This is a genomic window from Burkholderia sp. SIMBA_062 (assembly GCF_046534765.1).
GTDB classification, from domain to species: Bacteria; Pseudomonadota; Gammaproteobacteria; order Burkholderiales; family Burkholderiaceae; genus Burkholderia; species Burkholderia ambifaria.
In genome coordinates, this window is record NZ_JAWRYD010000037.1 from 1 (window position 1) to 57061 (window position 57061).

Consider the following 57061-nt stretch of genomic DNA (forward strand, 5'->3'; position numbering starts at 1 on the left):
TCCGTGCCGGCCGACACCTTGATGCCCTTGGACAGCATCTTCGCGACCGGCGGCGTCGCCTCGGCCGCCTGCGCGCCATAACGCTCGACGAAGTACTCGCCCTGATACGCCATCCGGTGCTGCACCGCGATGCCGCCGCCGAGCGCCGCGATCCGGTCCATCGATCGCTCGGAGATCGTTTCCGCGTGATCGAAGAACCAGTTCAGCCCTTCGAGCGGGATGTCCTCGTTGACCTTCTCGAACACGTCGAGCGCGCGGCTGATGGTTTCGTCGTAGGTCGCATGCATGCGCCACGGCCAGCGGTTCTGCGCGAGCACGCGCACGACGCCTTCGAGATCGTCCTCCATCTGCGCGGGCAGGTCCGGACGCGCGACGCGGAAGTCCTCGAAGTCGGCCGCGGAAAACACCAGCATCTCGCCCGCGCCGTTGTGGCGGAAGTAGTCGGTGCCGTCGTGATACTTGACGCTCTTCGTCCAGTTCACGAAGTCTTCCTTCTCCGCGTTCGGCTTCTGCGTGAACAGGTTGTACGCGATGCGGATCGTCATCTCGCCCGCGTCGTGCAGCTGGCGGATCACTTCGTAATCGTCGGGGTAGTTCTGCGAGCCGCCGCCCGCGTCGATCACGCCGGTCACGCCGAGCCGGTTCAGCTCGCGCATGAAGTGGCGCGTCGAGTTGTACTGGTACTCGAACGGCAGCTTCGGGCCCTTCGCGAGCGTCGCGTAGAGGATCGTCGCGTTCGGGTTCGCGAGCAGCAGGCCGGTCGGATTGCCCGCGGCATCGCGCAGGATCGTGCCGCCCGGCGGCTCCGGCGTGTCCTTCGTATAACCGACGACGCGCAGCGCGGCCGCGTTCAGCAGCGCGCGATCGTACAGGTGCAGGATGAACACCGGCGTATCGGGCGCGGCCGCGTTGAGCTCCTCGATCGTCGGCAGGCGCTTCTCGGCAAACTGATGCTCGGTGAAGCCGCCGACCACGCGCACCCATTGCGGCGCGGGCGTGATCGCGACCTGCTGCCGGAGCATCTCCATCGCGACGGCGAGCGAGCGCACGCCGTCCCAGCGCAGCTCCATGTTGTAGTTCAGGCCGCCGCGAATCACGTGGCAGTGGTTGTCGGTCAGGCCCGGCAGCACGGCGCGGCCGTCGAGGTCGATCACCTTCGTCGCGCGGCCCGCGAGCGGCATGACGTCCGCGTTGCTGCCGACCGCGACGAAGCGGCCGTCCTTGATCGCCACCGCGGCGGCGACAGGGTTCGCACGATCGAGCGTCGTGATGCGCCCGTTGTGCAGGATCAGATCCGGTTGAGTATCGGTTGCGCTCATTAACATGTCCTCGAAACAGTCAGAAGCCGAGCCAGTGACGTACGGGCCCGATGGCCTGCACGCCGACCAGCATGCCGGCGAGGCCGATCAGCGCGATCAGCGGCGGTGCCGGCGAGCGCACCTTGATCACGCTGTACACGACGCCGATCAGCACGCCGGCGGCCAATGACGATAGATAAGATTCCATAACGATTTTTCTCCCGACCGGATTAGAATGACCCGCATCGCGTCGGCCGCATGCTTCGCCGCCTTCGCTTCCACTTCACTTCCCTGTCACCCTCTCCGGCCATGCAACACCTTCCTGACCTCGAAGCCTGGGCGATCTTTGCGCGCGTCGCCGAGACCGGTTCGTTCGCGCAAGCCGCGGAACTGCTCGGCATCTCGCAACCGACCGTGTCGAAGGCCATCGCGCGCCTCGAAAAGCGCCTCGGCGCGATGCTGCTGTACCGCACGTCGCGCAAACTGTCGCTCACCCCGACCGGCGAGTTGCTGCGCGACCGCGCGATCCGCTTGCTCGCCGATGCGGAACTGATCGAGAGCGAGGCCTCCGCGCAAGCGCTCGAACCGCACGGTCTCGTGCGCGTGAACGCGCCCATGTCGTTCGGGCTGCGCCATCTGTCGCCGCTGCTGCCCGCGTTTCTCGAGCGATATCCGCGCGTCGACATCGACCTCGTGCTGTCCGACCACATCGTCGACATCGTGTCCGGCGGGTTCGACGTCGCGATTCGTATCGCCGAGCTGAGCGATTCGTCGCTGCGCTCGCGCCGCCTGTGCGCGGTGCGCCGTCCGCTCGTCGCATCGCCCGCGTATCTCGAGCGGCGTGGCCGCCCCACGCATCCGCGCGACATCGAACAGCACGTGTGCCTCACCTACACGAACCTGCCGACGCCCGACCACTGGCGCTTTCGCAATCCGGCATCGGGCGAGGATGTCGGCGTGTCCGTGCACGGACGCGTCCGCGCCAACAATGCCGACGTGATCGCTCCCGCGCTCCTTGCCGGTCACGGCCTCGCGCTGCAGCCCGAGTTCCTCGTGTGGGACGCGCTGCAGCGTGGCGAGCTCGAGGAAGTGATGCCCGAGTGGAAAATCGCCGACATCAACGTCAACCTCGTCACGCCGCCCGGCATGCTGCGCGCCGCGCGCGTGACGGTGCTGCTCGATTTCCTCGCCGATCACTTCGCGCACGCGCCGTGGGCATTGCCCGTGGTCTGAGCGAGCGGCGGCCGGCGAACGCTGAAGCCGCACTATCCGCCGTATGCGTCGATCGCATCGGCCGCCGCGAAGGCGGCCGGTTGCCTGTTACTTCGCCGGCACGGGCGGAATCGACTCGTGCGGCGTCGCGGTGCGCTGCGGCGCCTTGTGGACCATCGTGTACGCGTAGTCGACACCCATCCCGTATGCGCCCGAATGCTCCTTCGCGATCGCCATCACCGCGTCGTAGCTGTCGCGGCGCGCCCAGTCGCGTTGCCATTCGAGCAGAACCTGTTGCCACGTGACCGGCACCACGCCGGCCTGCACCATGCGCTGCATCGCGATGTCGTGCGCGGCCTGCGACGTGCCGCCCGAGGCGTCGGCGACCATGTAGATCTCGTAGTCACCTTCGAGCATCGCGCACAGCGCGAACGTCGTGTTGCAGACTTCGGTCCACAGGCCCGACACGACCACCTTCTTGCGGCCGTTCGCGGCCAGTGCGTCGCGCACCTTCTGGTCGTCCCACGAGTTCATCGACGTGCGCTCGAGCGTCTTCTGGTTCGGGAACACGTCGAGCAGCTCGGGGTAGGTATGCCCCGAAAAGCTGTCGCTTTCGACCGTCGTGATCGTGGTCGGGATGTTGAATACCTTCGCGGCCTTCGCCAGGCCCACGACGTTGTTCTTCAGCACCTGGCGATCGATCGACTGCACGCCGAACGCCATTTGCGGCTGCTGGTCGATGAAGATCAGCTGGCTGTTCTGCGGAGTGAGTACTTCAAGTTTCGGGTTGCTCATGGCGCATGGAGTCCTGTGAACGAAAAAAGGAAGGCCTGCCTCGGCCGTGAGAACGGGAGGAGCCGGAGATGCTTCACGCCGGATCGTGACCCGGCGCGACGTATTTAATCCGCAAACGCCTGGCGTGACCACCCAAGAAACGGAATCGATGCGATTCCGGAAACGACGTGCATTCGGGGCCCCTCGCTCTTTTTTTCTTCACGCAAACCCGATACGCTCTCAAGACTTTGACGGCGCCGTTGCGGCGCCTTCGGCCATCACCGGACGCTCCACCATGAAACTGTATGTCTTGTCGCTGCTCGCCGGCATCCTTGCCGGCGTCATCTACGGCGCGATCGGCGTGAACTCGCCCGCGCCGCCGATCATCGCGCTCACCGGCCTGCTCGGCATGCTGGCCGGCGAGCAGATCCTGCCCGTCGCGCGGCGCATGCTCGCGGGCCATCGGCTGAACGCCGCATGGCGCGACGCGAAGTGCAGCCAGCACATGTTCGGCCCGCTGCCGGGCGGCAGCACGAACGAACGCAGGCCGTCCTGATGCCCGCTTTCCGCACGCACCGCGCATGAGCAACGTCGAGCTGTTCCATTACCTGCTGCTGTTGATCTGCGGCGCGGGCGCGCTCACCTGGCTCGCCGAGCGGATTTCGATTCCGCCCGCCGTCGTGCTGCTGCTCGGCGGCTGCGTCGTGGCCGTTGCCGGCAAGCGCGTGCCCGACATGGACCCGGCGCTGCTGCTCGCCGCCGTATTGCCGCCGCTCCTGATGTCGAGCGGCTTCTACACCGCGTGGAAGGAATTCCGGCGCGAGCTCGCGTCGATCGCATCGCTCGCGCTCGGCGCGGTGGTGTTCACGACGGTGGCGGTCGCGCTCGCCGTGCACGCGGTCAATCCGGCGCTGCCGTGGGCCGCGTGCTTCACGCTCGGCGCGATCGTGTCGCCGCCCGATGCGGTCGCCGCGAAGGCGATCCTGCAGCGTCACCCGCTGCCCGCGCGGCTCGTCGCGGTGCTCGAAGGCGAAAGCCTCGTCAACGATGCGTCGGGCCTGCTGCTGTATCAAATGGCCGTGTCGGCCGCGCTCGCGGTCTCGATCACCACCGCGAGCGCCACCGGCCTGTTCTTCTCGCTCACGCTGATCGGCATCGCGGTCGGCCTCGCGTGCGGCCATGCGATGTGCTGGGTGCTGCAGCGCCTGCGCGAGCCGATGCTCGGGATCGTCGTGACCTTCGCGATGGCGTGGGGCAGCTACGGAATCGCGGAAGCCGTGCACGGCTCCGGCGTGCTGTCGGTCGTGACCTGCGGCCTCGTGCTCGGCGTGCGCCAGCATCGCGTGTTCGACGCCGACATGCGGATCAAGGCGAAGGCGACCTGGGAAGCGATCGTGTTCGTGCTCGACGCGCTCGTGTTCATCCTGATCGGCCTCGCGCTGCACGCGATCCTCGCGGGCGTGAACCACGAAGGCGCGGTGCTGATGGCCGGCCTGCGCGTCGCGCTGCCGGCGACGGCCGCCGCGATCGCCGCGCGCGTCGTGTGGGTATTCGTCGCGATGTGGTTGCCGGGCCGTCTGCGCGCACGGCGCGCGGGCCATCCGCCGTGGTCGTGGCGCGAGGCCGTCGTGCTGGGCTGGTCCGGCATGCGCGGCGTCGTGAGCCTCGCGGCCGCGATCGCGCTGCCGAGCGATTTCCCCGGCCGCGACCTGATCCTGTTCAGCACGTTCCTGCTGATCATCGCGACGCTGGTCGTGCAGGGCGGCACGCTCGCCCCGCTGATCCGCGTGCTGAAGCTGCGCCCGGCCGCGCGGCACACGATGTCCGAGCATGCGGTGCGCGCGCATACGTTCGGCGCGGCGCTCGCCGAGCTCGACGCGCGCGAGCAGCGCGGCTCGGGCCTCGAACGCGCATCGCTCGACCGACTGCTGGCCGAATATCGCAGCCGCGTCGCGTTCAACGAAAGCGCGCATCGCGACGGCGCGGAACCGGCGGGCGTGCGCGCGCGGATGCTGCGTGTCGAGCTCGAGCTGGTCGGCGTGTCGCGCGACGCGCTGCTCGGCCTGCACCGCGACGGGCGGGTCGACGACACGGTGCTGCACCGCATAGAATCGGAGCTGGATTTCGAGGAGCTGCGGCTGCAGCGTCTGCTCGAACCGTAATGCCGGGCCGGCTGACGGCCCGCCTCCCCCTTCCCCACCTGGAATTGCCATGAGCGAACTGTCCGTCGAAGCGAGCATCGGCTCGGTCGATTACCTGGTCCATTTCACCGACGGCGTTCATCAATGGCGCGCCGACGAACCGGCGGCGCTCGGCGGCGGCGACGCCGCGCCGACGCCCGTCGCGCTGCTGCTGTCGAGCCTCGGCGCATGCACCGCGATCACGCTGAAGATGTACGCGCAACGCAAGGGCTGGCCGCTCGCCGAAGTGCACGTGAAGCTCGCGCACGAATCCAGCAGCGCGGGCAGCACGATCGTGCGCCGCATCACGCTCGACGGCGACCTGTCGGACGAGCAGCGCGAACGCCTGCTGCAGATCGCGAACGCCTGCCCGGTGCACAAGATCCTCACGCATCCGATCACGATCGACACGGCGATTGCCTGACCCACCGAACCCGAGAGTCTCACCATGCCTGCATCGATCAAGACCGTACTCACGCCGCGCGAGAGCGACATCGGCAACCTCGTCGTGCGCCGCGTGCTGCCCGCGCGCGCCGCGCGCCTCGTCGGCCCGTTCATCTTCTTCGACGAAATGGGGCCGGCGGTGCTGCCGGCCGGCAGCGGCATCGACGTGCTGCCGCATCCGCACATCGGCCTCGCGACCGTCACCTACCTGTTCGATGGCACGCTGATGCATCACGACAGCCTCGGCTTCCGGCAGAAGATCGTGCCCGGCGACGTGAACTGGATGACGGCCGGACGCGGCATCGTCCACTCGGAGCGCTCGCCCGACGAGGATCGGCCGCTCGAGCAGCCCGTGCACGGGATTCAGACCTGGGTCGCGCTGCCGGTCGAGCACGAGGACACCGCGCCCGCGTTCGCGCATCACGCGGCCGACACGCTGCCGTCGTTCACCCGCGACGGCGCGAGCGTGCGCGTGATCGCGGGCACCGCGTTCGGGCTCACGTCGCCGGTCGCCGTGTTCTCGCCGACGCTCTATGCGTATGCGGAATTCGCGTCGAACGGCCGGCTTGCGCTCGATTCGGAGCACGACGAACGCGGCGTGTATCTCGTCGACGGCGACCTCACGATCGACGGCGCCCCGCTCGCCCCCGCGACGATGGCCGTGCTCGAACCCGGCGCGAGCGTGGCGCTCGCGAGTGCGAACGGCGCGCGCGTGATGCTGCTCGGCGGTGCACACCTGCCGGGCGAGCGGTTCATCGAATGGAATTTCGTATCGAGCGAGCGCGCGAAGATCGAGGCGGCCCGCAACGCGTGGGCCGCGCAGACCTTCGGCAAGGTGCCGGGCGAGGAAAACGAATGGACGCGCCAGCCGGCGCGCAAGGCCCAGTAAGCCGGCATCGGCCGGTCCATCCATGCAGGGCGAGGGCGGGCCGGCATTCACGCCGGCCGCCGTGCGCTCACCGCTTTAATCCCATCAGCTTCGCGAGCACCGGCCAGCGGTCGAGCGACTCGATGAACGCGCGCCGCGCCTGCTCGTCGACATAACGAGCCGGGTCCAGCGCGGGCAGGTGCCGCGCGAGGCCGCGCACGTCGTTCGGCTGCGACAGGCGATCGTCGTCACCTTCGCCGATGTTGATTACTGTTCGTCGATCCATACGCCATCCGGAGTCTTGACCGCGTAGCCCGCGCTCGTCTGCATCGTCACCGTGCCTTCGTTCTCGCCGATCATCCGCGTGCGCGGCAGGTCGGCCGCGTATTGCGCGAGCGTCGCGCCGGGCTTGAACGGGCTGTTCGACACGAGGTTCGACAGCAGCTGCGCGAGCGCGAGGAAGCTGGTCGGCTGGTCGATCACGGTCGTCTGGCCGTGATTGCCGGTGAAGCCGACGAGCCGCACGCCAACCGGCCCGTGCACGATGCGCGGCGTCGGAATCTCGCGCAGGCCGGCCACCTGGTTCTTGTCGCCGCGCAGCGCGGCGCCGTGCTCGGGCACGAACACGATCACCGCGCGCCGGCCCGACTGCGCGATCAGGTCGGCGAGCCGGTCGAAGTCGCTCATCAGCTTGTTGGCGCGCTGCGGATACGAATCGATGCTGGCGAGCGGGCTGCCCACCACGCGGTTGCCGTCGTGCAGGCTGATCGTGTTGTAGTACAGCGCGACCGGGCCCGGCACCGACGCGCGCTGCGCGTACCAGTTCGCGAGCGTGCCGTAGTCGTCCTTGATCGCCGTGCCGTCGAACGCATGCATCGCGACCGGCGCGGCCGCGTTCGGGATCATCGGCGCGTCGGGCACGCCGATGTTGTCGTGAATGACTTGCAGGAAGTTGTCGAAGTGGCCGTCGTGGTTCAGCAGCGACTGCACCGTGTAGCCGGCGGACGCGAGTTGCGAGAACAGGTGGCACTGCTGCGGCGCGCTCTTGTACAGGTCCGCGTGCGCTTCCTGCCCGCAGCTTGCGCGCAGCACGCGGATCGCGGCCGGGCCGCTGTAGCTCGCGGCCGTGCTGAAGTTGTTGAACAGGTAGTCGAAGTGACTCAGCATCGGGTGGTTGCGCACCTTCGCCGCATCGAGATCGTCCCACGACAGCGAGCAGATGTGCAGCACGATCACGTCGAACTGCGCGGACGGATCGCCCGGGAGATGGCCGAACGCGACCTGCCGCTGCGACTCCTGCGTGCGGAACGTCGCGAGTGCCGCGTTGTGATCCTCGGGCTGATCGGAGCGCCCGCCGGTCGCGCTGGCCTGCTGCGGCAGCGGCGCGACGACGCGCGCCATCAGCCCGCTGCCGGCCTGCCACAGCGGCATCACGATCAGCACGGCGAGCACGAAGGTCGCGACGCGCACCCAGCGGTTGACGATGAAATAGACGATCAGTGCGCCTACCACCGTCAGCACGAGCACCGGCGGCAACAGGCGCGGCAATAGCTCCATCCAGTAGTCGACGCGGAACGTACTGACCTCGCGCGCGGCTTCGGCAAGGCGCGCGAGCGGCGGCGCATGCAGTTCGCGCGCGAGCAGCGGCACCGCGATCGCAATCGCGACGAGCTGCCGCACGATGCGCCATCCGCGCTGCCGGATCGGCGCGCTCGCCGCGAGCGCCAGCGCGAACGCGAGGTTCGCGAGCCACAGCGGCTGCAGGTGGCCGGTCGCGAACAGCGCGAACTTCAGGATGAAATACAGATTCCAGAACGTCATCTAAACCACTCCGTGATGGGCGCCGCGTCAGTCGCGCGCCCGATCGAGCTTCGGTGCCAGCATCGACTGCACGCCGCGCGCCACACCCTTCCACATCCGTACGTAACCGTCCAGGCCCACGCGCAGCACTTCCTTCAGCCCGCGCAGCGGCGTGTCCGTGCGCGTGCCCGCATGCCAGTCGAGCCACGCGTCCGCGCGGCCGAACGTGCACTGCACGAGCTGGCGCTCCTGTTCGAGCGTCAGCGCCTCGAAGCTCACGCCGACGTGGGTCGGCGTCACGCGGCTCACGCGCACCGGAAACGGGAACGGCCGGTCGCCGCGCGTCACGCACACCGTCAGCGTGTCGCCGATCGCAAGCGGCAGCCCGGGCACCGCTTCGAGGCCGAGGCCGCCGGTCGAGTAGTCGCTCGTGAAGCACGCGGCCGTCGAGCCGTCGGCGAGCAGCAGCGTCGCCGGCACGCGCATCGCGATCCGGTGCGTGACGCGCACCTGCTTGGTCTCGCGCGCAACCGCCAGCGCCGCACCGAGCATCGCGAGGTTGTAGACGGTCCAGCCGAGCGTGATCAGGATCGTCGACGCCTCGTCGCCCTGGTCGGCCACGAGCCGCCACAGCCCGGCCGCGATCGCGAGCACGTTCAGCACGAGCAGCACGAGATACGGCTTCGACGTCGACCAGTCGACGTAGCCTTCGTCGATCTTGCCGCCCTTGTCGGTCACGTTGAACTTGCCGTGCTTCGGGCTGAAGAACGCGACGGTGGTCGGCAGCGCGATGTACCACGCGAGCACCGATTCGTAGACCTCGGCCCAGAACGAATGGCGATAGCGCCCCTGCATCCGCGAGTTCGCGACGTTCGCGAGCACCAGGTACGGGATCACGTAGCTCGCGAGCGCGATCGACGACGCGTTGATGAAGTACAGGTGGAAGAACAGGTACGCGAGCGGAATCGTCAGGAACACGAGCCGCGGGATTCCGTAGAAGAAATGCAGCATCGCGTTGCCGTAGCAGATCCGCTGGATGAAGCCGAGCCCGCGCCCGAGGAACGGGTTGTCGATGCGGAAGATCTGCGCCATCCCGCGCGCCCAGCGCGTGCGCTGCTTCACGTGGCCCGCGAGGCTCTCGGTCGCGAGGCCGGCCGCCTGCACGGTCGGCAGGTACGCCGACGTGTAGCCGCGGCGATGCAGCTTGAGCGCGGTGTGCGCGTCCTCGGTCACGGTCTCGACCGCGACGCCGCCCACCTCCTCCAGCGCGGTGCGCTTGAGCACCGCGCACGATCCGCAGAAGAACGTCGCGTTCCACAGGTCGTTGCCCGACTGCACGAGCCCGTAGAACAGGTTGCCCTCGTTCGGGATCTCGCGGAACGTGCCGAGGTTGCGCTCGAACGGATCGGGCGAGAAGAAATGATGCGGCGTCTGCACCAGCGCGCATTTCGGGTCGCGCAGGAACACGCCCATCGTGGTCTGCAGGAACGAGCGCGTCGGCACGTGATCGCAGTCGAAGATCGCGATGTATTCGCCGTGCGTCTTCGGCAGCGCGCGGTTGATATTGCCAGCCTTCGCGTGCAGATTGTCGTCGCGCGTCAGGTAGCCGATGCCGGCCTCGCGCGCGAACGCCGCGAACTCGGGGCGCTTGCCGTCGTCGAGCAGGTACACGCGCAGCTTGCCGGTCGGCCAGTCGATGCTCTGCGCGGCGAACACGGTCGGCTTCACCACCGACAGCGGCTCGTTGTAGGTCGGGATGTAGACGTCGACGCTCGGCCAGCTGTCCGGGTCGTCGGGCAGCGGCACGATCGGACGGTCGAGCGGCCACGCGGTCTGCACGAAGCCGAGCAGCAGGATCATCCACGTATAGGCTTCGGCGCCGTACAGCAGGTAGCCGGCGGCCGCCTCGATCGGGCTGCGGAAATCGAGCGTCTGGGTCGTGCGCCACCACACGTAGCGCAGCGTGGCGAGCAGCGCGAGCGACGCGAGCGCGAGGGTCGGCAGATGGCCCGGCAGGCGGCGCAGCGCGAGCGCCAGCACCGCGACGATCGCGAAGAACGCGAACTGCGCGCCGGGCATCAGCGGCGACATCGCGGCCGCGGCCCACATCAGCCCGCCCACGCTCAGCAGCAGCGGCGCGAGCCAGCGGTGCCGGCCGACGCCGTTCGCGCGCGCGTCGAGCCAGCCGCCCCAGCGCGCCCACGGCAAACGATCGAGCTGTGCGCCGATGCGTGCGCCGAGCGCGCGCACTACAACGTAGACCGGCACAACGTACGTATCGAACCACGCGAGCGGATCGCGCGCGGGCTGCTCGCCGGCCGCGCGCGGCGCGCGCACGATCGCGCGCCACAGCCATTCACGCGGGCTCAGCGGCTGCAGCACGCCCCACTCGCGCGCGAGCCAAAGGAACGCCGCGCGCGCCCGGCGGCGCACCGGGTCGGGCCGGCCGGGCGGCGGCGCATGGAAGCACAGCCGCACGAGCCAGTCGAGCAGCGTGCGCTCGGCCGGCAGCCCGATTCCACGCGCGCACCAGTCGGTCACGCGTCGGACCGTGGCGCGCCAGCGCGACGCGAACGCGGCTTTCATCGCGACGCTCCCGCACGGCCGGCCGCGGCCGCCGCGAGCCACGTATCGACCCAGTTCGCGACGCCGTTCAGGTCGTGCGACGCCTGCGAATACGGCGCGTCGTCGAAGATCCAGCTGCCGCGCGCGAGCGTTTCGGGCACGGCCGCGTCGACGTGAATGCGCTGCTCGAGCATCGACATCGGCCCCGCGACGGCGCGCAGCATCGCGAGCGCATCGCGCTGCATGTCGCGCGCGGGGTTCAGCCGGTTCACGACGATCCGCAGGTCGCCGCCGCCGGCACGCAGCGCGTCCAGGCGTGCGGCGACGGTCGCGCACGCGGCCGGCTCGGGCGGCACGACGACGAGCGTCAGGTCGGCGCGGCGAATCGCCTGCTCGGCCTGCGGCGACGGATAGCGGGCCGTGTCGACCAGCACGACGCCCTCGGCCGGCAGCGCGATCTCGTCGAGCGCGAGAGAGAGCCAGTCGGGATCGGCCGCGAGCCGCGCGTCGCAGGCGGCGGCGCCTGCCGCGTCGACCTGCCCGTACGGCACGAACAGCACGCCGTCGGCATTGCGCCACGTATGCGCGTGCCACGGCGCGGCGTCAGCAGGGTCCGCGAGCAGGCTGTGCGCGAGCCCGTGTTCGGCCAGCGTGTCGAGCCCGAGCGTCGCGCCCATCAGGTTCTGCGCGTCGAACTCGACCGCGACGACCGGCCGGCCGCGGCGCGCGAGCAGCACCGCGAGCGCGCCGGCAAGCGTCGTGCGGCCCGCGCCGCCGGTGGTCGACGTGATGGCGATCGTCTTCATCGCGCGGCCTCGTCGGCACGGTCTGCGTCGGGCAGCAGGCGTCCGCGCAGCGCGATCGGCACGAGTTCGCACGGCACCGCGTCGCGCCGGTGCAGCCCGCGCGGCGCATGAAAACCGCGGCCGATGCCGAGGTGCTGCGCGACGATCCACACCGGCACCGCGATCGCGACGCCGACGATGAATCCGATGACGAGGTCGGCGATCATGCGCCCTCCGGCTTGCGCAGCGGCATCGCGCTGCGGATGGCGCCGCGCGCACGCGCGGCGGGAATGTCGGCAGACGGCGCCGGCGCAGCGGCGGCCGGCGCGGGTTCTTCGTCGCGCATGGGCTGCGGCGAGTTGTCGAGGTTGGGATCGGCCACGCCGCCCGGTTCGGCACTCGCCGCGCCCTCGCCCACGCCCTGGCCCACGCCGGCGCCCTGGCCCTCACCCGCGCCCTGGCCCACGCCCTCGCCCGCGCGTTCGGCCGGCACGCGCGTCGCGCCCGGTTGCTTCGCCGCTGCGAACAGGTCGCTGTAGTCGGCGATCGGCGCGCGCCGGTTCTCGGTCTTCAGCGCATCCAGCTCGGTGTCGATGCTGCCTGCCCCGAGACACACGACGCGATCGGACAGCGTATCGACCGGCACGTCGAAGATCCGCGCGAGCGCGTCCTCGGCATCGACCGGCTCGCACGCGAACAGGAACACGTACAGGTGCGCGGCATCGGCGGTCACGACGTCGCCCGCGCGGCGCGGCCGGCAGTGCCGCAGCGCGTCGACGTGCGACACGCCGGGCAGCAGCGCGATCTTCGCGAGCGTATGCGGCAGCGCGAGCACGGCGCCGCGATCGAGCACCGCGCGAATCCGCAGGCAGAACGCGCCGACCGGCAGGTAGCCGAGCACCGAATCGCCGAGCGCGGCCGCGAGCGCCGCGCGATAGTCGGGCGCGACGGGCCGCGCATAGAGCTGCCCGTGCAGCGCGTTCACCGCGGCCTGCATCCGCGACAGCGGCAGGTCGCGCGCGACGACGCGGTTCGCGCCGACGCTCAGCAACAGCATCTCGAACTGCTGGCGCAGCACCTCGCCGCGTTCGACCACGGCGATCTTCAGCGCGCCGCCGCATTGGCGGCGCAGCGCGTGCACGGCCGCGCACAACGCCTCGAGCTGCGGATGCGAGCGGAACGCGAGCACCGCGGTCGCGGCCTGCGCGCGCGCACAGGCAGCGACGACCGCCGCGTTGTCGTCGACGATTTCCCAGCCGGCGGGCACGCGGCCCGCATCGTCGAGCACCGCGCGGCTGACGACGACGCGATCCTCGTCGGCCGCGAGCTTCATCCCGCGCGACGGCTGGACGGCGCCGCCGTCGACGATCGCCGCGAGCCGGCCGCCCGGCGCGAAGCGCAGCGGCCGCACTTCGCCGGCCGCGAGCGTGTCGCCCGCGCGCCAGAAATCGACGACCCACAGCAGCTCGCCGTGCGTGCGCTGCAACTGCGCGACGCCCGAGCACACGCCGTGAAAGCCGCTGCGCGGCGCGCGATTCGCGACGCGCACGAGCGGTGGATCGTCGGTATCCGGCGCGGCGCCGGTGCGCACGATCTCGGGATCGACCAGCAGCACCAGCGCGATCCGGTGCGTGCGGCACCAGTCGGCGAGCGCGTGCGCCTCTTCCGCGAGCGCGGCCGGATCGTCCCAGCTGAACCAGCGTTGCGCGCCTTCGATGAAATACAGCGAGCGCGTGCGAAAGCCGTAGCGCTTCATCGCGCGCAAGCCGCCTGCGAGCCGTGCGAACGGCGCGGGCGCCGCATGGCGCGGCGCGTCCGGTTCGATCGCGGCATCGCCGTCGGCTGCCACGGACGCGGGCGGCATCGCCAGCACGTTCAGGTTGCGCGGCCAGCCGGCCGGCTGCGCGCCGCCGGCGAAACCGCGCGCCTGCATCTGCGCGGCCACGCGCGCCGCGTCGCGTGACAGCACGAGCGTCACGTCGCGCGTGCGCGACTGCCGCGCGCTTTCCCACACCAGCGCGTCGCACGCCGGCGTGCCGGCGGCGGCATAGACGGCGTACAGGCCGCCTGCTTCCAGTTGCGTCCACGCATCGGGCAGCCCGTCGATCGCGAGCCGGCTCAGCGGGCCGGCGCGGCCGCCGGCCGGGCCCGTGCGCAGCAGCGCGCGCAGGCGGCCCAGCAGGCCGACGGCGCCGAGCGCGGGACGGGTTGCATCGATTTCCGTATTCACGCGTTCCCCTAGTAATCCGAATAAAGCCGCACCGGCGTCGGCGTGACGAGCCAGCTGCGCTCTGCGCGAGCATCGAACGCATAGCGCAGGTACACGAGCGCCGAACTCGGCGCATAGTCGTGCGACCGGTCGACATGCAGTTGCGCGCCGACGCTCAGGTGCGGATTCACGCGATACTCGACGATGCCGTTCACGCCGTACGAAAACGACACGCCGCGCGTCGAACTGCCCGTGTAGACCAGCCCGGCGGCCTCCTGCGCGGCGCGCTGGCCCGCGAAGGTCGGGTAGAACAGCGAATCCTTTTCATAGCTGTTCGAGATCCCGGCCGTGACGGTCAGGTCCCACGACAGCGCGTCGCGCCGCCCCGCCCACTCGATCGGCACGCCGAGCGACAGGTAGCGCTGCGGGCTGTAGTAGCCGCCCTGCCCGTACGTGTAGTAGCGCAGGTTCTGCGCGTAATGCCACGCATTGCCGACGAGCCCCGTGCTCACCCGCATCGTCGCGCGTTCGTACACGGGCACCGTGAAGCCTGAGCGCAGCGTGACTTCCGCGTTGCGCTCGACGTTGCGGCCGGACAGCACGCCCGCGCCGAGTTCCGCGAACAGGTTCACGCGGCCGACGTCGACCGCCGCACGCAGGTTCACGCCGTCGCGGCGCACGCCGCCCCATACCGCACCGGTCCACGGGTCGCGCATCCCCGCATACGACAGCACGCTGCTCGTTTCCGGCCGCCGCGACGCGTTCACGGTGAAGCTCGCCGGGCCCGCGTCGAAGCGGTAGCGCACGCCGCCGACCAGGTAATGCACCGGGAAACCGAGCGGCGACGTGCCGAGATCGACGCGCCACGCGTCCGTGCGATAGCCGGCGCCGAGCGCGACGCCCGTCATCGGCTGGTGCAGGTCGCCGCGCGGATGCGCGATCAACTCGGCGGCCGACGGATTCGCTGCAAACGGCGCAGGCAACCCGAGCGGCGCGTTGAGCGCGGCGTAGGTCCCGAAGGTCTTCAGCGAATATGCGTTCGGGTTGCTCGTATCGAGCGAGCCCGCGTCCAGATGCACGGTGTCGAGCTGCAGGAACGCATGCCCGTCGTAGCGCACCGGCGCCTGCATATAGATCGGCACCTGCTGCGCGCGGTACGCGGACACCCCTTCGTCGCCCGACTTGTACGCGGGCAGCCAGCCGATCTCGATCTCCGGGTCGCGCCGCTGCTCGAGATCCGCGAACGCGGCCTGCGCGGGCGTGCGGCCGTCGCGGCCCGGGCTCACGCCGCTCGTGCGCTCCTGCGACAGCGACAGCCGGTACAGCGACGCGGCATCGTCGTAGCGGCCCTGTGCCTCGGCCACGCGCCCCGCTGCCACCGTCACGTCGGCGCGCGCCGGATACGCGGCCTGCAGCGGGCCGGTCACCTGCGCGGCATCGTCCGGGCGGCGCAGCGCGTTCAGGCGGCGCACGACCGACAGCCGCGTGTCGACGTCGTCGTCCGGCGTGCGCGCGAGCACGGCCTGCACGCGCGCGAGCGCCGCCGCGCGATGACCGCTGTCCTCGTCGATCCGGGCGAGCGCGAGCTGCGTATCGGCGTCGTCCGGCGTGCGCGCGACGACCGGCGCGAGCGCGTCGCGCGCCGCGTCGTAGTGCCCCTGCGCGCGTTCGAGGTCGGCCAGTTCCAGTGCATAGCGCTTGTCCGCGCGGCCGGCCTCGCTCGCACGATCGAGCAGCGTGCGGGCACGCGCATAGTCCTGCCGCGCGATCGCGTCGTCCGTCTGCCGCAGCACGAGCCGCAGCGACTGATCCTCGATGCGCGCGGTCTGTGCGGCCGTCAGCGCCGGCTCGCGGCGCAGCGCGTCGAGCCACGCGGCGAGCGCGTCGTCGCGCCCGGCGCTGCCGAGCAGGTCGCCGTAGCGCAGCCGGACGTCGGTATCGGCCTCGCGTGGATGCGCGGCGATCCAGTCGCGCAACGGCGCGAGGCCGCGCTCGGGTTCGCCCGCGTCGATCCACCGCGCGCCGATCGCCGCGAGCATGTCGGGATCGTCCGGCGCGCTCGCCTGCGCATGCGCGAGCGACGCGGCGAACGCCGCGCGATCGCCACGGCCGAGCGCGCCGCGCGCGTCGGCCAGCGCACCTTCCGCATCGAGCTTGCGCGCGAGCGCACGCATGCCGTCCGAGCGGTGCGCGTCGTCGACGCCCGCGAGCGCGGCCTGCGCGCCGGCAATGTCGTCAAGCGAGTTGCGGTACAGCGCGCTCGCATAGCGCATCTCGGGCGTGTCGCTTTGCGCGAGCCCGTCGTCCATCACCGTGCGGCCGAGCTGCGGCAGCCCCATGTCGCGATACAGCCGCGCGAGCGCGAAACGCGTCCACGGCGCATCGGGCGCCGCACGCACCGCGGCTTCGTAGCGTTGCGCGGCCGGCCCGCGTTCGCCCTTGTCGGCGAGCGCGCGCGCCTGGCTCGCGAGCAGGTTGGCGCGCAGCCCGTCGAGCGCGCGGCGATCGTCGCGGCCCGTCACGCGACCCTGCAGCGCGTCGAGCAGCGGGCCGACGCGATCCGCGCGGCCGGTGTTCTCATACAGCATCGCGGTGCCGCGCACCGCCGACACGGTCGGCGAACGTGCGGCCAGCAGTTCGCGCAGCAACGGCTCCGCGCGCGCCCAGTCGCGCTGGGCGAGCAACGCATCGACGAGTTGCAGCTTCGCGTCCGGGCTGTCGGGCTGCATCGCGAGCGCGGCGCGCGCCGCGCGCTCGGCATCCTGCGGCCGCCCGGCCGACGCCGCCGCGCGGCCCTGCGCGAGCAGCCCCCAGAACTGCGCGGTGCGCGCGAGGCCCTGCCACTTGCCGCGCTGATCGGTCGATCGCGCCGCGGCGCGCGTGAACAGCGCACGCGCTTCGTCATGCCGGCCTTCGCGCAGGCGCAGCAGGCCGAGCCCGCCGAGCGCATCGGCGTCGTCGGCGCGCGCCTGCGCGGCACGCGCGAGCAGCGGATCGGCGCCGGCCAGGTCGCCGCGCGCGAGCGCCTGCAAACCGCGCTGCTGCGCGATGTAGTCGGGATCGCGTTCGAGCCGGCGTTGCGCGTCGCGCTGCCGGTCGAGCGTGACGGCGCGATCGCGGAATTCGGTGTCGTCCGGCACGAGCGCCAGATACGCATGCAACGCGTCGAGATACGCGGGATCGGCGCCGGCGGACTGCAGCACGCGGCGCCATACGGCCATCGATTCCGTATGGTCGGTGTCGGCCCGCTTCGCGAGCGACCACGCGATCCGGTTCGCTTCCGCGCGCGTATCGTCGCGCTGGTTCAGCAGCCGCGCGAGCGCCAGCGCCGCGCTCACGTCCTGCGGGTCGGCCGCGACCGCGCGGCGCAGCGCGGCGATCGCCGGTTCGCGTCCGCCCGGCGCGTTCGAGACGATCTGGTAGTACTCGGCGCCGAGCGCGCCGGACGGCGCGCCGTTCGGAAACAGCGCGACGATCCGCCGGGCCGCTTCGTCGGCGCGGCCGCTGCGCGCGAGCAGGCGGATCTGCGCCATCTCGCCGCGCCCGCTCGTCGCGACGCGGTATTCGTCGGCGGCCCGCCGCGTGGCGGGCGCCGCGGACGCACGCGCCTGCAGGCGCGCCAGCGCGGCCTGCGCGCCTTGCGCATCGCCGAGCCGCAACAGCACGCGCATTTGCTCCGCGAGCAGTTCGGGATCGTCCGGCGCGATCAGTAGCCCCTTGCGCAGCGCGTCGCGCGCGAGGTCGTCGCGATGCTTCGCGCCCCACATGCGGGCGGTCGAGAGCTGGCGCTGCGCGTCGGACCGATCGGCCGTGGCTGCCGCTGTGGCCGGCGCGGCTTTCGGCGCGACGGTTTTCGGCGGCGCGGCGACGGCAACAGCGCCGGCAGCCGCAGCCGGCGCCGCCGCGCAAACCGACGACGCGAGCCACGCGAACCCCGCGACGCGCGGCGCGGTGCGCTTCATCGGGCCGCGCATGGACGACCCTCCCAGCGCGCATCGAGCGACCCGTCCGCGCCGAACCGGTAGCGGCCGTCGCGCCAGCCGAGGCCGAACAGTGTCAGCACGCTCGTGTAGTAGCCGGGCGCCGACTGGCGCGCGAGCGTATCGACCCGCGCGGCCTGCGCATCGGCGAGCGCATGCTGGCCGCGCGCGTCGAGGAACGGCACGGCCGCCGCGGAGAAGCCGCCGTTGCCATCGTTCGACCCCGCGACGCCGGTCGTCGTGTCGACCTTCTCCGGCGGCGCGCCATGCGCGGCAATGTAGTCGGCAAAGGGTGCAAACCGCGCGAGCAGCGGCGCGGCGAGCGGATCGGCGCGATCGAGCATGCCGGCCCACAGGTACACGCGGATCGCGTTGTACGCGCTTTCCGCCCGGGTTTGCGGATCGGGCCCGAAGCCGGCGCCCGTGCGATACAGCGCCCAGTCCGGCGAAAAGCCCTTCGGCGCGGTGTCGAGCAGCACGCGGCCGGTGCTGGCCGCGAGCGCGGCCCAGCGCCGATCGTCGGGCAGGCGCGCGGCGAGCCCGCGGATCACCTGCGGCGGCGAATAGCTCGGGTTCACGCGCCATTGACCGTTGGCCAGCTTGAAGCCGGTCGGCCCGGGCAGCAGCGTCAGGCCGAGGCCCGGCACGCTGGCCGTCTCGTCGTCCAGCACGCGCTTCGCGAGCAGCGCGCCGCGCGCCGTGTAGCTGCGCTCGCGCCACAGCCGTCCGGCTTCGACGAGCGTGTACGCGATCCACAGGTCGGCGTCCGACGCCGCGTTCGCGTCGAGCACGCGCCATGCGCCGTCCGGCGCGCGGCCCCACAGCCACGCCGGCAGACGGGCGCTCAGGTCGCCCTGCGCGAGGTTGTTCTCGGTCCATGCGAGGATCGTGTCGAACGTGCGCCGGTCGTTCGCGACCAGCGCGAAGAACAGTCCATACGCCTGCCCCTCCGATACCGTGCGCGAATCGGCCGAGCCGACGTCGATCACCCGGCCGCCGGCCGACACGAAATCGCGCTTGAACGCGTCCCAGCGCGGCCACGCCGCGCCGCACTGCACGTCGGCCGCGCCGCTTTGCGCCGCCTGCGCGCGCCCGGCGGTCGCGGTCGCCGTCGCCGCGCATGCCACCGCGACCGCCAGCACGAGTGTCGTGCCGACGCAGCGCGCCGGCCGCGTTGTCCGTCGCCTTGCGAATGCCCACGCCATCCGTTACATCCCCCGTCGACGCGCGGCGATTCTCTGCAGCACGCTGAACACGCCGAGCGCGAGCAGCAGCCCCGCGGCGACGCCGACCACGCCGAGCACGACCGGGTGCCGCGCCGCATGCGTCCAGACGCGCGCATACCACGGCACGAAGCCGACCACGTACGGCTCGCCCACACGGAGGCTGTCGACCTGCCCCGGCCGCACCAGCGCGAGGTCGCCCTGCAGTTGCGACACGAGGCCCGGCTTCTCGAATACGTCGAGCAGATCGGCCAGCCGCGTCTGATCGGTCGCTGTCAGCGCGACGACGCTGCGGCCGTGGCTGCCCGGCAGCTCGAAGCCGGCGAGCGCGGCGAGCGAGCCCGTCTGCTCGATATGCGCGCCGCCGTCGGCCATGCCGATGCCGTTGCGCCAGCGTTCCTTCACCGAGAAGGCGACCCGCGTCGCGCCCGCGCCGCCCTGCTGGTCGATCGTCAGCGGCAGCGCCGCGCGCCAGTGCGACAGCAGCGGCGACGCGGGCGAGCCGTCGATCACGAGCAGGTCCTTGCCGCCCGCCAGCGCGGCGACGTCGCCGGGCCGCGCAACCTCCACGCGCAGCGCCGGGAAGCCGGTCCACTGGCCCATGTGGCCGAGCATCGTCAGGTACGCTTCGAGCTCCTGCGGCGACGGCCGGTCCGGGATCACGACGGCCGTCTGCGACAGGTCGGCGAAGCGCGTGAACGGGAAGCCGCTGTTCGCGAAGAACGCGAGATTCGGCAATTGCGCGTAGTGAACGAAGTGCGAGAAGTCGATCGTCGAATCGGGATCGATCGCCGCACGCTGCGGCTCGGTCGCGGTGCTCGAGCAGAGCCCCGTCTTCTGCGAATCGAGCGTGAAGCGGAACTGCAGCTGATTGCCGCTGCCGACGCGAAACGCCGGGATGTCGACATCGCTCGTCACGCGCCCTTCCGGCACCGCCAGCAGCGGCAGCTGCATACGCCCGCGCGCGTCTTCCGCATGGGCCGGCCCGAGCCGGTACGACTTCACGAGCTGTTCGTTGATCTCGACGGCGAGCGTCGAGTCGTCCTGCACGGTCGGCGCCGTATAGCGGTAGCGCAGCGTGATCGGCACGCCCGAGCCGTTCCACGAATGGAGATCGGCCGGCACGCGCAGGTTCAGGCGGATCGCGTCGGGCGACGTGCCGCGCACTTCGAGCTCGCGCGGGTCGGACACGAGCTCGCGGAACGCGATCGGCCGGTTCACCGGCAGCCAGCGCGGCGCGTCGTACGGTTTGCGGGGCGCGCCGAGATCGACGTGCGCGACGGTTGCCGCCGGGCCCGACAGCGCCGCACGGCCGAGCACCAGCGCCGCGACCGCATCGTCGACCTCGGCCGCCGTACGGCCCGTCACGACCAGCAGCTTGCGGCCCGGCGCGGCCGGGTTGTCGGCCACCGCGAGCAGCGGGCCGTTGACCGACGGCAGCGCGAGGCCGGCAGGCAGCGTCGCGGCCGTGCCGACCACCACCGCCTGGTCGTCGGCCGGCAGCGTCGCCGCGACCGGGAAGCGTGCCTGCCGGTAGTCGGCCTGCGCGCCGAACCACGATGCGAGCACGCCGGCGCTGCGCAGCGTCGCCGAATCGGGCGACGCCGGCAGCACGAACGGCAGCCGCAGCAGCCCGTTGTCGCGCCGGTCGAAGAACGGCGCGGGCAGCAGCGCGAGATCGTTCGGCAGGCGCAGCGGCGCTTCGTCGAGGATCAGCTCGCTCGTCGGGCTCACGTCGGCCCACAGCGCCGAGTTCGACGGGTCCTCGCAGTGATCGAGCGTGTAATGCGCGATCAGGCGCAGGCCGATCTGGTTGAAATCGGAGAAGTAGCGCGGATCGATCGGAATGTCCTGCGTGACCGTGCGGCCCGCGCGCGTCGCGTCGAACGGGACCGTCGCGATCACCTCGCCGTTCATCGACACCTTCAGGTGCGACATCGGAAACACGAGCGATGGCGAATACGCGTAGGTCAGACGCAGCCGCGCGCCGGTGACCACGCGGTCGAGCCGCACGCCCGCGTTGATCGTGCGCGCGTCGTCGGCGCCGCGCAGGCGCACCGGATCGAATGCGCCGAGCGACGCGAACGGCAGGTGCACGGTCGTCGTCGGCAGCCCGGCGGACGCCGCGCTGGCGGCGCTCGGCGCGGCCGCGCCACTGACGGGCGGCAGCACGGCCGGAGTGCCGGCGGACGCCGAAGCGGCGGCAGGCACCGCCGGCATCGGTGCGGCGGACAGCGCGGCCGCATGGAGCGCGCCGAACGTGGCCACCGACAGGACGAACAGCGAAGCGGCCGGCTTCATGCGCGGCTCCGCATCGTCGTGATCATCCGGTTATCAAGCGCGTCGCGACCGACGCGCGCACAGCAGCTATGCCCGCGAGTGCACATCCCCACTGCTTCCCCTCAAAGTCTGGCCTGAATGCAATTATCGGAACGACGCGGCGAACGCTTTTGCGGCCGGTTCGCCAGACGGCGCGCGCGCCTGGCACAGGCGCTCGCACATTCGTCACACTATCTCAAAATAAGGGCGAAACTCACCATGATTCGCGCTGACGAAGCGAAAAACAACTCAATTCGGTCGGAAATGCTGCGCGCCGCGATTGAATGGCAAGAGTTACGCCGTTGCTGCCTGCCGGACCGACCGGCATACTGCCGGCGCTGCCGGACTGGCGGTCGAAGACCCGACAACCCGGCCGGATGCCGGTTGCGACCCCTTGCGGGCCGCCCCGGAATGCGCTGCCGCACGAGCGGCGCGTATGCTACCGCAAGCTCGCGCCGAGCGCCGCGCTTTCTTCACGGAAAACCGACTTGTATCAAATCGTCGACACCGCCACCCCGTCCCCCGACACGTGGCTGCGCATCCGCCCACCCATGCGGACACGACGGTCGGCGTGCGGAAGGTGATGTCGCCGGACGTCGACGGTTTTTCGGCCGCCGATGCCGGCACGCTGCGGCTGATGGCCGACCTGACCGCCGCCGCGATGTTCCACGCGGCGCGCAACGAGGCCAACGAGCTGTACCTGCGCGCGACGCACGACGCGCTCACCGGCGGGTCGGCGAGCCGTTCGAATTCGACGGGCATCCGCTGCGGCTCGGGGCCAGCGGCGGCATCGCGATGCCGCCCGACGACGGCACCGACGTGAACGCGCCGATCGAGCATGCGGACCAGGAGATGTACGAGGTGAAGCGCACGCGGACGCGGCGGGCGGGCCACGCGTGACGCGCGCCGCACACCGCGGCGGGCCGCCCGGGTCGCGCCCGCCCGGCTAACCGCCCTGCCGCACCGCGATCGCCAGCCCGACCACGATCCACTGCACGATCGCGACCAGCACTGCGGCACGGCACAGCCCGACCGCGCCGCGCACGCGTGCGTCGAGCGTGCGTCCCGCCTTCCCTGCATCGATCCAGCCGAGCTCGACAAGCGCACGATCGAGCGCGGCGAGGCCGTCGTCGACCGACGCATCGCACGACGCCGCCCGCGCCAGCGCGGCGAACAGCCGGCGGTCGATCTCGATGCGCACCGCGTACCACAGCGCGGCAATCCCCGACCCGGTGCTGACCACGACCAGCAGCACGCGCGCGATCGTCGCCGGCGCCCAGCCCGACGCGATCCACCAGCCGGCACCCGCCGCGGCCAGCGCGGCCGCGATCGCCCACGCGCCCGCATCGAGCGCACCGCGCGCGGCGGCGATCCGGAACGGAGCGGACGGGTCGCGCATCATGGCCCTCCGGTCACGCGGCGGCGGTCGATCCAGTCCTGCAGCACGGCCACGCCGTCGTCCGACCATACCGCGCGCGGCCGCACCGCCCGTACCGCCGCGAGCGCGTCGCGCGCATCGCCGAGCCCCCGCCGCGCGGCGAGCCACGCGGCCGCGCACAACACGCTGCGCCCGTAACCGAGCGCGCAGCAGACCAGCACGTCGCGCCCTTCCGCATGCAGGCGTTCGAGTGCCGCGACGGCCGCCGCGAGCTGGGTGGGCGTGGGCGCGACGAGGTCGAGTTGCGGCACCGCCGCATACGCGAGAGACGCGTCGGCCGTGGTCCAGCGCGGCATCTCGGCGGTCAGGTCGACGAGCGCCGTGAAGCCGTGGCGCCGCATGTCGCGCGTGGTCGGCGTGCGGCCGATCGACACGCGCTCGTCGATCCGCGCCGGCGCCGGCTGCCGGAACGTCCATAACCGCGAATTGACGAACGCGCCGACGATCGTCGGCGCGAGCAGCCAGCGGACGGACACCGGCAAGCGGCCCGCGTCGTCCTTCTGGAACGCGCCGGGCGCGCCGCGCCAATAAATCCACGCGACGCACGCAAGCGCCAGCGCACCCCACCCGGCCGCCAACGCCAGGCCCGGCACACGCGACACGCAGTAAAGCGCCGCGAGCGCGACCAGCGCCGCGCCGAGCGCGTAGCGGCGCGCCAGCGCGCGGCCGGCGGCGGACGGCGAACCGGTCGCGCCCGGCAACCGTCCCGCCGCGTCACGCAACGGAAACAGGAACAGCGCGAGACAGCCGACGGCCGCGCCGGTGGGCACGTCGATCGCGTGATGCTGGTACGTCGTCAGCACCGACACGCCGATCGCCGCGAACCACGCATGCAGCACGGTGCGCGCGGCCATGCCGCGCAGATGCTTCGCATAGACGGCCCACAACACGACGAGCAGGCCGATGTGCAGCGACGGTGCCTGGTTGAACGGCTTGTCGAACCCCATCAGCAGCGTGAACAGCGCGCCGGCCACCCCGCCCGCATCGGGCCGCTCGAAGCTAAAGCGCAGCGGCCATGCGATGAAGCATGCGACCGAGATCAACTGCACGGTCAACAGCCGCTTCACGTGATCGAGCAGATCGTCGCGGCGGGTCCAGAAGAAGAACGACAGCGCGTACAGCAGGTCGATCGACCAGTACGGCACGATGGTCCACGGCACGAACGGAATCGCGTGCTCCCAGCCGAACGCGAAGGTCGGCACCTCGGCGCGGCGCGCGGCGAGCCAGTTCGCGAAGCCGTAGGTGGAGAAGAACACCGCACCCATCGCCGCGAGCCAGGCGACGCGCAGCGCGAACGACGCATCGCGCGCGCCGGCCGCCGGCTCGGCCAGACCGCCGCCCGCGCCGCCGCCGAGCGCGCTCACGACGCGTCGACCCGCTGCGCGAGGCTCACCGTGAAGATGCCCATCTCGTCGATGCGCTGGTCGAGCTTGCGGAAACCGGCGCGCGCGACGAGCTCGTCCATCTCGGCCTGCGAGCGGCGGCGCATCACCCAGGTCGCGTCGCCGCGGTGATTGTTCAGCGCACGCGCGATGAATTCGAGCTGCGGATGCCACGGCTGCCCCGTATAGACGAGATAGCCGCCGGGCGGCACCGCCTGCGCGAGCCCGCGCAGCGAGCGCTCGATCAGCGCGTTCTCGCCGAACAGTTCATACAGCCCCGACACGATCGCGAGCGTCGGGCGCGGCTCCAGCGTCGCGAGCGACGCCTCGTCGAACGCGTCGCCGCGCTCGAAGCGCGCGATCGGCTCGAGGCCGCGCTGCGCGATCAGCACGCGTCCGGCCTCGACGTTCGGCGGGCTGTAGTCGCGCAGCGTGATGTCGTCGGGCGCCGCGCCGTCGCGTTCGGCGGCCGTCGCGATCGCGTCGAGCACATAGCGTCCGTGCCCGGCCGCGATGTCGACGATCCGCACGGGTTCGCCGAGGCCGCGCAGCCGGCCGATCGCCGCGCCGATCAGCTCCTGCAGATGCACCTTGCGCTGACGGATGCCGACCCAGCCCGGCGAGTCGAGATAGGTGCGGTCGATCAGCGCGCCGACGCCGAGCCGGCCCTGCGCGCGGTTGCGGTACACGTAGTCGAGCGTCGAGCCCGAATCGAAGCCGAGCCGCAGCCCGAGCGCGATGCCGTCCGACAGCGCGCCGCCGGCCTTCAGCCCCGCCCGTGTGATCGCCCAGTACGCGCGGGCGAACGGGTTCGCGGGCGGCCGGCCGAGCGCCGCGTATTCGTCGTGGAACGCGCCGCGCCGGTCGGCGTCGGCCAGCGACACGCGCGGGCTCGGCGTATCGAACTCGCGCAGCACGAACGCGCGCAGCGGCGCGAGCGCCTGCGCGCGGTCGCGCTCGCCGAGCGTGTCGTGATAGAAGCCGGCCAGCACGATGCGCTCCTTGCGCGCGCCGCCGAGCCGCTCGAAGAAGCGATCCTGCGGCCCGCGATGGACGACCCAGTCGGCGCCCGAGATCAGCAGCTGCGTCGGCACGGTGATCGCGGCCGCATCGGCGACGATCCGCTTCGCGGTGTCGTGCAGGTCGAGCAGCATGTTCACGGCGATCGGCCGCGTGATCAGCGGATCGGCCGCATAGCTCGCGATCCGTTCGGCGTCGTGGGTGAGGAATTTCGGTTTCACGTAGCTGTTCACGTAGAACAGCCCGCGCAGCTTGTGCATCAGCCGCAGCCCCGGCCGCGCGAACGGCACGTAGAGCTTGATGCGGAACGCCGGCGACGCGACCACGAGGCAGCGGATCGGCGGCGCGTAATCGTGTACCCAGGTGGCCGCGAGCACGGCGCCGACGCTCTGCCCGACCACGGCCGTGTGCTCGATCGCGATGCCGTGCGTGTCGCGGATATGCTCGACGAAGATCTGCAGGTCGCGCACCGACGCGGCCGCGCTGGGGCTGTAGCCGCGCGCGCCGGGCGAGCGGCCGTGGCCGCGCGCATCCCATGCGAAGAACGCGAAGTCCGGCAGGTCCAGCTCGTCGACGAGGTGCGCGACGCGCGCCGAATGTTCGTGGCCGCGATGCAGCAGCACGATCGCGCCGCGGCAGCGCGGGCCGGTCGCGGGCCAGTGACGATAGAACAGCGTTTCGCCGTCGTGCGTGATGAAGTCGGCCTCGCGGGCCGTGCGTGCGTTCATGCTTTTCTCTCGTTTCGTTGTTCGAATCATGCGGCGCCGCCCTCAGGCGCCGGCCCATCCCTGGCCGTCAGCCGCCCGCTTCGGCGACGCCGGCCTGCACGCGCCGCACCACCGTCACGATCGACAGCACGATCAGCGCACGCCACAGCCACGCGGCGACGCTGCCGACCGGCAGGCCGAAGCCGATCCACAGCGCGAATGCACCGAGCGCGAGCGCGCGGTCACTCTTGCCGAACGGGCCGTCGTAGCGGCGCGTAGCACCGGCGAGCGGGCCGATCAGCCCCGCGCATTCGACGATGACCGCCGTCAGCGCGAACAGCCAGACGTCCGCCGGAGCGAACGCGGGAATCGCGAGGAACGGCAGCACGAGCGCGACATCGGACACGACGTCGCCGAGCTCGTTCAGGTAGGCGCCGAGCGTGCTCTTCTGCCCATGTTCGCGGGCGAGCATGCCGTCGATCGCGTTGAGCGCCATCCGCACGAACAGCCAGATCGGGATCAGCAGGAACAGCACGCGGACGAACACGCCGAGCCCCGCGAGCGCGCCGACGACGATCGAGCCGCCGGCCGCGAACAGCGTGACCTGGTTGGCGGTGACGCCGCGTTCGGCAAGCGAATCCGCGAACGGACGCAGACGGTTCTGGAATTTCGGTTTGAGTGCGTAGAGGCTCATCGTTTTATTGGTTCTGCTCGTTCGGACACGTTTCCAGCCGCCATGCCCCGGGCGGCGCAACCGTCGGCATCGACGGCTTTCGACAGGTGGTCGTAATCGTCGCCGAGCGACCCCCGCGCGTCAAGCTGCACGCCACCGGCGCCGCACCCGGCAATCTGGCGTTTTTGACGGAAACTCGCGATAATCCGCTGGCCCGATCGCAGCAAGATCCATTCGAACTGCAAACGGGCGCTCGTGCAACAGCCGATTATCACGCCGCCGACCGGCGACTGCGCCGCGACGTCCGCCGGCGCATCGTCCGATTATCGCGGCCCTGCGACAGGCAGCCACGAAGTTGAAAAAACTTAAACAATGGCCGTCCGGCGCGCATCCTGCCGCGCCGGCACTCCGGGATTCCGCCTGCCGCGCATGCGCGGCCGCGGGAGCATGCAGGCAGGAGGCGCGGCGCCGATGAACATCCTGAACGTCTGGCAGCGCGATTTCCTGCTGTCGATCGTCCGGCTCGTCGCCGGCGCGTATCCGGTCTGGCATCAGGCGCCGCCGTCGCCGACGCAGAAGATTTACTTCTCGAACCACACGAGCCACATCGACACGCTCGCGATCCTCGCCGCGCTGCCGCGCGACGTGCGCGCGGTGGTGCGGCCGGTCGCCGCGCGCGACTACTGGGACAGCAGCGACCTGAAGCGCCATATCGCGCAGAAGCTGCTGAACGTCGTGCTGATCGACCGTCATCGCGAGGGCGGCGGTAATCCGCTGGACCCCGTGCGCGACGCGCTGCGGCAAGGCCACTCGATCATCATCTTCCCGGAAGGCACGCGCGGCGCCGACGTATTGCCGCAGCCATTCAAGAGCGGCCTGTTCCATCTCGCGACGGAATTTCCGGACGTCGCGCTCGTGCCGGTCTATCTCGAGAACCTGCAGCGCATCATGCCGAAGGGCGCGATCTGGCCCGTGCCGCTGATCTGCAAGGTGCACTTCGGTGCGAACGACGCGCTCGGCGCCGGTGAAGACAAGCCGGCCTTCCTCGCCCGCATGCGCGACGCGATCGTCGCGCTCGCGCCGCCGCAGCGGCCGGCCGGCTGATCGCGGCGCCCTCCTCTCCCTTTTCCGGACCTCTTCATGCGAACTCTCTTCTGGGAACTGGTCGCGGGCGTCACCGGCGTGCTGGTGCTCGCGACGGTGATCGGCGCGATCCTCGGCGCGCGCAACGGCGGCGCCAGCGCGACCGTCGTCAACCTGAACCAGCGCATCCGTGCGTGGTGGGCGATGATCGCGATCATGGTCATCGCGATCAGCCTCGGCAACAACGTCACGTATCTGGTGTTCGCGCTGCTGTCGTACCTGACGCTGCGCGAATTCATCACGCTCACGCCGACCACCGCGAGCGATCATACGACGCTCTTCATCGCGTTCTTCGTCGCGATTCCGGTGCAGTACGTGCTGCTCGGGATCAACTGGTACGGGATGTACTCGATCTTCGTGCCGGTGCACCTGTTCTTCGCGATGTCGCTGGTATCGGCGCTCACGCAGGACACGCGCGAATTCCTGAGCCGCAACGCGAAGATCAACTGGGCGCTGATGGTCTGCGTGTACGGGCTGAGCCATGCGCCGGCCGTGCTGATCCTCGACATTCCGCGCTACGCGGGGCAGAACGCGCTGCTGCTGTTCTTCTTCCTGTTCGTCGTGCAGATCAGCGACGTGCTGCAGTACGTGGTCGGCAAGCTGTTCGGGCGACGCAAGATCGCGCCGCGCCTGTCGCCGTCGAAGACGGTCGAGGGCTTCATCGGCGGCGGCCTGCTCGCGACGCTGTGCGGCGCGTCGCTGTATCGCGTGACGCCGTTCAGCTTCGGCGCGGCGTTCGGGATCTCGCTTGCGATCGTGATCGCGGGCTTCGTCGGCGGCCTCGTGCTGTCGGCCGTGAAGCGCTCGCTCGGCACCAAGGACTGGGGCTCGATGATCGCGGGCCACGGCGGGATGCTCGATCGCGTCGACTCGATCTGCTTCGCGGCGCCGGTGTTCTTCCACCTCGTGCGCTACGTGTACGTGTGACGGGCGGGCGGCGCGACGCCGCCCGAATCCGCGGTACCGTGGTTCCGCGCACGGACCGCTCAATACCCGTCGCGCACGGCCTTCGGCACGATGTAGCGGCCGCGCGTCGCGTCGAACTTCACCGTATGGCGCACGTGAATCGTGCGATTGCCGCGCGTGCCGGTCTCGGTCACGATCAGCGGATAGACGCTATCGTTGACGGTCGTGTCCGGCGCGATCGCGAAGCGGCGTTCCTCGCAGCGCGCCGGATCGTTCGCGCATTCGCTCGATTCCGCATTGTCGAGCGCTTCGTCGATGCGCGCCGCCGCCGGCACCAGCGCGTCGCCGTACGGCAGCCAGATCGAGCGCATGCTTTGCGTATAGCCTTGCCGCGAGTCGCTGTTGCCGAGGACGAAACCGAACAGGTGCGGCCCGAGCCGCTGGATGCTCACCGTGCCCGGCTCGCCGCGCCCGCCGGACACGATGCCCGTCTTCTTCAGCGCCGGTTCGAGCGTCGTGCCGTCCTGCGAAGGCCGAAGCACGTACAGGTCGATGGTGCCCGGCGTCGCATCGGAATCCATCCCCGGCATGCCGTTCTGCACGGCGTCCTCGGTCTCGCCGCACATCGCGAGCAGCGTGCGCGGGCCGTCGGCCGTCGCGACGCGCAGCGATCCGCACGACGCGTAAATGAAATCACCCGCGTCCGACTGCCAGCCCTTGCGATCGGCGCGCCAGTTGCCGTAGGTGTCGCGGATGAACGTTTGCAGCTGACGCTCGGGATGCGCCGGCTCGGCGGCATGGGCCGGTGATGCCGCGACGAGCGCGGTGAACACCGCGACGGCGGACAGTGCGGCGCGCGTCGGCGCGAACCGGCCACCGCGCGTGGCCGCGCCCTTCACGCCGGCCGGCGTGACGATCTCGTTCTTCATTCCAGGATCCGGTCGATGCGCGCGGCCCCTGCCGCACGCGCGGGCGATGCCCGCGAGGCCGTAGCGTACACGCTCGGCGCGGCATCGCAAGCGCATCGCACTGACCCGGCACTGGCCCGGCGCGCACCGCATCACGCCGGCGCGGTATCGGCCGTTTGCGCACGCGCCAGCTTGAATTCGCCGACCAGTTGCGCGAGCTGCGCCGCCTGCTCGCGCAACAGCGCCGCGGCCGCGGCGGATTCCTCGACGAGCGCCGCGTTCTGCTGCGTGGAATGATCGAGCTGCGACACCGCTTGGTTCACCTGCGCGAGGCCGGTGCTCTGCTCGTTCGCCGCCACCGTCATTTCGGCGATCACGCTCGTGATGCCGCGCACGCCCTCGACGATCTCGTCCATCGTGGCGCCCGCCGTGTGCACGAGCCCCGACCCGCCCTCGATCTTGTCGACGGACGCCTGGATCAGCTGCTTGATTTCCTTGGCGGCCTGCGCGCTGCGTTGCGCGAGCGTGCGCACCTCGCCCGCGACGACCGCGAAGCCTCGCCCGTGCTCGTTCGCGCGCGCCGCCTCGACGGCCGCATTCAATGCGAGGATGTTGGTCTGGAACGCGATGCCGTCGATCACGCCGATGATGTTCGCGATTTCGTTCGACGCCGCCGTGATCTCGCCCATCGTCGCGACCACCTGGCTCACCACCTCGCCGCCGCGCATCGCGACGCCCGACGCCGACTCCGCGAGCCGGTTCACCTGCGTCGCCGCATCGGCCGAGTTGCGCGCCGTGCCGGCAATTTCCTCGAGCGCTGCCGCGGTTTCCTGGAGGCTCGACGCCGCATGCTCGGTGCGGCCCGACAGGTCCTGGTTGCCCTGCGCGATCTCCGCGCTCGCCACGCTCACGGACTCGCTGAACCCGCGGATCTGCAGCAGGATCGCCGAAATCTTTTCCGCAAACAGGTTGAACGCGCGCGCGATCTGCGCCGCCTCGTCGTTGCCGTCCGCCCGCAGCCGCTTCGTCAGGTCGCCGCTGCCGCTGGCGACGTCGGTCAGCGCATCGCGCACCAGCAGCACGCGCTTGAATGCCGCGTTCGTCAGCGCGCCGACGAGCGCGGCCGCGATACAGGCCACGATGACGATGGCCGCGAGCGTCGTCGTCGCGACGGCCCGCATGCCGGCCGTCACGTCCGACCGGTCGAGCGCCATCACGAGCGACCAGTCGGTTCCGGCGATCGGTCGCGCGCGCAGCAGCTTGGTCACGCCGTCCACCGCGATCGCCACCGGCTCGCTCGCGCTCTGCAGGCTCGCGAGGCGCTCGGGCGTCAGTTCCGGTGACAGCTGCACGGCCGGTTTCATGATCAGGTCGGTCTTCGCGCCCGCGATGAGGCGCCCGCCGCGGTCGACGAGAAACGCGAAACTCGCCGGCGTCGGGTGCATCGACGCGACGATCGCGCTCGCACGTTCCATGTAGAGACTCGCCGCTAGCACGCCCTTCAGCGCGCCGCCGCGCATGATCGGCACCGCGAATGCAAAAGCCGGCTTGCCGGTCGACGCGTCCTGATACAGCGCGGTGACGACCAGCCGGCCGGCCTCGACCGCTTGCTTGTACCACGGACGCGCGGTCGGATCGTAACCGGGCGCGAGCGGGATGTTCGAGAATGCCGTGTGATCCGGCAGGCCGAGCGTCAGCACCTGGAACCCGCCCGACTTGCCGAGCAGCGTCAGTGCCGGCAGCGGATCGCCTTCGCCGATCGGCAGCGTATCCGCGAGCGCCTGGGTCTGCTGCGCGCGGCTGGCGACCCACTCGTCGAGCGCCAGCGCGTGGCCGGCCAGGACCGACTGCAGGTTCCGGTCGATGGTTTCGTCGTTGTGTCGCTTGACGACGTCGTACACGAGGCCGCCGGTGACGGCGAGCGCCGTGACGACGATGGCGACGCAGGTCGCCACGATCCGGGCGCGAATTGATGACAGCATGATGACGGCGATCTCCGGTTGCGTGTTGTTATCGGACAGTCAAATGAGTACGCAAACGGGTTTAACGACCGGCCGGGAGGCAACTTGAGGTTGGACTGGTCAGACCACGAAAAAAAATCCGCGGATGTGCCGGTTCGGCCCACGGCGCTTGTGCGGATCAGCGCCTGCGCTTCGCGGGCGAACCAGTCAAGCACGCAGGCGCGGCGCCACGAACGGCCGATCCCGTCACCGTAAACGCGACCCTGGGCGCGCGACCCGCCGGCCGCGCGCATCGTCACGTCGTCACATCATCACGCCGGCTCCGGCACCTCGATCGCCAGCAGCGCCGAACTGACCGACTTGCCGTGCGCGTCCAGCGCGAGCGAGCGCGTGACGCCGCCACCGAGCGCATCGCGCAGCACGAAGTTGAACGCGGCCAGCGCCGGCAGTTCGTAGCGCACGACGTCGCCGTGCACGATGCCGGCGAGCCATGACTTCACCGCCCGCGCATCGAGATGCGCGCGCAGGTGCTCGTAGTGACGCGGATCGCGGCAGATGACCGACACGTTCAGCGTATTGCCCTTGTCGCCGGTGCGCGCATGCGCGAGTTCACGCAGTTGCATCAGGCCTCCACGAATGAAAACGACGGCGTCACGGCCGCGCGCGGCAGCAGCACCGACTGCACCGCGATCACCTCGCGCGTCGACTTGAACGCGCCGCCGCCGCCGGCCGGCCCGTTCGTATAGAGCGTCTCGACTTCGTTGCCGATCCGCGCGGCCTCGGCGGCGCTCGCCGCGCGGCCGGCCACCCGCACGCGGACTTCGGCCGGCTCGCCGCGCACGGCGGGCGTCGCGTCGCCGTACAGCGCATCGACGCCGATCAGATCGAAGCGCAACTCGGTCGCGGCCACGCCGGTCAGCGCGAGCCGCTCGCGGACGATGTCGAGCGCGAGCCGCGCGCGCGCCAGCGCCCCCGGCCCGCCGTACGAGATCTGCCCTTCGCCGATATGGCCGTCGACATACGCGACCGAAACCTTCAGGGTCTCGGGGCGCGCGGTGCCGCGCCCGCCCGTGACGCGCACGCGGTCCGGCGCCTCCTCCGCGACGGCCACGCGCGTGAAATCCGCGACGACGTCGGGCTGCAGGTAGCGCGCCGGATCGTGGATCTCGTACAGCAGTTGTTCCTTGCAGGTCGCCGCGCTCACGCGGCCGCCCGCGTGCGGCACCTTGGTGATCACGACCGAGCCGTCGGCCGCGACCTCGCCGATCGGGAATCCGAGCCGCGCGAGATCCGGCACGTCCTTGTAGCCGGGGTCGGCGAAATAGCCGCCCGTCACCTGCCCCGCGCATTCGAGCAAATGGCCGACGACCGTCGCGGCCCCCAGCGTGTCCCAGTCGTCCATCCGCCAGCCGAACGCATGGATCAGCGGCGCGGCGAACAGCGACGGATCGGCGACGCGCCCGGTCAGCACGACGTCCGCGCCGGCCGCGAGCGCCTCGACGATCGGCGCGGCGCCGAGATACGCGTTCGCGGATACGATGCGCTCGCGATACGCGGCGACTTCGTCGCCCGACTCCTCGAAGCGCAACGCGCCGCGCAGCACGACGTCGAGCACGTCGTCGCCTTCGACCGCCGCGACCTTCAGCCCCGCGAGGCCGAGCGACTCCGCAATCTGCGCGGTGCGCCGCGCGGCCGCGCGCGGGTTGGCCGCGCCCATGTTCGACACGATCCGCACCCGCTTGCGCGCGGCCACCGGCAGCACGGCCTGCATGCGCGCGTCGAGCAGCGGATCGTAGCCGAGCGACGGATCCTTGCGCCGCGCCTGTTGCGCGATCGCGATCGTGCGCTCGGCAAGGCATTCGAAGACGAGATAGTCGAGCTGCCCGTGTTCGGCCAGTTCGACCGCCGGCTCGATCCGGTCGCCCGAGTAGCCGGCGCCCGCGCCGATGCGCACGCGCCGTTCGTGTGGTGGCTTTGCTGTCATGTCGGTACCGTCATCCGGCGCGCGCGCCGGGAACAATCAAAAAACGCCGAGCACGACGCACGCGATCGTCATCACGATCGAGGCGCCGAACAGCAGCGGGAACGTGAACTTCTGGTGCTCGGCCAGCTCGATCCCGCACAGACCGACGACCAGGAACGTCGCGGGCGTCAACGGGCTGACCGGAAAGCCGGTCGTCATCTGGCCGAGCAACGCGGCCTGCCCGACATGCACGGCCGGCACGCCGAACTGGCCGGCCACCTCCGCGATCACCGGCAGCACACCGAAGTAGAACGAATCGGGATCGAACAGCATGCTGAGCGGCATCGACGCGAGGCCGAGCGCGACCGGAATGTGGCCGGCCATCGACGGCGGCACGAAGCCGACCGCCGCCTGCGCCATCGCCTTCAGCATGCCGCTGCCCTGCATGATGCCGGTGAACACCCCGGCCGCGAGCAGGATGCCGGCCATCATCAGCGCCGCGCGCGCATGCGCGTCGATGCGCTTTCTCTGCATGTCGACGTTCGGGTAGTTCACCATCAGTGCGACGCACAGCCCGACCATGAACATGATCGCGGGTGGAATCTTCTCGCCCATCACGACCATCGTGCCGAGCACGACGAGCGTCAGCACCAGGTTGAACCAGAACAGGTGCGGCCGGCGCAGCGCCTGCTCGTCGGGTGTCAGCTCGCGTTTCGGCAGCGGAATCGACGCATCGTCGGGCGACAGGCCGAGCCGCTTCTCCTCGCGCCGGCCGAGCCAGTACGCGACGCCGAACACGAACACGAGCCCGATCGCCTGCACCGGAATCAGCGGATTGAACAGCGCCGACACCGGCAGGTGCAGCGACGCCGACGCGCGAATCATCGGCCCCGTCCACGGCAGGAAGTTGATCCCCGCGGCCATCGACACGGCCGCGGCCAGCACGCGCCGGTCCATCTTCAGGCGGTCGTACAGCGGCAGCACCGCGGGAATCGTCACGAGAAAGCAGACGGCGCCCGAGCCGTCGAGATGGATCAGCAGCGCGAGCAGCGTCGTGCCCATCACGATGCGCGTGGGCCGCGTGCCGACCGCGCGCAGGATGCGGTCGATGATCGGATCGAGCGTGCCGGCGTCGGTGATCGTCCCGAAATAGAGGATCGCGAAGACGAACATCCCGACGACGGGCGCGAGCCCCTTCAGCCCGTCGATCACGAATTTGCTCGTATGCAGCCCGAAGCCGCCGATCAGCGACGCCGCGATCGGCACGAGGATCAGCGCGACGAGCGGCGACATGCGCTTCGACAGAATCGCGGCTAGCAGCACGACGATCGTGCCAAGCCCGAGTAACGGCAGCATCCGTGTCTCCTACCTTGTCTTTTGTTGGAGACGAGCGTAAGGTCGGCGCAGCGATAGCACAATTGAAATGATTTGATCGCAGCAATCACGAATCGTTATGGATCTGAATCTTCGCGACATTCGCGCGTTCGTCACCGTCGCCCACGCCGGCAACTTCACGCGTGCGGCCGCGCGGCTGCACCTGTCGCAGCCGGCGCTGACCGTGCAGATCCGGCGGCTCGAGGAGATCGTCGGCGCGCGGCTGTTCGACCGCAACAGCCGCAGCGTCGCGCTCACGCAGACCGGGCGCGAACTGCTGCCGCTGCTGCAGCGCTCGCTCGACGACATGGAGCGCGTGCTGCGCGACGCGCGGGCGCTCGGCGAAGGCGCGAGCGGCACGGTGCGGCTCGCATGCCTGCCGACCTTCGCGTCGAGCCTGTTGCCGGAGTTGATCCAGTCGTTCCGGCGCGACGTGCCGCGTGCGGGCTTCGAGATTCGCGACGGTGTCGCGAGCCTCGTCACCGCGCTGGTGCGCAACGAGGAAGCCGATCTCGGCCTGACGGGCGGCGATGCGTTCGATGCGTCGCTGGAGGTGCTGTACGTGGGCGCCGACCGGCTCGTTGCCGTGTGCCCGAAGGATCATCCGCTCGCGCGCAAGCGGCGCGTGCGCACCGCCGACGTCGCCGCCGTGCCGCTCGTGCTGACCGCGCGGGGCACGAGCGTGCGCGGCGTCGTCGATGCCGCACTGGACGCGGCCGGCTGCACGCCCGACATCGCGTGCGAACCGACCTACATGATGACGGCCGTCGCGATGGTGCGCGGCGGACTCGGCGTGACGATCCTGCCGGCGACCGCGCGCGAGGTGCGCGCCGAGCCGGACCTCGTCGCGAAACCGATCGACGACCCCGCGTTCGTGCGGCCGATCGCGCTCGTCGTGAAGCGCGGGCGCACACTGCCGCGCGTCACGCAGGCGTTCGCCGACGCGATGCTGGCGACGTTGAAAAAGCGCGCGTGAGCCGCGCGCCTGGAACTGCGGCCGACCACCGGCCGGCGGCTTACTGCGGCTCCGGCTGGCCCGGATCGACGTGCAGCGATTCGCCGATCGCATAGAAGTTGCCGCCCGCGATGTAATGCAGGCTGCGCAGCGCCGACCGATTCGAAATACCGGAATACCGGTGACCGCCGCGCAACAAGAGGGCCCCGTGCAATAGCATATTCGGCCCGCATCGCGCGATTCGATTCCATTAAATAATGAATTGACGAATCCATCACGAACGCCGTTTTAGCGAAATCCCATCGAAAATCCCCTGGAATTATCACGAATCCGGCAATACGCCGATCGCACCATCTCGAAATTCAGGTCGATTAGCACACAGTGCTCAATAATCCGAATCTCTCAACAGGCCTTTGCGCAGCACGTGCCTGTCTGCTTTAGGTCACATCGGAGAATTCCATTTTTGCCGTTCGGCCGCGGCTCTGTAGTCTCCTGCCATTCCGGTTCAAGCACGCCAATGGCAAGGAGATGAAATGAAACGCACGACCCTCTCGCTGATTTCGCTCGCGTCGTTCGCCGCGATCCCCGCCGCGCACGCGCAGTCGAGCGTGGCGCTGTACGGCGTGATCGACACGTCGATCACGTACGTGAATCACGCGCAGGGCAAGGACAACGCATGGATGCTCGGCAACAGCAGCGCGGGCAACCTCGCCGGCAGCCGCTGGGGCGTGAAAGGCTCCGAAGATCTCGGCGGCGGGCTGAAGGCGCTGTTCCAGCTCGAGAACGGCTTCGACCCGAGCAACGGCCGGCAGGGCCAGGGCGGCCGCCTGTTCGGCCGACAGGCATTCGTCGGGCTGACGAGCGAGCGCTACGGCACGCTCACGTTCGGCCGCCAGTACGATCCGCTCGTCGACCTCGTGCAGGGCATCACCGCCGACAACTATCTCGGCAGCGTGTTCGCGACGCCGGGCGACGTCGACAACTACGACAACAGCTTCCGCGTCGACAACGCGGTGAAGTACACGTCGGCCGTGTATTCGGGCCTGCAGTTCTCCGCGATGTACTCGTTCGGCGGCATCGCCGGCAGCACCGGCGCCGCGCAATCGTATTCGGCAGCCGTGTCGTACAACAACGGGCCGTTCAGCGTCGCCGGCGGCTACTTCCACGCGACCAACAGCCCTGCGTCGAACGGCCTGCGCACCGGCTGGACCAGCTCGTCGGACGGCACCTTCGACGGCCCGATCAACAACGGCTACGCGAGCGCGCACTCGATCGGCATCGCCCGCGTCGCGGGCCAGTACGTCGCGGGGCCTTTCACGTTCGGCCTCGGCTACAGCAACGCGCAGTACCGTCGCGACGCAAGCTCGGCGTTCGACTCGAACGAGCACTACAACACCGGGCAAGGCTTCGTGAACTACCAGGCGACCGATGCGCTGCTCGTCGGCGTCGGCTACAGCTATACGCGCTCGGGCGGCGATACGTCGGCGACCTATCACCAAGTGTCGGCCGGCGCGGACTACAACCTGTCGAAGCGCACCGACGTGTACCTGAGCGCCGCGTACCAGCATGCGAGCGGCCAGACCGGCGACGGCAAAGGCGGATCGATGGCCGCGCAGGCGTCGATCGCGTCGTACGGGTATGCGGGTACAAGCTCGCAGACGATGGTCAACCTCGGGCTGCGTCACCGCTTCTGAGCGACGGGGCGCGGCTGTGGGCGGTGTCGTGATGTCGTGATGCCGTGATGTCGTGATGTCGTGATGTCGTGATGTCGTGATGTCGTGATGTCGTGATGTCGCGGTGTCGGGGTGCCGCGCGGCCGGCCGGTCGGTATCAGATCGCGGATGCCGGATGGCGGATTCGCCAGGACGGCGGCTACGGCCGCCGCCGCCATTTCCGGGCCGCGCAGCGGCGGCCGCGCCATGTTCGTTTCACATCGCTGCACGATTCATCACCGTATTCCGCATTCACGGCGCACCTGACGCACGGCGTCAGTATTGCGACTCCGCTCGAGCGCCGGCATGCGCGCGAAAATCAGCCGTTTTTACCGATTCCATCCGGTCGCGCGACGAGCCCCGCGCAGCAGAAAATGCGCGATAAACGCACCGGCAAATGCAAAGGAAAGTTTGACGCGAGCCATTTGACTGCGCGCTATGGCACACTTCGCGTCTGCGTAATTTCCTTGCACCGGGCGGCCGGATCCCGCCCCATCCTGCCATGCCGCGTCATACTGCCCGTTCGCTCAGCCACGCCACGCCGAAGATCGCCGCGACGATTGCGCTGTCGTGCGCGCTGCACGGCGCCGCGTGGGCCGATTGCCTCGACGACGCAGCCACGTTCCAGCACGTGAGCGTGAGCCTGCTGCGCGGCATCGCGCAGGTCGAATCGGGGATGAATCCGAACGCCGTCAACACCAATACGAACGGCACCGTCGACATCGGCCTGATGCAGATCAACAGCACCTGGCTGCCGACGCTCGCGCGCGAAGGCATCACGCGGGAAAGCCTGTTCGATGCGTGCACCAACGCGTACGTCGGCGCGTGGATCCTGTCGCAGAACATCCGCCAGCTCGGCGCGAACTGGACCGCGATCGGCGCGTACAACGCCGCGTCGCCCGACAAGCGCCTCGCGTATGCCCGCAAGGTCTATGATGCAATCCGCACCATGCCGGATTCGCCGGATACTCCCATGCCCATCCTGCCTCCCTCCTTTACGCCGCCGCAGCAGGTGCAGGCGTACAACCCGTTCGCGAGCCTGAGCGTATCCGCGCCGCCGGCCGCACGGGCCCGCACGCTGTCACCGGCCGCCCCGCCGCCGCCACCGCAAGGCGGTCCCGCCGGCCCGGCCGGCACGTACAACTTCGGCTGGACCGTCACGGGCGCCGATCAGGCCAAGCCGACCCAGGTGTTCGACGACGGTGCGCGGATCTACGTGCAGTTCAGCGACATGAAGCATATGCCGGCGATCTTCACCGAAACGTCGTCGGGTCGCGTGCTGATGTCGTGGGAGCTGCAGTTCCCGTATGCCGTTCTGACGCGTCCCGCGCAAACGTTGATCTTCCAGCTCGGGCCATTCGAGGCGCGCGCGCAGCGCGGCGCGGCGGGTGCAACGACGCAGGCAGGGGCTGGAACCGCGGCGGGAGCATCACGTGCGGGAGCAACGACGGCTGCCACGACGCCTGCGGGGAAACCGAACGCGAATGCGTCGGCCAAGCGCACGGCGTCGGCCGACGCGCTGTGGTATCTGAACACGCCGTCGACGTCGGGATCGGCAGCGACCGCGAACACGGCGAATACCGCGCCGGCGTCACCCTCGTCGCCGTCGTCGAACCCGCCGGCCACGTGGCCCACCGCGGTGACGTCGAACACGCCGCCGCCGGCCGCAACCCCTCAGGCGCCGGCCGCGCGCGTCAGCACCGACGCGCTCTGGTATATCTCGAAGTAACGCGCACGGGTTCGTACGCCCGTCGCGGCCGGCTAACGATATGCGGCTCGGCCGGCCCCGCCGGCCCCATCCATCACCCGCGCCGCACCCAGATCACCTTGCCGTCGCGAATGCCGAGGTCGCGGCGCTCCTCGCGATAGTCCATCGTGCCCGGCAACGACTTGCCGTCGCGCTCGAGCACGCGCCACAGGCAACCGTCGAGCAGCGCGGCCGCCTCGGCTTCGGTCTTGCCGATCAGCGCATCGTCCGGCGCGCCGTCTGCACTGCACATCGGCGCGGCGTTTCGCGCCGCGCCGCCGGCGGTCGCGTTCGGGTGCTTCGTGTTCATGTCCGCACATCCTGCAAAGGTTGCGCTCGCAACGAGCGCGACGAGCATGGCGATCGTGTTCTTCATCGGCTTCTCCCTGTCGCGGCCCGGCGTGGTGCCGGAACCGCCTGCATGTTACCGCACGCGATGCGCGGCAACGGCGCGGCGCCGACGCATCGCGTGCGGCATGCGCGCGGCGGCCACCTGTTCAGAACTTGTAGGTCGCGCCGGCCATCCCGTAGTAGTTGCTGCGCGATTGGACGATCGGGCTGTCGCCATAGCGCCCGAGCAGCCGCGTCACGCCGCCCGTCGCGAGCACCGACCAGTGCCGCGACAGATTCCAGTTCCATGCGACCGACACCGTCGCGCTGTCGATCCCGCCGCTCGTCGAATACGGCCGGAAGCGGCTCGTCATCGACTGCGCATCGGTCACGCCGTAGAACGTCTGCGTATAGCGGCCGGTGCCGGCATGCACGCTGCCGGTCACGACGATCTCGTGCTGCGCGGTCTTGACCACCGGCACCGCGAGATCGACATGCCCGGACACCCCGCGCGACGTATGCGTCACCGGTGTGTCGACCGTGACGCTCAGTTCGGCCGCGTCGAGCAGCGTCACACCGGCCCGCACGCCGACCAGCACCGAGCCCGGAATGCGGCCCATCCCCTTCAGGTAGTCCGAACCCGGCAGGTCGAAGCGGTTCTCGTCCGCGCGGCCCGGGTCGTAGTTCACTGTCGCCGACACGAACGCACCGTGCGGCAGGTCCAGCCGGTAGCCGGCGCCTTCGCGACTGTCGATGAAGAAGCCGTTGCCGAACTTCGCGGAAAGCCCCGGTGCGACGACGCCGCGATACTGGTTGCTGCCGGGGTAGCGCGGCGCGAACCCACCGCCGAGCGAAATCGAATACTGGTTTTCCGCGTGAGCCGCGGCGGCAAGGGTCAGGCCGGCAAGCGGCACGCAATAGCGGGAACGGCGAAGGGTTGAGCGCACAATATTGAGATACGAGTGACGGAGCCCGCAGTCTAGGTGCCGCCGTGCACCGGGGTTGTCCGTAATCTGCGGGGAATCTGTGCTCAATTGTGTTCGATTGTTCGTGATTGTCGTCCCGCTGGCCGGGGCGCCGGAACGCCGGCTAGAATTCGCGTGCCGCGCCGCGCGCCCGCCTGCCGGGAGCCGGGACGACGCGTGCACATCGAGGAGACCATGTACGACAATCCGCTCAAATACCGTGTGCTGCTGATCGAGGACGACGACCGCCTCGCGCAGCTCGTGCGCGAATACCTCGACAACTATGAATTCGCGGTGACGGTCGTGCGGCGCGGCGACCTGGCCGTCGCGGCGGTGCGCGAGCACCAGCCCGCGCTCGTGATACTCGACCTGATGCTGCCGAATCTCGACGGGATGGAAGTGTGCCGGCGCATTCGCGCATTCACCAACGTGCCGGTGCTGATTCTCACCGCGCGCGCGGACGTCTACGATCAGGTCGCGGGCCTCGAAACCGGCGCCGACGACTACGTGACGAAGCCGATCGAGCCGCGCGTGCTGGTCGCACGCGCCCGCGCGCTGCTGCGCCGGGCACGGCCGGCCGCAACGGAAACACCGGCCGCCGCGCCCGCCGCGCTGATATTCGGCGAACTGACGATCTCGCCGCCGAACCGCACGGTCACGTGGCGCGGCGAACCGGTCGACCTGAAGACGGCCGAATTCAACCTGCTGCTGATCCTCGCGCGCGCGGCCGGCACCGTGCTGAGCCGCGACGACATCCTGAAGCAGTTGCGCGGGATCGAGTTCGACGGGCTCGACCGCTCGGTCGATTCCGGCATCTCGAAGCTGCGGCGCCGTTTCGAGGATGCGTCGTCGGAGCCGCACAAGATCAAGACGATCTGGGGCCGCGGCTACCTGTTCAGCCCTTCGGCGTGGGACGAATAAATGCTGCGCCCGTTGATCAGGCTGTACCTCATCGTGATCCTGTGCGTCGCCGGATCGATCGCGTTCATCCAGTTCTCCTTCGATCGGATCTTCTACGACCGCGCGGCGCAGGCGCAGCGAGACTCGCTGACGACCTATGCGTTCGTGCTGAACGATTATCTCGAACGCCATCCGGGCGCGCAGCGCACGCTCGCGCTGCGCGAGCTCGCGAAGCACGGCAATGAAGGATTCGACTTCGTGACGAGGGAGCAAGCCCGCGCCCAACTGAGCGGCGCTCCCCTGCGCGACCTCGACGCCGGCAAGATCGCGATCGGCTACGACGGCAAGGATTACTACATGCCGCTCGCGGACGGGTCCGTGCTGCATGCGCGCCCGATCCAGCCGTTCGATCTCGACATCAAGATCTACGCCTACTTGCTGCTCGCGCTCGCCGCGCTGTTCGCGGTCGTGCTGTGGACCTCGTATCACTGGCGCGACCTGCGCAGGCTGCAGGCCGCCGCCCATGCGTTCGGCGCGGGCCGCCTGTCGACGCGCGTAAAGCTGTCCGGCCGGTCGAACATCTACGAGCTGTCGCAGCAATTCAACGACATGGCCGAGCGGATCGAGGCGTCGATCAAGCAGCAGCGCGAGATGATGCACGGGATTTCGCACGAGCTGAAGACGCCGCTCGCGCGCCTCGAATTCGGGCTCGCGCTGCTCGCCGAATCCGACGAGAGCGGCCGGATGCGCGAACGCCGCGACGAACTGCGACGCGACGTGCGCGAACTCGACGAACTGGTGACCGAGCTGCTGACGATCGGGCGGCTCGAACAAGGTGCGAGCGAACTCGCGCCGATGGACGTCGTCGTCGATGCGCTGATCGACAGCGTCGCCGGCAACGTCGCGAACGACCTCGCCGATCGCGGCATCACGCTCGGCGTGTCGACGACCGGCGCGCCCGCCACCCACGTGTGCGATCCGAAGCTCGTCGCCCGCGCGCTGCTCAACCTGATCCGCAACGGCGCGCGCTATGCGGCGCGCACGGTTCTGCTGGCCGCGACGCACGATGCGTCCGGTGCGCTGGTGCTGAGCGTCGACGACGACGGCCCCGGCATTCCGGCCGCCGAGCGCGCACGCGTGTTCGAACCGTTCCAGCGGCTCGACTCGAGCCGCGACCGGCAGACCGGCGGGTTCGGTCTCGGGCTCGCGATCGTGCGGCGCGTCGCGCTCGTGCACGGCGGGAACGTGCGGCTCGAGGATTCGCCGCTCGGCGGCGCGCGCTTCGTGATTTCGCTGCCGGCGCGAGTGTTGCCGGCATGACGCGCGTGCTGCCGCGGCGCGGTCCCGCATCAGTCACGCGTCCGGCAGGATCACGACCTTGCCCTTGACCTGCCGGTTCGCCATGCGCGCGATCGCGTCAGCCGCACCCGACAGCGGCACGCGCTCGGTGATCGCCGGCCGCACCTCGCCGGCCGCGAACCATTGCGCAAGCTGGCGCATGTTCGTCGCGTGCTCCGCGGGATCGCGCCGCACCGCGTCGCCCCAGAACACGCCGAGAATATCGCGCTCCTTGAGCAGCGCCAGGTTCAGCGCGATCTTCGGAATCTCGCCGGCCGCGAAACCCACCACGAGGTACCGGCCGCGCCACGCGGTCGCGCGCAGCGCCGCCTCGCTGTACGCGCCGCCGACCGGATCGTAGACGACGTCCGCGCCGCGTCCGCCGGTCAGTTCGTCGACGCGGCGCCGCAGGTCCTCGGTCGCATAGTCGATCGTGTCGTCGGCGCCGGCTTCGCGGCACAGCGCGAGCTTGTCCAGGCTCGACGCGGCCGCAATCACGCGCGCGCCCAGCGCCTTCGCGATCTCGATCGCCGCCAGCCCGACGCCGCCCGCCGCACCCAGCACCAGCAGCGTCTCGCCCTGCCGCAGACGCGCGCGCTGCTGCAGTGCATGCAGCGACGTACCGTAGGCCAGCACCAGCGCCGCGCCCTGCTCGAACGTCATCCCCGGCGGCAGCGCCGCGATCTGGTGCACGTCGGCCACGCACTGCTCGGCGAAGCCGCCGTGACCGGTGAACGCGACCACCTCGTCGCCCGGCCGCCATGCGCTCACGCCGTCGCCGACCGCGTCGATCACGCCGGCGAATTCCGCACCGGGCGAGAACGGCAGCGCCGGCTTCACCTGATACAGCCCCTGGACGATCAGCGCATCAGGAAAATTGAGCGACGCCGCCTTCACGCGAATCCGCACCTGGCCCGCGGCCGGTTCGGGAATCGCGACCTCCTCGATACGCAAGCGGTCGATGGGGCCGAATGCGGTACACATCAGGGCTTTCATGCTTTCCTCTCCTTGCGCGACGTCGCGCGTATCAACCGGCCTTTTGCTTCGCGAGCTGATCCGCGACGGGCAGGCTGCGAATCCGCGTGCCGGTTGCCGCGAAGATCGCGTTGGTCAGCGCCGGCGCAACCGGCGGCAGGCCCGGCTCGCCCACGCCGCCCAGCGGTGTCGCATAGTCGTCCGGCGCGACCAGATGCACGCGGATTTCACGCGGCGCCTCGTTCATCCTGAGCACCTGGAAGCCGTTGAAATTGCTCTGCTCCGGTTGCCCGTCCTTGAATGTGATCTCGCCGTGCAGCGCAATGCCGAGCCCCATCACCACCGCGCCTTCGAGCTGCGAGCGCACGCGCTCCGGGTTGACCTGCGGCCCGCAGTCGATCGCGATGTCGACGCGCGGCACCGAAATCGCGCCGTCCGCGGCAACCTGCACTTCGCACACGACCGCCGTGTACGACACGAAGCTGCGATGCGCGGCGATCCCCAGCCCGTGCCCCTTCGGCAGCGCGCGGCCCCAGCCGGCTTCGCGCGCGACCGTCTCGATCACGCGCCGCAGCCGTCCGGTATCGACTGGATACAACGCCGGATCCTCGCCGTAGTTCACGTTCTTCACCGTGATGTGCGGCTCGAAGCGCCGCGCCGGCCCGATCAGGTCGAGCAGGAAATCCTTCGGGTCGCGGCCCGCCGCGTGCGCGAGTTCCGACACGAAGCTCTGGATCCCGAACGCGTGCGGAATGTTGTACACCGAACGAAACCAGCCGATCCGCGTGTGCGCTTGTGCCGCCGGGTTCTCGATCCGTACGTTCTGGACTGCGAACGGAAGATCGGCGATTCCTTGCGCGAGCTCGCCCGGCTGCTCGTGCACGATGCCGGCCCGGAACGTCGACTGGATCGACGGCGCGACCGTGCGATGCTGCCACGCGACCACCTTCCCCGCCGCATCGAGGCCGCCGTCGAGCGCTTCCAGCGACACCGCGTGGAAATAGTCGTGCGCGATGTCGTCCTCGCGGGTGAACGTCAGCTTGACTGGTGCGCCCACCGCCTTCGACAGCAGCGCGGCCTCCACCACGTAGTCCGGTTTCGACTTGCGGCCGAAGCCGCCGCCGAGCAGCGTCACGTTGACCGTGACGCGCTCGGCCGGCAGCGCGAGCGCCTTCGCGATTTCGTCGCGCGTGGTCTGCGGCGCCTGCGTGCAGGTCCAGACTTCGCAGCGGCCGTCGGCCACGCGCGCGACGGCCGCGGGCGGCTCCATCGTCGCGTGCGCGAGATGCGGAATGTAGTACGTCGCACGCACCCGCTTCGCGGCGCCCGCGAGCGCCGCGGCCGTATCGCCGTCGTCGCGGATCACGTCGCCCGGCTGCGCGGCCGCCGCTTCGAGCGTCTTGCGGTAGGCCGCCGAATCGTAGCTTGCGTGCGGCCCGTGCTTCCAGTCGATCTTCAGTCGGGCGCGCGCCTGGATGGCCGTCCACGTGTCGCGAGCGATCACGGCCACGCCGCCGAGCGGCTGGAACCCGGACGGCAGCGGCGTCGACGCGAGCTGCACGACCTTGACGACACCCGGGAGCTTTTGCGCGGCCGACGCGTCGAACGACGCGACCGTATCGCCATAGGCCGGCGGACGCGCGACGACCGCGTACAGCATGCCGTCGAGCCGCGTGTCGATCCCGTAGTGCGCGCGGCCGCCGACGATGTCGCGTCCGTCGATCAATGCCGTTTCGCCCTTGCCGATATAGCGGAACTCGGCCGGCGCCTTCAACGCCACGCTCTGCGTATCGGGTACAGGCAGCGCGGCCGCCTTCGCGGCCAGTTCACCGAACCCGAGCTTGCGCCCGGTTGTCGTATCGACGACCTCGTGCACCGTCGCCTTCACTTGACGCACGTCGACGCCCCAGGTCGCCGCCGCGGCCTGCTCGAGCATCGTGCGCGCGGCCGCCCCCGCGCGGCGCAGCGCCGCGAAACTCTGGCGCAGGCTGCGCGAACCGTCGGTGTTCTGGTTGCCGTAGCGCGGCTCGTCGCCGACGGCCTGCGCGACCTTCACGCGTGCCCAGTCCGCGCCCAGCTCGTCGGCGACCACGAGCGCCACGCTCGTGCGCACGCCTTGTCCCATCTCCGAGCGAATGCAGGTCACCGTCACCGTGCCGTCCGGCGCGATCGCGACGAACAGGTGCGGATCGTCACGCAAGCCGTGCGGCATGCCCGCGCCGCCGTACTGCGGATTCGGGCTGACCGGCGGCTGCGCGGGCGTGGCCGCGCGCGCAAGCGACGGCACGCCGAACGCGAGCAGCAGTCCGCCGGATGCGAAGCCGAGCAGCAATGCGCGGCGGCTTTCATTGTGGACGGAGCATTCCGGCGCGCTCATGCGGCACCTCCGCGCCGCACCGCCAGCCGGATCGCCGCGCGAATGCGCGTATAGGTACCGCAGCGGCAGATGTTGCCGGACATCGCGTCGTCGATGTCGGCGTCGCTCGGATGGGGATTCGTCTTCAGCAGCGACGCGGCCTGCATGATCTGCCCGGACTGACAGTAGCCGCATTGCGCGACGTTCAGTTCCTGCCACGCTTGCTGCAGCGGATGGTTCACGTCGGTCGACAGGCCTTCGATCGTCGTCACCTTCTTTCCGGCGGCGGCCGCAACGGGTGTGATGCACGACCGGATCGCGACGCCGTCGAGATGCACGGTGCAGGCGCCGCACAGCGCCATCCCGCAGCCGAACTTGGTGCCCGTGTGGCCGAGGACATCGCGCAGATACCAGAGCAACGGCATGTCAGGATTGCCATCGAAATGCCGTTCGCCACCGTTGACGGTCAGCGTGATCATCGTTCACCTCCTGGTTGCGACGCCGCGTCGCGCGGGCGTCGTGTGGGGATTTGAACGGCGCTGGGCACATTCCGAACGACCAGGTGGGCCTGACGCCGTTTCGTTTTCCGGATTGCGGCGGGTGACGACGCAATCGGGGCGATGCTGCCGCCTGGTAGCCTGTGCAACGTTCGGCGGGATTCGCGCGACTGCTCGTTCGCGTGGATCGCCGTGCGTATTATCAGACGAATTGCGGTTTTTCGTCAGAACGGGGAGGTTTGGGGGCAACACGGGAGTTCCGCGAATCTGCGGAACGCAGGATGGATCCATGCATCTCGGCATGTCGCGCATGCCAGCGTGGGTCGGACGTCAGTGCTTTCGTCGGACCGGTATCGGCGCGGTCAGGGCTGCTGTAACGCACCGCCGATCCAGCGCTCCTCCGACGCTTGAAGATGGGCGCGCATCGCGGTTTGCGCAGCGATCGGATCGCCCGCTTGCAACGCCTTGAGGATGTGCTCGTGCTCGTGCACCGCGGCAGCCCAGGTTTCCGGGCTTTCCGAATGTCCGCGAATCGCGGCAGCGATCGGATCGTGTCGGCTATCGAACAACTCGCCCACGAAGCGGCTCAACACGGAGTTGCCTGCCACCTCCGCAATGAGCATATGAAACTGCCGGTCCGCGTCGACCGGCGATTTGCCCGCGACGGCGAGCCGCTTCATGCGCTCCACCGTGCGACGCAATCGGTCCAGCGTGGCTGCCGAGAATCGCGCCGTGGCCAGCACGATCACCGAACCCTCTATGGCGCCGCGCGCCTGCATCAGCTCGGATGGGCTCTCTCCCAGCGCCGGCACGCCGCCACTGTCGCTCTCGCCCGGATCGCGAACATAGACCCCGGAGCCAAGACGTATCTCGATCTGCCCGCCGATTTCGAGGGCGATCAAGGCTTCGCGCAACGAAGGGCGCGAGACCCCGAGCGTCGTCGCGAGCTCGCGCTCGGGCGGCAGTCGCCCACCGGCGGGAATTCCGCCCTGACGGATCAATGCGAGGATTTGCGCGGCCACGGATTGGTAAAGCCGCTTTGGTTCTGTCTGCTTCATGATCCGAAAAATGGTCGACCGAAATGGCCGAGCTTCGCGTTCATGCGGAGTCTACCACGTCGGCGAAACCCCCGGCCAGCATAGGCCCGACCCGACACGAGGGTTAACACCATTGGTATGGTCACTTCAAAATAATCACAATTGGCTTGACCAGATGAGCGCTCCATCCTTGAATTCATCGCAACTGGACTGGCCAGTTGCGTTCGACGACTGCGCCAGTGACCTACGGAGACACGCATGACCCCTGCCGACTTGCGGCAATCGCCCCCCCCTTCGCGCGGCGAGCCGACTGCTCGAACCATCCTGCAGCTACAGGGCGTGGGCAAGCGCTTCCCCGGCGTCGTGGCGCTCGACGGCATCGATCTGGATCTACGAGCGGGAGAAGTTCATGCCGTCTGTGGCGAGAACGGCGCGGGCAAGTCGACGCTGATGAAAATCATCAGCGGGCAATACCGCCCGGACGACGGCGTCGTGCGCTACGACGGGGCGCCCGTGCAGTTTTCGTCCGCCACCGACGCACAAGCCGCAGGCATCGCGATCATCCATCAGGAACTGAACCTCGTGCCCCACTTGTCGGTGGCGGAGAACATCTATCTGGCGCGCGAGCCCAAGCGCGGCCCGTTCGTCGACTACCGTGCGCTGAACCATGCCGCGCAGTTGTGTCTGCAACGAATAGGCTTGAACGTGTCGCCTACGACGCTGGTCGGCGCGCTCTCGATTGCGCAGCAGCAGATGGTGGAAATTGCGAAGGCGCTGTCACTCGACGCGCGGGTGCTCATCATGGATGAACCCACGTCGTCGCTGACCGAATCGGAAACGGTCCAGCTGTTTCGCATCATCAAGGAGCTTCGCAGCGAAGGCGTCGCCATCCTTTACATCTCGCACCGACTCGACGAGATGGCCGAAATCGTGGATCGCGTCACGGTGCTGCGCGACGGGCGCCACATTGCCACGAGCGATTTTGCATCGACGTCGGTGAACGAGATTGTCGCCCGCATGGTGGGCCGCCCGCTCGACGATGCCTACCCGCCGCGTCGATCCACGCCCACCGACCAGGTGCTGCTGAAGGTACGCGACCTGCAGCGAACCGGCACGTTCGGCCCCGTGTCGTTCGAACTTCGCAAGGGCGAAATTCTCGGCTTCGCAGGCCTGATGGGGGCGGGCCGCACCGAAGTCGCCCGCGCGATCTTCGGCGCGGAGCGGCCCGATGCCGGCTCGATCCTGCTGGGCGACACGCCTGTCGCGATCGGCTCCCCGCGCGAGGCCATTCGCCACGGGATTGCCTACCTGTCCGAAGACCGGAAAAAGGACGGCCTCGCGCTGGCGATGCCGGTCGCCGCAAATATCACGCTGGCCAACGTCGCGGCGATCTCGTCGCGCGGCTTCCTGCGTTTCGCCGAGGAAACGGCCGTCGCCGAGCGTTACGTGCGCGAACTGGGCATCCGCACACCGACGGTCGCGCAGATCGCGCGGAACCTGTCCGGTGGGAACCAGCAAAAGATCGTCATCAGCAAATGGCTATACCGCGGCTCGCGCATCCTCTTTTTCGACGAGCCGACGCGCGGCATCGACGTCGGCGCGAAATACGCGATTTACGGGCTGATGGACCGCCTGGCGGCGGACGGTGTCGGCGTCGTCCTGATCAGTTCGGAACTGCCCGAGTTGCTCGGCATGACAGATCGCATTGCCGTGTTTCACGAAGGACGTATCACCGCGGTTCTTGAAACCGGAAAGACCAATCAGGAGGAGATCTTGCATCATGCATCAGGAAGAAGTCATGCTTGACATCACATCGGGTCGCACGCCGGCCGTCGATAAACAGGCACGGCAGCGACGCCGCGACCTGATCCAGAAATTTGCCGCGCTGGGTAGCCTGGTCGTGCTGATCGTCGCGTTTTCGCTGACCAGCGCCGCGTTCTTCTCCGTTGGCAACCTGATGACCGTCTCGCTTCAGGTGACGTCGATCGCGTATCTCGGCGTGGCCGCGACGTGCGTGATCATTACCGGCGGCATCGATCTGTCGGTCGGATCGGTCCTCGCACTGGCCGGCGTCGCCGCCGCGCTGCTCGTCAAGGCCGGCATTCCGGTACCCGTCGCGATGCTGGGCGGCATGCTGGTCGGCGCGGCATGCGGATGGGTCAACGGGATCTGCGTCACGCACATGGGGCTGCCGCCGTTCATCGCCACCCTCGGCATGATGCTGGTCGCCCGCGGGCTCGCGTTGCAGATCACCGGCGCGAGACCCGTGTCGGGGCTCGGCGACGCGTTCGGCGAACTCGGCAACGGCGCCCTTTTCAAGATCTCGCACATCGGGGCCGACGGCTTTCCCGACACGATCTTTCCTGGCATTCCCTACCCCGTCGTCATCATGGTGGTGCTGTTCGTGGCGGTCTCGGTGCTGCTGTCGCGAACGTCGCTGGGCCGCCACATCTACGCGGTCGGATCGAACGCGGAAGCGGCACGTCTGTCCGGCGTGAACGTGCCAGGCGTCAAGCTGTTTACCTACGTCCTTTCCGGATTGCTCGCAGGCGCCACGGGTTGCGTACTGATGTCGCGCCTCGTCACGGCCCAGCCGAACGAAGGCGTGATGTACGAACTCGACGCCATCGCCAGCGCGGTGATCGGCGGCACGTCGCTGATGGGCGGCGTCGGCACGATCTCCGGCACCGCCATCGGCGCGTTCGTGATCGGCGTACTGCGCAACGGCCTGAACATGAACGGGGTGTCGAGCTTCATCCAGCAGATCATCATCGGCGTCGTCATTCTCGGCACCGTATGGATCGACCAACTCCGCAACCGGAAGTTGTAATCACAAGACGAAGTTCCAACCACCATAAGGAGCGAGACATGAACAAACTATCCGTATTGGCAGCGGCGGCAACCTTGTGCGCGATGTTCGGCGCGCAGGCGCAGGCCGCCGGCGGCGAAATTGCCGTGATCGTGAAGACGGCCAATTCGAACTACTGGCAGAACGTGCAGAAAGGCGCCACCGCCGCCATGGCCAATGCGAAGGGATACACGATGACGTTCCAGGGCCCCGCCGCGGAATCGGCGATCGCCGACGAAGTCAACATGGTCGAGAACGCCGTGAACCGGCATGTCGCCGGCATCGTCCTCGCGCCGTCGGATCCGGATGCACTCGTGCCGGCCATGAAGAAAGCATGGGAAGCGCACATTCCGGTGGTGTTGATCGACTCGACCGTATCCGACGCCGGCAAGCAGTACTACCAGTCGTTCCTGTCGACCGACAACGCGAAAGCCGGCGAACTCTGCGCGAAGGCAATGATCGACCGGGTCGGGCAGACCGGCAAGGTCGCGGTCATGTCGTACGTGCCGGGCGCCGGCTCGGAAGTCGGCCGCGTCGGCGGATTCCGCAAGTACATCGCCGCGCATTCGAAGCTGCAGGTGGTGGGGCCGTTCTATTCGCAGTCGCAGATGGCGAATGCGCTGAACCAGACGACCGACGTCCTGTCGGCGAACCCCGACCTCAAGGGCATTTTCGGTGCCAACGAACCGACTGCCGTCGGGATGGGGCGCGCGCTGCAGCAGTCAGGCAAAGGCGGCAAGGTCGTGGCGATCGGTTTCGACGGTAATCAGGACCTCCAAGGATTTGTTCGAGACGGCACGATTCAGGCCATCGCCGTTCAGAGCTCCTATCAGATGGGCTACAAGGGCATCGAGACCCTCGTCAACGTGATCGAGCGCAAGCCTGTTTCCAAGCATGTGGATACGGGCGTGCTGATGGTCGAAAAGCAGAATCTCGACTCGCCCGCCGCGAAGAACGTCCTGTACTGACGAACGCGCCGTCGCGGCAGCTCTGCCGGGCCGCCCGTCGGCACCTCCTCCATTCACACACACGCCATGAAAGCCATTGCAACGCACGCGCTACCCCGTAGCGGATTGGTCATGAGCACACTGGGCTTCGGTTGCTCGCAACTGGGCGGCCTCTACAAGTCGATGTCGACCGCCGACGCCCATGCGCTCGTCGACTGGGCGTGGGAGGCCGGCATCCGCTATTTCGACACCGCGCCGTTCTACGGCTATACGCTGTCGGAGCGGCGCATCGGACAATCGCTGCAGGTGCACGCGCGCGAACGCTATGTACTGAGCACCAAGGTCGGGCGGCTCATGCGGCCCGACGATACGGTTCAAGCCGGCGACGACGGTTGGGCGCACCCGTTGCCCTTCCGGCCTCACTTCGACTATACGTTCGACGGCATCATGCGTTCGTACGAGGATAGCCAGCAACGACTCGGCATGCGGACGATCGACATCCTCTATGTTCACGACATCGGTGCCGCCACGCACGGCGATCGGCATGCCCACTACTGGGAACAGCTAACCCGCGGAGGCGGATTCCGGGCGCTCGCCGAGCTGCGCGATGCCCGTGCCGTTTCCGCCATCGGACTCGGCGTCAACGAATGGGAAGTTGCCGTCGACGCGATGCAGGAGGCGGATCTCGACGTCATGCTCCTCGCGGGTCGCTACACGCTGCTCGAACAGGAGGCGCTTGCACCGTTGCTCGATAGATGCGTGCGCAACGATGTTCGGATCGTCTCAGGAGGCGTCTTCAATTCGGGCGTGCTGGTCGGAAACGGCAAGTTCAACTATGCGGATGCGCCGGCCGAAGTAATCCGAAAGGTCGCGCGTCTCGCCGAGGTATGTGCCGGCTTCGGCGTACCGCTTGCCGCGGCCGCACTTCAGTTTCCGCTGGCCCACCCGGCCGTGGTGTCCTGCGTGGTCGGGGCGCGCAGTATCGAGCAGTTGCAGAAGAACATCGCTTGGCTCGAAACGCCGCTCCCATCGGAGCTCTGGACTGCCTTGCAACGCGATGGGCTGATCGCCGCATCCGCTCCGGTTCCGGAGGATTGCGCATGATGTCCCGGATCGACGCTCATCAGCACTTCTGGCAGATGGCCAGCCGTGATGGCTATTGGCCTCCGCGAACGCTGGATGCCATCTATCGGGACTTCGGTCCGCAGGATCTCGAACCGCTGCTTGCGCAGGCCGGTGTGCAGCGCACCGTCGTTGTCCAGTCGCTACCGACTCACGAAGACACGCGCTATCTGCTCGACGTTGCATCCCGGACGAGCTTCGTGTCGGCCGTCGTCGGATGGGTGGACCTCAAATCCACCGACGCGCCGGCCCATATCGAGTCGCTCGCCCGTGAGCCGAAATTCCGTGGCATTCGCCCGATGCTACAGGATCTTGCCGATGACGACTGGATCGACGATCCGGTTCTCGAGCCGGCCATCGACGCCATGCTCGCGCACGATCTCGCTTTCGATGCCCTCGTCACGCCGCGCCATCTGCCCGCGCTGCTCGCGTTCGCGCGCCGCTACCCTCGCCTGCGCATCGTGATCGACCACGCCGCCAAGCCGCCGATCGCATCGGACCGAAGTGAAGCGTGGCACGTCGCGATGAGCGAACTCGCCGCGCAATCGAACGTGCACTGCAAGCTCTCCGGACTGTGGACGGAAGCCGGCCCGCAAGCCGATCTCCTGCTCGTCGAGCCGTACGTGCGCGCGGTCTGCGAGTGGTTCGGCGCGTCCCGGCTGATCTGGGGCAGCGACTGGCCCGTCTCCCGCCTTGCCGGCCATTTTGGTGACTACGGGGCCTGGCTCGCGTGGTGCGAACACTGCTGTGACCGCTTCCTCGGGCCCGACGCACGTACGCGCGTTTTCGGCGGCAATGCATCCCACTTCTACAGAATCGATCGGCCGTCCAGCGATCAACACGCTCAATAAAGAGGACGTCATCATGCTCAGCATCATTTGCGAATCGCCCGGCGTACTGCGCCACGAAGATCGCGCGCCGCCTTCCCGCGCCGATGGGGAGATATTGTTGCGCGTGCAACGCGTCGGGATTTGCGGCACCGACATGCACATCTATTCGGGCAATCAACCGTACCTGCAATATCCCCGAGTCATGGGCCATGAACTGTCCGCCATCGTGGCCGAGGCCGATCCCGGCGCGCATGTCGCGCCCGGAGACGCGGTCTATGTGATGCCCTACCTGTCGTGCGGACAGTGCATCGCGTGCCGACAGGGCAAGACCAACTGCTGCGTCAACATCAAGGTGCTCGGCGTGCATCGTGACGGCGCGTTGACAGAATATCTGTCGGTACCCGCGCAGTTCGTGCACAAGGCCGAAGGAGTGACGCTGGACCAGGCGGCGATGATCGAATTCCTTGCCATCGGCGCGCACGCGGTGCGACGTGCCGCCGTGTCCGCCGGCCAAAGAATCCTCGTGGTCGGTGCGGGGCCGATCGGCATGGCGGCGATGCTATTCGCCCAGTTGAAAGGCGCACACGTCACCTGCCTGGACACACGAGCCGATCGCCTTGCGTTCTGCCACGAGCACTTCGCCGTTGCGACGGTGCAGACGGGGCCGACCGACGTCGACGCATTGTCGACGATGACCGACGGCGAGTTCTTCGACGTGGTGTTCGATGCGACGGGTAACGTCAAGGCCATGAATCGCGGTTTCGAGTTCATTGCCCACGGCGGCAAGTACGTGCTGATTTCGATTGTCCCGGGCGAGATCACGTTCTCCGATCCCGAGTTTCACAAGCGCGAAGCAACCCTCCTCGGCAGCCGTAACGCCACCGCCGAAGACTTCGAGACCGTCCTCGACGCGATGCGCGCCGGCCGCATTCCGGACAAGGCGCTCAATACGCATCGGATGAGCCTGTCGGACGTACCCGTCGAGTTCCCGAAACTGATGGAACCCGGGCAGACCGTCGTCAAGGCGCTGGTCGAGTGCTGACCGAATTCGCGGGAACCATTCGAGATGAGTGAACCGATTCTTCAGTTTGGCACCAGCCGGTTTCTCCAGGCCCATGTCGCGCTGTTTGTATCCCAAGCGCTGGAGCGCGGTGATGCGATCGGGGGCATCCGCATGGTGCAGACCACCGACAACCCGGCAAGCCGTGCGCGCATCACCGCTTTGGCCCACGCAGGCAGTTACCCGGTGAAGATTCGCGGCAGGGAACACGGCGCGATCGTGGATACGGTCGTCCACTGCCGGGCCGTGCGCGCCGCGTGGATCGCCGATCGCGACTGGGCGATGATCCGGCATGCGATGACGCATGATGTTCGCGTCATCGTGTCGAACACCGGCGACGCCGGCTATCGTCTCGACGAGCGCGATTCGCCTGCCCTGCTCGCGCTGGAGAATCATGTCCCGCACAGCTTCCCCGCCAAGCTGCTCACGCTGCTGCACGCGCGATGGCGCGCACGGCCCGATGCGGGCGTGTCGATCTTTCCGTGCGAACTCGTCGCCCGCAACGGCGACACGCTACGCGCGCTGATCGTCGGCCTCGCTGAACAATGGGCGCTGCCCGCGCCCTTCGTCACGTACCTGTCGCAACGATGCATCTGGGTCAACTCACTGGTCGACCGGATCGTGTCCGAACCGATCGAACCGGTGGGCGCCGTGGCCGAGCCCTATGCGCTCTGGGCCATCGAACGACATCCGGGCATGGAACTGCCGTGCACGCACGAACATATCGTCGTGACCGACGACCTGCTCAGCCATGAACGGCTCAAGCTGTTCTTTCTGAACGTCGGGCATACGTGGCTCGCCGACCAATGGCTCGTGCAGCGCCGCAGCAGCGCGCAGACCGTGTTCGACGCGATGAACGACACGACGCTGCGCGAGGGCATCGAGGGCGTCTGGGGCGAGGAAGTCTTGCCCGTCTTCGATGCGCTGCGGATGCGCGTTCGCGCAGAGCAGTACGTTGCAAGCGTGCGCGAACGGTTTCTCAATCCGTATCTCGACCATCACATCGCGGACATTGCCGGCAACCATGTCGAAAAGGTCCGGCGGCGAATTCTGCCGCTGATCGAACTAGCCGATTCGCTCGGGGTCGCGCCTGATCATACTCGGCTGCGCGATACGCTCGCGCGGCATGGCGTGACACCGTCAACCAAAGAGGCAAATGCATCATGAATGATCGGATGGTCGTCACTCTTCATGGCGACGACAACGTAGCGGTGGCATTGAGAACGCTCGAGGCCGGCACGACAATTGAAGTGAACGGCCTGTCGATGATCGCTGTGACGTCCATTCCGGCGGGCCACAAGATGGCGACCCGTCGCATCGTGCGAGGCAGTCCGGTGATCAAGTACCGGCAAACGATCGGTGTCGCGCTGAACGATATTGCGCCCGGCGAGCATGTTCACGTTCATAACGTCGGGATGCCTGAGCATCACGCGCATCGTGCCGCGCACGTCGATGCCGGCCACGCGCTCGCGCCAGCAGACCGATTGGAAACGTTTCAGGGTTTCGTGCGGGCGGACGGACAAGTTGGCACACGCAACTACATCGGGGTCATCGCCAGCGTCAACTGTTCCGCCAGCGTCTGTCACGCGATTGCGGACGCCTTCAAGGGTGACGCGATGGCCCCGTTCGAATCGGGGGACGGCGTGGTAGCGATCACGCATCAGAGTGGCTGCGGGATGTCCGCAACCGGAGACGGCATGGCCGTACTTCGCCGCACGCTGACCGGCTACGCGTGCAATCCGAACTTCGCGGCCGTGCTGCTGGTGGGCCTCGGTTGCGAAGTGAACCAGGTCGGTGCGCTTGCAACGTCCGTTGAAACAACGATCGCTGCCCCAGTCAGGACCCTTGTCGTCCAGGATGAAGGCGGCGTGCGTGAAACCGTGGCGCGCGGCATCGCGATCGTTCGGGAAATGCTGACGGCAGCCAATCGCATGACGCGTACCGAAGTTCCCGCCGCGCGGCTGAAAGTGGGGCTGCAATGCGGCGGCTCCGACGGCTACTCGGGGATCACCGCGAATCCGGCGCTTGGGGCAGCCGTTGATCTGCTCGTTCGCCACGGTGGTACCGCGATCCTTTCCGAGACACCGGAGATCTACGGCGCCGAACATTTGCTGACTGCACGCGCGTCCGGCGTCGTAGCCGAGCGGCTCCTCGACAAGCTGCGCTGGTGGGAACGGTATGCGGGCGAATCGGGTGGCGACATGAACAACAACCCTTCGCCCGGCAACAAGGCCGGCGGCATCACGACCATTCTCGAAAAGTCGCTGGGCGCGGTTTCGAAGGGTGGCAGCAGCACACTTAACGCCGTCT

The 57061-nt window shown here is 69.0% G+C and carries 49 protein-coding genes and 1 pseudogene (1 of these 50 cut by a window edge); 21 read left to right on the plus strand and 29 right to left on the minus strand.

Annotated elements, in window-relative coordinates:
- Window positions 1-1319 (minus strand): amidohydrolase (locus SB786_RS29695; RefSeq protein ID WP_410730568.1); only part of this gene is annotated, 1319 nt, incomplete at its 3' end.
- A 19-nt stretch (window positions 1320-1338) separates the two neighbouring features.
- Window positions 1339-1506, minus strand: coding sequence for a DUF1427 family protein (locus tag SB786_RS29700; RefSeq protein ID WP_006762786.1), 168 nt, complete (start codon window positions 1504-1506; stop codon window positions 1339-1341).
- Between the two features lie 101 nt (window positions 1507-1607).
- Between SB786_RS29700 and SB786_RS29705 the strand changes: the two genes are divergently transcribed.
- Window positions 1608-2531 (plus strand): LysR family transcriptional regulator, encoded by a 924-nt coding sequence (locus SB786_RS29705; protein ID WP_410730569.1) that lies wholly within the window; start codon window positions 1608-1610, stop codon window positions 2529-2531.
- A gap of 87 nt (window positions 2532-2618) precedes the next feature.
- On the opposite strand, the gene SB786_RS29710 is transcribed toward SB786_RS29705, so the two are convergent.
- A complete protein-coding gene (locus SB786_RS29710) occupies window positions 2619-3305 on the minus strand; it encodes a hydrolase (RefSeq protein WP_011656592.1) in 687 nt (228 codons plus the stop codon).
- Between the two features lie 274 nt (window positions 3306-3579).
- Here SB786_RS29710 and SB786_RS29715 point away from each other — a divergent pair, with 274 nt between their 5' ends.
- From SB786_RS29715 to SB786_RS29730, 4 genes are read left to right on the plus strand one after another with little or no spacing between them, the layout of a single operon-like run.
- The gene (locus SB786_RS29715; protein WP_410730570.1) at window positions 3580-3840 is read left to right on the plus strand and encodes a XapX domain-containing protein; all 261 of its coding nucleotides are present in this window, start codon (window positions 3580-3582) and stop codon (window positions 3838-3840) included.
- 25 nt (window positions 3841-3865) lie between these two features.
- The gene (locus SB786_RS29720; protein ID WP_410730571.1) at window positions 3866-5446 is read left to right on the plus strand and encodes a cation:proton antiporter; all 1581 of its coding nucleotides are present in this window, start codon (window positions 3866-3868) and stop codon (window positions 5444-5446) included.
- A 49-nt stretch (window positions 5447-5495) separates the two neighbouring features.
- On the plus strand, window positions 5496-5888 hold the full coding sequence (locus SB786_RS29725; protein WP_410730572.1) for an OsmC family protein: 393 nt from the start codon (window positions 5496-5498) through the stop codon (window positions 5886-5888).
- 24 nt (window positions 5889-5912) lie between these two features.
- Window positions 5913-6797 (plus strand): pirin family protein, encoded by an 885-nt coding sequence (locus SB786_RS29730; RefSeq protein ID WP_410730573.1) that lies wholly within the window; start codon window positions 5913-5915, stop codon window positions 6795-6797.
- 67 nt (window positions 6798-6864) lie between these two features.
- Here the strand turns inward: SB786_RS29730 and SB786_RS29735 are convergent, their stop codons facing one another.
- Genes SB786_RS29735 through bcsB form a run of 9 tightly spaced genes read right to left on the minus strand, consistent with a single transcriptional unit; the run spans window position 6865 to window position 21639 of the window.
- A complete protein-coding gene (locus SB786_RS29735) occupies window positions 6865-7062 on the minus strand; it encodes a hypothetical protein (protein ID WP_410730574.1) in 198 nt (65 codons plus the stop codon).
- A complete protein-coding gene (gene bcsG / locus SB786_RS29740; RefSeq protein ID WP_410730575.1) occupies window positions 7044-8597 on the minus strand; it encodes a cellulose biosynthesis protein BcsG in 1554 nt (517 codons plus the stop codon). Before bcsG ends, SB786_RS29735 begins: the two co-directional genes overlap by 19 nt.
- A 27-nt stretch (window positions 8598-8624) precedes the next feature.
- Window positions 8625-11162, minus strand: a complete 2538-nt coding sequence (gene bcsA, locus SB786_RS29745; protein ID WP_410730576.1) for a UDP-forming cellulose synthase catalytic subunit — start codon at window positions 11160-11162, stop codon at window positions 8625-8627.
- The gene (bcsQ, locus tag SB786_RS29750) at window positions 11159-11947 is read right to left on the minus strand and encodes a cellulose biosynthesis protein BcsQ (protein ID WP_410730577.1); all 789 of its coding nucleotides are present in this window, start codon (window positions 11945-11947) and stop codon (window positions 11159-11161) included. Before bcsQ ends, bcsA begins: the two co-directional genes overlap by 4 nt.
- Window positions 11944-12153 carry a hypothetical protein gene (locus SB786_RS29755; RefSeq protein WP_410730578.1) on the minus strand — a complete coding sequence of 70 codons (210 nt, stop codon included), beginning with the start codon at window positions 12151-12153 and terminating at the stop codon, window positions 11944-11946. The genes bcsQ and SB786_RS29755 overlap by 4 nt, the downstream gene beginning before the upstream one ends.
- On the minus strand, window positions 12150-14156 hold the full coding sequence (bcsE, locus tag SB786_RS29760; RefSeq protein ID WP_410730579.1) for a cellulose biosynthesis protein BcsE: 2007 nt from the start codon (window positions 14154-14156) through the stop codon (window positions 12150-12152). Before bcsE ends, SB786_RS29755 begins: the two co-directional genes overlap by 4 nt.
- An 8-nt stretch (window positions 14157-14164) precedes the next feature.
- Window positions 14165-18109, minus strand: a complete 3945-nt coding sequence (locus tag SB786_RS29765) for a cellulose synthase subunit BcsC-related outer membrane protein (RefSeq protein WP_410730580.1) — start codon at window positions 18107-18109, stop codon at window positions 14165-14167.
- Entirely contained in the window at window positions 18094-19320 is a 1227-nt protein-coding gene (gene bcsZ / locus SB786_RS29770; RefSeq protein ID WP_410730581.1) for a cellulose synthase complex periplasmic endoglucanase BcsZ, read from the minus strand. The genes SB786_RS29765 and bcsZ overlap by 16 nt, the downstream gene beginning before the upstream one ends.
- A gap of 3 nt (window positions 19321-19323) precedes the next feature.
- The gene (gene bcsB, locus SB786_RS29775) at window positions 19324-21639 is read right to left on the minus strand and encodes a cellulose biosynthesis cyclic di-GMP-binding regulatory protein BcsB (RefSeq protein ID WP_410730582.1); all 2316 of its coding nucleotides are present in this window, start codon (window positions 21637-21639) and stop codon (window positions 19324-19326) included.
- Between the two features lie 429 nt (window positions 21640-22068).
- Between bcsB and SB786_RS29780 the strand changes: the two genes are divergently transcribed.
- Window positions 22069-22557, plus strand: a complete 489-nt coding sequence (locus SB786_RS29780; protein WP_410730619.1) for a diguanylate cyclase domain-containing protein — start codon at window positions 22069-22071, stop codon at window positions 22555-22557.
- A gap of 46 nt (window positions 22558-22603) precedes the next feature.
- On the opposite strand, the gene SB786_RS29785 is transcribed toward SB786_RS29780, so the two are convergent.
- The 5 genes from SB786_RS29785 to SB786_RS29805 all read right to left on the minus strand — a co-directional run bounded on the left by SB786_RS29785 (window position 22604) and on the right by SB786_RS29805 (window position 27122).
- On the minus strand, window positions 22604-23056 hold the full coding sequence (locus SB786_RS29785; RefSeq protein ID WP_410730583.1) for a hypothetical protein: 453 nt from the start codon (window positions 23054-23056) through the stop codon (window positions 22604-22606).
- Window positions 23056-24459, minus strand: a complete 1404-nt coding sequence (locus SB786_RS29790; RefSeq protein ID WP_410730584.1) for a phosphatase PAP2/dual specificity phosphatase family protein — start codon at window positions 24457-24459, stop codon at window positions 23056-23058. The genes SB786_RS29785 and SB786_RS29790 overlap by 1 nt, the downstream gene beginning before the upstream one ends.
- Window positions 24456-26225, minus strand: coding sequence for a bifunctional alpha/beta hydrolase/class I SAM-dependent methyltransferase (locus tag SB786_RS29795; protein WP_410730585.1), 1770 nt, complete (start codon window positions 26223-26225; stop codon window positions 24456-24458). The genes SB786_RS29790 and SB786_RS29795 overlap by 4 nt, the downstream gene beginning before the upstream one ends.
- A gap of 67 nt (window positions 26226-26292) precedes the next feature.
- On the minus strand, window positions 26293-26898 hold the full coding sequence (locus SB786_RS29800; protein ID WP_410730586.1) for a CDP-alcohol phosphatidyltransferase family protein: 606 nt from the start codon (window positions 26896-26898) through the stop codon (window positions 26293-26295).
- Window positions 26895-27122, minus strand: coding sequence for a hypothetical protein (locus SB786_RS29805; protein WP_410730587.1), 228 nt, complete (start codon window positions 27120-27122; stop codon window positions 26895-26897). The genes SB786_RS29800 and SB786_RS29805 overlap by 4 nt, the downstream gene beginning before the upstream one ends.
- Window positions 27123-27348: 226 nt before the next feature.
- Between SB786_RS29805 and SB786_RS29810 the strand changes: the two genes are divergently transcribed.
- Window positions 27349-27981: a lysophospholipid acyltransferase family protein gene (locus SB786_RS29810; protein ID WP_006757189.1), complete on the plus strand. Its 633-nt coding sequence runs from the start codon at window positions 27349-27351 to the stop codon at window positions 27979-27981.
- 36 nt (window positions 27982-28017) lie between these two features.
- Entirely contained in the window at window positions 28018-28947 is a 930-nt protein-coding gene (locus SB786_RS29815) for a phosphatidate cytidylyltransferase (RefSeq protein ID WP_410730588.1), read from the plus strand.
- A gap of 59 nt (window positions 28948-29006) precedes the next feature.
- On the opposite strand, the gene SB786_RS29820 is transcribed toward SB786_RS29815, so the two are convergent.
- From SB786_RS29820 to SB786_RS29840, 5 genes are all read right to left on the minus strand, one after another.
- Window positions 29007-29855, minus strand: a complete 849-nt coding sequence (locus SB786_RS29820) for a topoisomerase IV (protein ID WP_410730589.1) — start codon at window positions 29853-29855, stop codon at window positions 29007-29009.
- A gap of 131 nt (window positions 29856-29986) precedes the next feature.
- Window positions 29987-31816 carry a methyl-accepting chemotaxis protein gene (locus SB786_RS29825; RefSeq protein ID WP_410730590.1) on the minus strand — a complete coding sequence of 610 codons (1830 nt, stop codon included), beginning with the start codon at window positions 31814-31816 and terminating at the stop codon, window positions 29987-29989.
- A gap of 290 nt (window positions 31817-32106) precedes the next feature.
- Complete coding sequence (locus SB786_RS29830) at window positions 32107-32418, minus strand: hypothetical protein (RefSeq protein ID WP_410730591.1); 312 nt, start codon at window positions 32416-32418, stop codon at window positions 32107-32109.
- Window positions 32418-33779 carry an acyclic terpene utilization AtuA family protein gene (locus SB786_RS29835; protein ID WP_410730592.1) on the minus strand — a complete coding sequence of 454 codons (1362 nt, stop codon included), beginning with the start codon at window positions 33777-33779 and terminating at the stop codon, window positions 32418-32420. Before SB786_RS29835 ends, SB786_RS29830 begins: the two co-directional genes overlap by 1 nt.
- Window positions 33780-33815: 36 nt before the next feature.
- Entirely contained in the window at window positions 33816-35114 is a 1299-nt protein-coding gene (locus SB786_RS29840; protein ID WP_410730593.1) for a CitMHS family transporter, read from the minus strand.
- A gap of 97 nt (window positions 35115-35211) precedes the next feature.
- Between SB786_RS29840 and SB786_RS29845 the strand changes: the two genes are divergently transcribed.
- Window positions 35212-36108 (plus strand): LysR family transcriptional regulator, encoded by an 897-nt coding sequence (locus tag SB786_RS29845; RefSeq protein ID WP_410730594.1) that lies wholly within the window; start codon window positions 35212-35214, stop codon window positions 36106-36108.
- 40 nt (window positions 36109-36148) lie between these two features.
- On the opposite strand, the pseudogene SB786_RS29850 reads toward SB786_RS29845, so the two are convergent.
- Window positions 36149-36286: pseudogene (locus tag SB786_RS29850) on the minus strand (flavin reductase); the annotation flags it as partial.
- 334 nt (window positions 36287-36620) lie between these two features.
- Here SB786_RS29850 and SB786_RS29855 point away from each other — a divergent pair.
- Complete coding sequence (locus SB786_RS29855) at window positions 36621-37781, plus strand: porin (RefSeq protein WP_410730595.1); 1161 nt, start codon at window positions 36621-36623, stop codon at window positions 37779-37781.
- 520 nt (window positions 37782-38301) lie between these two features.
- Window positions 38302-39528, plus strand: coding sequence for a transglycosylase SLT domain-containing protein (locus SB786_RS29860; protein ID WP_410730596.1), 1227 nt, complete (start codon window positions 38302-38304; stop codon window positions 39526-39528).
- A 73-nt stretch (window positions 39529-39601) separates the two neighbouring features.
- Here the strand turns inward: SB786_RS29860 and SB786_RS29865 are convergent, their stop codons facing one another.
- Window positions 39602-39922, minus strand: a complete 321-nt coding sequence (locus SB786_RS29865) for a hypothetical protein (RefSeq protein ID WP_006757177.1) — start codon at window positions 39920-39922, stop codon at window positions 39602-39604.
- A 121-nt stretch (window positions 39923-40043) separates the two neighbouring features.
- Window positions 40044-40790 carry a MipA/OmpV family protein gene (locus SB786_RS29870; protein ID WP_410730597.1) on the minus strand — a complete coding sequence of 249 codons (747 nt, stop codon included), beginning with the start codon at window positions 40788-40790 and terminating at the stop codon, window positions 40044-40046.
- 246 nt (window positions 40791-41036) lie between these two features.
- On the opposite strand from SB786_RS29870, the gene SB786_RS29875 reads away from it, so the two are divergent.
- Together SB786_RS29875 and SB786_RS29880 are read left to right on the plus strand one after the other, a co-directional pair.
- Window positions 41037-41762, plus strand: a complete 726-nt coding sequence (locus SB786_RS29875; RefSeq protein WP_410730598.1) for a response regulator — start codon at window positions 41037-41039, stop codon at window positions 41760-41762.
- A complete protein-coding gene (locus tag SB786_RS29880) occupies window positions 41763-43061 on the plus strand; it encodes an ATP-binding protein (RefSeq protein ID WP_410730599.1) in 1299 nt (432 codons plus the stop codon).
- A gap of 33 nt (window positions 43062-43094) precedes the next feature.
- On the opposite strand, the gene SB786_RS29885 is transcribed toward SB786_RS29880, so the two are convergent.
- The 4 genes from SB786_RS29885 to SB786_RS29900 form a co-directional block, all read right to left on the minus strand.
- The gene (locus tag SB786_RS29885; RefSeq protein ID WP_410730600.1) at window positions 43095-44075 is read right to left on the minus strand and encodes an NADPH:quinone oxidoreductase family protein; all 981 of its coding nucleotides are present in this window, start codon (window positions 44073-44075) and stop codon (window positions 43095-43097) included.
- 31 nt (window positions 44076-44106) lie between these two features.
- Complete coding sequence (locus tag SB786_RS29890; RefSeq protein ID WP_410730601.1) at window positions 44107-46431, minus strand: molybdopterin cofactor-binding domain-containing protein; 2325 nt, start codon at window positions 46429-46431, stop codon at window positions 44107-44109.
- The gene (locus tag SB786_RS29895) at window positions 46428-46889 is read right to left on the minus strand and encodes a (2Fe-2S)-binding protein (RefSeq protein WP_006754739.1); all 462 of its coding nucleotides are present in this window, start codon (window positions 46887-46889) and stop codon (window positions 46428-46430) included. Before SB786_RS29895 ends, SB786_RS29890 begins: the two co-directional genes overlap by 4 nt.
- A gap of 380 nt (window positions 46890-47269) precedes the next feature.
- Complete coding sequence (locus SB786_RS29900) at window positions 47270-47965, minus strand: FadR/GntR family transcriptional regulator (RefSeq protein ID WP_410730602.1); 696 nt, start codon at window positions 47963-47965, stop codon at window positions 47270-47272.
- Between the two features lie 237 nt (window positions 47966-48202).
- Between SB786_RS29900 and SB786_RS29905 the strand changes: the two genes are divergently transcribed.
- The 8 genes from SB786_RS29905 to SB786_RS29940 form a co-directional block, all read left to right on the plus strand.
- Window positions 48203-49750: a sugar ABC transporter ATP-binding protein gene (locus SB786_RS29905; protein ID WP_410730603.1), complete on the plus strand. Its 1548-nt coding sequence runs from the start codon at window positions 48203-48205 to the stop codon at window positions 49748-49750.
- Window positions 49743-50774, plus strand: a complete 1032-nt coding sequence (locus tag SB786_RS29910) for an ABC transporter permease (protein WP_410730620.1) — start codon at window positions 49743-49745, stop codon at window positions 50772-50774. The genes SB786_RS29905 and SB786_RS29910 overlap by 8 nt, the downstream gene beginning before the upstream one ends.
- 38 nt (window positions 50775-50812) lie before the next feature.
- Window positions 50813-51760 (plus strand): ABC transporter substrate-binding protein, encoded by a 948-nt coding sequence (locus SB786_RS29915; protein ID WP_410730604.1) that lies wholly within the window; start codon window positions 50813-50815, stop codon window positions 51758-51760.
- Between the two features lie 111 nt (window positions 51761-51871).
- Complete coding sequence (locus tag SB786_RS29920) at window positions 51872-52843, plus strand: aldo/keto reductase (RefSeq protein ID WP_410730605.1); 972 nt, start codon at window positions 51872-51874, stop codon at window positions 52841-52843.
- On the plus strand, window positions 52840-53712 hold the full coding sequence (locus SB786_RS29925; RefSeq protein WP_410730606.1) for an amidohydrolase family protein: 873 nt from the start codon (window positions 52840-52842) through the stop codon (window positions 53710-53712). The genes SB786_RS29920 and SB786_RS29925 overlap by 4 nt, the downstream gene beginning before the upstream one ends.
- Window positions 53713-53725: 13 nt before the next feature.
- Complete coding sequence (locus SB786_RS29930) at window positions 53726-54733, plus strand: zinc-binding alcohol dehydrogenase family protein (protein ID WP_410730621.1); 1008 nt, start codon at window positions 53726-53728, stop codon at window positions 54731-54733.
- 24 nt (window positions 54734-54757) lie between these two features.
- On the plus strand, window positions 54758-55918 hold the full coding sequence (locus tag SB786_RS29935) for a mannitol dehydrogenase family protein (protein ID WP_410730607.1): 1161 nt from the start codon (window positions 54758-54760) through the stop codon (window positions 55916-55918).
- Window positions 55915-57061: the 5' portion of a UxaA family hydrolase gene (locus tag SB786_RS29940; protein ID WP_410730608.1), read on the plus strand. It continues 377 nt past the right edge of the window; only the first 1147 of its 1524 coding nucleotides appear in the window; it begins with the start codon at window positions 55915-55917; its stop codon lies beyond the right edge, outside the window. The genes SB786_RS29935 and SB786_RS29940 overlap by 4 nt, the downstream gene beginning before the upstream one ends.

Bases quoted from the DNA above. Each gene is read 5' to 3' on its own strand.
- SB786_RS29700 (WP_006762786.1), bottom strand. From the start codon at position 1,506: ATGGAATCTTATCTATCGTCATTGGCCGCCGGCGTGCTGATCGGCGTC.
- SB786_RS29705 (WP_410730569.1), top strand. From the start codon at position 1,608: ATGCAACACCTTCCTGACCTCGAAGCCTGGGCGATCTTTGCGCGCGTC.
- SB786_RS29710 (WP_011656592.1), bottom strand. From the start codon at position 3,305: ATGAGCAACCCGAAACTTGAAGTACTCACTCCGCAGAACAGCCAGCTG.
- SB786_RS29715 (WP_410730570.1), top strand. From the start codon at position 3,580: ATGAAACTGTATGTCTTGTCGCTGCTCGCCGGCATCCTTGCCGGCGTC.
- SB786_RS29720 (WP_410730571.1), top strand. From the start codon at position 3,866: ATGAGCAACGTCGAGCTGTTCCATTACCTGCTGCTGTTGATCTGCGGC.
- SB786_RS29725 (WP_410730572.1), top strand. From the start codon at position 5,496: ATGAGCGAACTGTCCGTCGAAGCGAGCATCGGCTCGGTCGATTACCTG.
- SB786_RS29730 (WP_410730573.1), top strand. From the start codon at position 5,913: ATGCCTGCATCGATCAAGACCGTACTCACGCCGCGCGAGAGCGACATC.
- SB786_RS29735 (WP_410730574.1), bottom strand. From the start codon at position 7,062: ATGGATCGACGAACAGTAATCAACATCGGCGAAGGTGACGACGATCGC.
- bcsG (WP_410730575.1), bottom strand. From the start codon at position 8,597: ATGACGTTCTGGAATCTGTATTTCATCCTGAAGTTCGCGCTGTTCGCG.
- bcsA (WP_410730576.1), bottom strand. From the start codon at position 11,162: ATGAAAGCCGCGTTCGCGTCGCGCTGGCGCGCCACGGTCCGACGCGTG.
- bcsQ (WP_410730577.1), bottom strand. From the start codon at position 11,947: ATGAAGACGATCGCCATCACGTCGACCACCGGCGGCGCGGGCCGCACG.
- SB786_RS29755 (WP_410730578.1), bottom strand. From the start codon at position 12,153: ATGATCGCCGACCTCGTCATCGGATTCATCGTCGGCGTCGCGATCGCG.
- SB786_RS29765 (WP_410730580.1), bottom strand. From the start codon at position 18,109: ATGCGCGGCCCGATGAAGCGCACCGCGCCGCGCGTCGCGGGGTTCGCG.
- bcsZ (WP_410730581.1), bottom strand. From the start codon at position 19,320: ATGGCGTGGGCATTCGCAAGGCGACGGACAACGCGGCCGGCGCGCTGC.
- bcsB (WP_410730582.1), bottom strand. From the start codon at position 21,639: ATGAAGCCGGCCGCTTCGCTGTTCGTCCTGTCGGTGGCCACGTTCGGC.
- SB786_RS29780 (WP_410730619.1), top strand. From the start codon at position 22,069: ATGCGCTGCCGCACGAGCGGCGCGTATGCTACCGCAAGCTCGCGCCGA.
- SB786_RS29785 (WP_410730583.1), bottom strand. From the start codon at position 23,056: ATGCGCGACCCGTCCGCTCCGTTCCGGATCGCCGCCGCGCGCGGTGCG.
- SB786_RS29795 (WP_410730585.1), bottom strand. From the start codon at position 26,225: ATGAACGCACGCACGGCCCGCGAGGCCGACTTCATCACGCACGACGGC.
- SB786_RS29800 (WP_410730586.1), bottom strand. From the start codon at position 26,898: ATGAGCCTCTACGCACTCAAACCGAAATTCCAGAACCGTCTGCGTCCG.
- SB786_RS29810 (WP_006757189.1), top strand. From the start codon at position 27,349: ATGAACATCCTGAACGTCTGGCAGCGCGATTTCCTGCTGTCGATCGTC.
- SB786_RS29815 (WP_410730588.1), top strand. From the start codon at position 28,018: ATGCGAACTCTCTTCTGGGAACTGGTCGCGGGCGTCACCGGCGTGCTG.
- SB786_RS29820 (WP_410730589.1), bottom strand. From the start codon at position 29,855: ATGAAGAACGAGATCGTCACGCCGGCCGGCGTGAAGGGCGCGGCCACG.
- SB786_RS29825 (WP_410730590.1), bottom strand. From the start codon at position 31,816: ATGCTGTCATCAATTCGCGCCCGGATCGTGGCGACCTGCGTCGCCATC.
- SB786_RS29830 (WP_410730591.1), bottom strand. From the start codon at position 32,418: ATGCAACTGCGTGAACTCGCGCATGCGCGCACCGGCGACAAGGGCAAT.
- SB786_RS29835 (WP_410730592.1), bottom strand. From the start codon at position 33,779: ATGACAGCAAAGCCACCACACGAACGGCGCGTGCGCATCGGCGCGGGC.
- SB786_RS29840 (WP_410730593.1), bottom strand. From the start codon at position 35,114: ATGCTGCCGTTACTCGGGCTTGGCACGATCGTCGTGCTGCTAGCCGCG.
- SB786_RS29845 (WP_410730594.1), top strand. From the start codon at position 35,212: ATGGATCTGAATCTTCGCGACATTCGCGCGTTCGTCACCGTCGCCCAC.
- SB786_RS29855 (WP_410730595.1), top strand. From the start codon at position 36,621: ATGAAACGCACGACCCTCTCGCTGATTTCGCTCGCGTCGTTCGCCGCG.
- SB786_RS29860 (WP_410730596.1), top strand. From the start codon at position 38,302: ATGCCGCGTCATACTGCCCGTTCGCTCAGCCACGCCACGCCGAAGATC.
- SB786_RS29865 (WP_006757177.1), bottom strand. From the start codon at position 39,922: ATGAAGAACACGATCGCCATGCTCGTCGCGCTCGTTGCGAGCGCAACC.
- SB786_RS29875 (WP_410730598.1), top strand. From the start codon at position 41,037: ATGTACGACAATCCGCTCAAATACCGTGTGCTGCTGATCGAGGACGAC.
- SB786_RS29880 (WP_410730599.1), top strand. From the start codon at position 41,763: ATGCTGCGCCCGTTGATCAGGCTGTACCTCATCGTGATCCTGTGCGTC.
- SB786_RS29885 (WP_410730600.1), bottom strand. From the start codon at position 44,075: ATGAAAGCCCTGATGTGTACCGCATTCGGCCCCATCGACCGCTTGCGT.
- SB786_RS29890 (WP_410730601.1), bottom strand. From the start codon at position 46,431: ATGAGCGCGCCGGAATGCTCCGTCCACAATGAAAGCCGCCGCGCATTG.
- SB786_RS29895 (WP_006754739.1), bottom strand. From the start codon at position 46,889: ATGATCACGCTGACCGTCAACGGTGGCGAACGGCATTTCGATGGCAAT.
- SB786_RS29900 (WP_410730602.1), bottom strand. From the start codon at position 47,965: ATGAAGCAGACAGAACCAAAGCGGCTTTACCAATCCGTGGCCGCGCAA.
- SB786_RS29905 (WP_410730603.1), top strand. From the start codon at position 48,203: ATGACCCCTGCCGACTTGCGGCAATCGCCCCCCCCTTCGCGCGGCGAG.
- SB786_RS29910 (WP_410730620.1), top strand. From the start codon at position 49,743: ATGCTTGACATCACATCGGGTCGCACGCCGGCCGTCGATAAACAGGCA.
- SB786_RS29915 (WP_410730604.1), top strand. From the start codon at position 50,813: ATGAACAAACTATCCGTATTGGCAGCGGCGGCAACCTTGTGCGCGATG.
- SB786_RS29920 (WP_410730605.1), top strand. From the start codon at position 51,872: ATGAGCACACTGGGCTTCGGTTGCTCGCAACTGGGCGGCCTCTACAAG.
- SB786_RS29925 (WP_410730606.1), top strand. From the start codon at position 52,840: ATGATGTCCCGGATCGACGCTCATCAGCACTTCTGGCAGATGGCCAGC.
- SB786_RS29930 (WP_410730621.1), top strand. From the start codon at position 53,726: ATGCTCAGCATCATTTGCGAATCGCCCGGCGTACTGCGCCACGAAGAT.
- SB786_RS29935 (WP_410730607.1), top strand. From the start codon at position 54,758: ATGAGTGAACCGATTCTTCAGTTTGGCACCAGCCGGTTTCTCCAGGCC.